This window comes from Streptomyces sp. NPDC058864, from assembly GCF_042742985.1.
GTDB lineage: Bacteria > Actinomycetota > Actinomycetes > Streptomycetales > Streptomycetaceae > Actinacidiphila.
Map to the genome: position 1 here is coordinate 110,688 of NZ_JBHYMQ010000012.1, position 55,492 is coordinate 166,179.

Sequence of the window (55,492 nt, forward strand, 5' to 3'; positions counted from 1 at the left end):
GCTGTGGCCGGCGCGCTCCGCTACCAGCTGCGGCTCCACGCCCGAACTGAGCCAGGTGGAAACGGCGGCGTGGCGGAGGTCGTAGGGGCGTTTGGCCAGCTTCGTCTCCTGCTCGGCAGGGGAGAGGGCTTCCGTACGGGCGCGTGCCCATACCTCGCCGTAGCCGCTCTCCTGCACCATGCCGCCGCGCGCAGTACGGAAGAGCCGGCCGTCCGGCGCTGTGCCGTGGACCGTCACGTGCCACCGCAGCAGCGCCACCAACTCCGGGGGGATCGGCACGTAGCGCACGGCTTTCCGGGATCGGTGCTTGAGCCCCTGCCGGTCGTGGGCCTCCCCGGAATCCGTCCAGGCCGTGCCGGAGCGAGCGCGGCTTTCCCGAAGGCGGAGCATGCCCCAGCCCCGGCGAGGCAGATCGCAGTCGCTGTGCCGCAGTCCGACTGTCTCCCCGGGCCGCGAAGCGGCGTAGTAGATGCACCCAAAGAACGCCTCCAGGTGGCGACCACGGGCGCCCTGAGCCCTCGCCGAGTCCAGGAGTTCGGCAGCCTGCCGGGGGTCGGGAACACACTCGGGATCGATCTCTTCTTCCACCCGCTCCGGGGCCTTCCAACGGACCGCATGAAGGGGGTTCTCCGCGAGCAACTCCGCGTCGACAGCCAGGCCGAGAGCTTGATGGAAAATGGCTCGCTTTCGCGCGATCACCGAACCGGAGGCGGGCTTGCCGTCCAACCGCCGCGCGCAGGCATCCAGGGCTTGGCGTACGAGCATCCGGTCCGACAGGGCGGACGTCGGGACGGACTTGCGCTCCACCCATGCCAGCGATGCCTTCACATCGGCTGGTGGCTCTTCCTGCCAGCGCTTCACGTTGAAAGCCCAGGTGTAGAGCACGCGCCGGACGGTCCTGTGGTCCGGCATGCCCTTCGTGTCCCTCACGAGAGTGAGGGTGAGAGTCGCCATTGCTTCGGCGAGGTTCCGGCGCGTGCTCGCGGGGGAGTGGTCCCACTTCATCGCGACGTAGTTCCTGGCGTGCTGATACCAGGAGACGTCCCGCTCCTTTTGGACCATCGACTTGGGCAGGCCACTGTCCACGTCGAACGGCTCGCCCGCACGGCTTGCGGTGATGAGCTGCGCCCGCCGGCTCTCCGCCAGCCCGGCGGTCAAGAAGGATTCCGAGTGCGGACGTGTCCCCACCTGCCAGCGGAGTTGGAACGGCTTGCGGTACGGACGCTTGCGGATGCTCCAGATTCGTACGGTGTAGCTCCACTCGGTCACGCGACCTCCAGCTCTTCCAGGAAGGCGTCCAGAGCGCTGCGGCGCACGCGCAGGTGCCCGTTCGGTAGGCGCCGTACCTCAGGGCCGTAGCCGCGGTTGCGCCAGCGGTACCAAGTGGCTCGGGTGATGCCGATCTCCTCCAGCACCGCGGTGAGGGGCAGCAGTTCGTCAGCCGGGCGGCGGCGACGGGTCGGCGCGGTCATCGGACTCCCTCCTGGTTGTGCGTGAAGTGGGACGGTCGGGACAGGGCGGCCCACGCCCCGTCCCGGCGGTTTCCGCTGGTGGGACTGATGGCCGGGACAGAAGGACAGGCGGGACGCTTCATGCCTGGCCCTCCCGTGTCCCTGCGGCACCGGGAGCGAAATAGGCGCCGCTGGCGTCGCGAGTCAGCTGGGAGTTGTCCACCATGCGAGCGCACGTCTTCCGGGCCAGGCCGATGTCGATACCGGTGGCCTCGGACAGTTCCTTGGGCCGTGCACCGGGGTGGGCCCGCACGTAGCGGAGCACCGTGGCGCGGGTATCGCCCATTAGGTGGTCGGTCGCCGGGCCGTCGAGCAGGTGCCAGGCGCCGGATCCCTGGTGGAAGGCGAGGGCGTATTCGGCTTCCTCCACGTCGCGACCGGTGACGTGCAGGATCCCGTCGGCCTGGCCACGGGCCCGCTTCAGTACCAGTGTGGCGTCGGCGGCGCCGGCTAGGCCGTTGGTGCCGGATACCTCGGTGAGGAAGTCGTCCGAGCTGGCTTTTCGGACGTGGTGGACTAGGACGACGGCGACCCCGTAGTGGTCCGCGAGGCGTTTCGCGTGGCCGACGGCGGCGTAATCGGCGTCGTACGCGGAGGCTCCGATCGGAGAGGCGCCGCGCATCTTGGCGAACACGTCGATGACGACCATCCGCGCGTGCGGGTTCCTGTCCAGCCATGCGGCGATTGCGGCGGCGCCGCCCTGCGGCAGCGGCGGGCATTCGGTCACCAGGGTCAGCGCGGCCGATGCGGGCTGCCCACCGAGCAGCTTGCCCATGCGGGTCTGGAGGCGGCGCGGGGTGTCCTCCAGGGCGAGGTAGAGCACCGGCCCGCCGTCCACCGGCACGCTGTCGAACGCCTTGCCGCCGGCGGCCACGGAGAGGGCCAGTCCGAGGGAGAGCCAGGACTTGCCGACCTTGGGCGGTCCGGCGAGCAGGTTCACGCCCTCGGAGAGGATCCCGGGCACGGCCCATTTGGGCTCGGGAAACTCGGCAGCCATGAGCTGATCGGCTGTCCACGCGGTGCGCGGTTTGGCGGGCGGCGGCGGCAGCTCGGGGGCGGGGGCGCGCCGGACCGAGTACAGGTGCGGCGGGGTGATCGGGATCGGTTCGGTGCTCATGCCGCCACCGTCCGGGGGCGGTTGGCACCGGCCCGCAGGCCGGACGCGATGGTGTTCCGTGCCTCGTGCTCGGTCTGGCCCGCTCGCGCGGCGGCCTCGGAGAGCCACGCGGCCACCTGCTCCGCGTTCAGCTCTCCCCCGGCCACCAACTGTCCGAGGGCGACAGCGGCCCGGTAGAGGGCAGTGTTACGAGTGCCAGGTACCGCGCCGGTCACCTTGTCCACTTCGGCGGTCACGGCGGACCGCAGGTACGCCCCGCGCCGGTCGGTAGCGAGCGGGACCGTGACCGGAGTCTGCGACGGCAGCGGGGCGGGCGCGAGCAGGTCGGCGAGCCAGCCAGGCAGCGGGGCTGCGGGAGCCTCGTGGACCACGGCGTAGTCCTGGCCGCTGACGACACTGCCGGGGCCGACGACGTACCCGCCGGCCGCGCGGGTGTCCACCTTCCAGCCCAGCTTCCCGGCGCTGTTGCGCAGTTCCGGCGCCTCGGGGGCGGCGAAGTACAGGTGGGTCCCGCCGCTTGCGGTCCGAACCGTGCGGGTGTCGAACGGGAACGGCTTGCGGTGTCGCTCGCAGAGGTCGGCGAGCACGTCCGCACCGTCGTGGACGCCCGGCAGGTTCCATGACGGGGGCGGGGTGTCGCCGTCGCCCTTGGGGATGTCGAGGTCCACGACGAGCAGGCGGGCCGGTCCCGCGGCGATCCCGACGTTGTAGGGGCCAGCGGCCCAGCAGCGGGCGATGCGCTCGGGGTCGGTGGTCGCGCGTTCCTCCCACGCGCGGATGGCCGGCTGCTTGGCGCCGGGCGCGAGCGGGAAGACGGGCCACCCGCGTTCCGCTGCCGCCAGGGCGGCGGTCAGCAGCGCGGCAGGGGTCTGATACGTCATGCTTGTGGTCTCCTGTTCTGTCTTGAACGGGCTGGAGACCCGGGGTGGGCGGCATTCCTTGGCCGGGAGACGCCCACCCCGGGGCGAAGCTACGCGGCGTGGGCCGCGGTGCGGTCCATGGCGGCGGCGAGACGTTCGCCGATCCACTGGGCGACGTTGCAGGAGACGGCGTTGCCCGCCTGCATGGTCTGCTCGCCCTTCGTGCCGTGGACGATGTAGTCAGCGGGGAAGCGCTGCGCGAGCAGCTGCTCCCGGGGCTGGAGCATCCGGAACCAGCAGTCCTCAACCGCGGGCGCGGGTCCGACCAGGGCGGCCGAGTCGTGCGTGCTCACGGTGTGCAGCGGCTCGGCGGTCGGCTTGGGGAGGTTCCCGTTGCGATACGGGATCACCAGGGCGTGGTGGTTGCCCTGCGCGGTAACGGTCGCCAGGGGCCGGGTGACCGGCTCCATCGTGGAGTGGTTGCGGTACTCGTAGATCAGCGGCGTGGTCACCAGGGCCTCGTAGCCCTTGGGGTTCGCCATACGGGTCCGCATCGGCTCCGTGGTCGCCGTCGCGTCCTGGTTCCACGTCCCGCCGGCCGGGACCAGGAGCCCGTCCCCGATCTTGATGGTGCGGGTGGGAAGCGGTGCGCCGTCGGCGGGGAACGCCCGTCCGTCGTGGCCGCTGTGGTTGACGGTCAGGATGGTGCGGTGTGCGGGGTAGGCGGCGAGCCCGGCGCGGATGCGGGCCATCGTTGACGCGGCCAGTGGACGGCGCCGGTCCCCGATGCGCGTGCCCGGGTCGCTCCAGTCGATCGCCTCGGCGGCCGGGCGGACGTAGGGCTCCACCAGGGCGTGACGGCACCGGCTGTTGGGGCACCGGTAGTCGTACTGCTGCTTGTACTTGCCGATGCGGCGGCCGTTGCGCCAGGACTGCACCGCGACGACCTGCTCACCGCACTCGCGGCACCAGGCGGACGGGCGCGGGGTGAGGTCCGGGGCCGGGATACCGATGCGGGTGAAGACGATGTAGATCCGGTCCCGCCACTGGGGCGCGTGCGCGTTGTCCGGCCCACCGATGTGGGCGGAGGACACCGAGACCACCTGGGAGCGGTAGCCGAGGTGGTGCATGCCGGTGCGCCACCAGTCGAACAGCTCCCAGTCCACGGCGAACTCCACGACGTTCTCGCACAGGACGGCCGCGTAGCGGTGGATCTCGGTGGCACGGATGACGTCGTAGGCGGTCGCCCGGGTGCGTTCCCACGTTCCGCTCTCGACCGGCCCGAACTCCTCCAGCTCCAGGGCCATCTGTCCTTTGGCGCCGCGCTTGCGCCCGCCGGCGGGGCTGGACTCCTGGCAGATCGGCGAGGCCCACAGCACGTCGCAGCCGCGTGGCAGGCGCCGCATGTCGTAGTGGTTGATGTCCACGCACAGGTGCTCGGCGTCCGGGTGGTTGGCGGCGTGGCTCTCCACGGCCACCCGCGAGTGGTTCGCGGCTAGGCGCAGGGTGTATCCGGCGGCCACCAGACCCGTGGACGAACCCCCGGCGCCGCAGAAGAGATCGGTGAACGTAAGGCCCATCGGTCAGTCCTTCCTCGGCTGCGCGGCTGCCGGGAGCTGCGGCATGTGGGCCAGGGCGGAGGGGTCGAAGCCGGGCAGTGCCGCGCGGGCGGTGACGGCCTCGGCCAGGGCGGCGGCGTACGTGGTGGCCTCGCGCGCGACCTCGATCTGCACGCGCGCCGTTTCCACCTGCGCCCGGGCGCGGATGACCTCCACGGCCTCGGTGTGCCGGTGGTCCTCGCGGCGTGCGGTCATGTCCCGCTCGTGGGCCACCTGCTCGCGTCGGTCGGTGCGCCAGTGGCGGGCGGCCAGGACGTACGCCAGAACGGTGGCGACGGCCCACAGCAGCAGCGGCAGCGCGAGGCCGTCCGCGTAGGCGGCGACTCCAGCGAAGCCGAGGGCGCCGGCCGCGGTGAACGCCATTGCCGTGGCGGTGGGATCGCCGTTGCATCCGGCGGCGGTGAAGCATCCGGCAGCGGCGGCGCCGACGGCCAGGACGACCATGAGGGCGGCGTCGCCGGTGCTGTGCTCGGCTCCGTTGGCGTTCCAGATCCGGGCCAGGATGAGCACGGTGGAGGTGGCGACGGCGGGAGCCGCCTTACGCGCGGTCTCGGCGAGCGCGGCGCGCGGCGGCGGTTCGGTGGTCAGGTACGCGGTCATGGTGGCGTGCTCCGTTCCAGCCTCAGAAGAGGCCGTTGAGGGCGTGGACGGCGGCGGCGGACAGCTCGTTGACGGGCCCGGACGCGCCGGTGGATGCGAGGTAGAAGCCGAACATCACGGCGACGAAGCCGGATCCGGCCTTGATGACTCCCGTGCGCAGCAGGACGGCGAGCAGGGTCCCGAAGAGCAGGGCGAGGGAGATCGTCACGGCCATGGCGGCACTCCTTCCTGAGATCGGGCGAGGGTCAGCGCTGGCCCTCGCGGTAGAGGCGGGCGGCGCGGTTGTAGAGCCAGCGGCCGGTGCGGATGCGGTGGCCGGTGCCCTTGCAGCGGCGGCAGTTCTTGCCGCGCTTGAGCCGTCCCTTGCGGTCGTGGCTCATCTCGAAGCCGAACCCTTGGCACTTCCGGCAGCGGCCGAACGGCGACGCGGCACACGTGGCGCCGTAACCAAGAGTGACGAGCAGTAGGCAGGTGATAGCAGCGGGTATGAGGGTCATCGGGGCCTCTCGGAGCCGGTTTCCGGTGTTTGTGCAGGTGATTTGCTACGCGCTAGATCGCTGGTGAGGGTGCATACGGGTCACTAGCGAGGGTGCTACCGGTAGCAGGTGACCCCGCTACCGGTAGCGGGCGGCGACGGTCAGGCGGCACCCGTGTTCTCGTTACGTTCCGTGAGTGCCGTGTGGACGTGGTCGCGGACGATGCCGCGCCGGGTGGTGCGTGTTCCGTCGTCCGTCGTCCCGGCCACGTCGCGTGCGGCGACACCGTGCGGCTTGAGCGCGGTGGTGACGTTCTCGCCCTTCCAGCCGCTGTAGACCTCGGGGCGCAGTTCGGCGAGGCGGGCGGCGACGCGCTCGTTCCACACGCGCTCTTCGCTCTCGGGGACGACGGCGAGGATGTCGGCGAGCAGGTCGTAGGACGGGCCCTTGGCCGCTTCGGCTTCCTCCCCGAGGGCGTGCCCGGACAGGGTGCCCAGGGCCTCACGGAGTTTGCGGGCGCGCTCGCCGATGCGGGTGGCCGCGGGATCGTCCAGGTAGGCCACGCGGACGACGGTTGGCGTGGGTCCGGCGCCGGCGAGGTAGCCGTTACCGGCGTCGATCTCAGGGCGGAAGATGGTGGCCCGGATGCCGTTCTTGTAGGCAGAGGTGCCGAGGATCATGTCGTTCTCGACCTGACCGGCGACCTTGAGACAGAACCGGATGGAGACGTTTCCGCTGATCCCGGTAGGGAGCGAGTCCTTGTCCGGCCGCTGTGTGGCCAGGATGAGGATCACGCCCAGGGCGCGGCCGAGCTTGATGATGAACTCGGCGTCCTCGCCAGCCTGCTTGCCGTACTTGGGGTGGGCGAACAGGTTCTGGCACTCATCGAAGATCCCGAGGAGCGGCCACAGCTTGAGCGAGCGCTTGTCGGCGATCTGCCGGGTGACGCGCTTGTCCGGGCACAGGTCGCGGGGGAGCTTCTTGATGGCGGCGGCACGCCGCATGACCTCGGCACGGAGCAGCTTCAGCGAGTCGGCGGCGTAGCGGATCGACTCGTCATCGATGCCGGAGACGAACCGGTGCGAGACGCATTCGAGGGAGTCCAGGTCACCGGTGCCCTTATTCTCGTGGATCCACAGCTCCACCGTCGGGTCCAGGGCGGCGCCGCAGGCCAGCACGCGAACAGCGCTTGTCTTGCCCTGGCCGGGCAGGGAGCCGACCAGGACGTTGTGCTGGATCATCGGAACGGCCTTGCTCCGGCCGCGCGGGTCCTGGCCGAAGGGGATGGCGCGGAAGATGTCGTGCTGCCCGCCCTTGGTTAGCGGCCACGGCACGCTGCCCGTCTTCGACAGGTCGCGGTCGCCGACCCACAGGACAAGGCGTCCCTCGTGCTCGTTGGGGTCGGCGTCGGGCCAGACGCACCCGAGCGGTCGCCGCAGGCCGGACGCGAGGCGCGAGCGGCGGTCCACCACGTCGGCGACGGTCACGCCCAGCGGCAGGTCGATGTCCGCGCGCCAGCCAGGCCCTTCCCGGGTGATCGGGGCGACGAACTTGATGCCGTCCAGCCCCTTGGCCACGGCGGTGGCGATCTGGCCGATGCCGATGGACGCCATCGCCTTGACCACGATGTCCCCGGTGAGCTTCTGGACCTCGGTCTTGATGACGGCCCGGGAGGACAGCGGCTTGTCGGCCGGAGCTCCGAGGATGCCGAAGCCCCAGACGGCCAGCACGGCGGCGGCCAACTGCACACTCTGGGAGGCCCCGAGAGCCAGGTAGAGGGCGAGGATGAGGCATCCCAGGGCGCCGAGCAGAGTGAGGACGGCGCGCAGCCGCACCCGGCGGTCCCGCTGCCGGGACAGCTTCAGGTACTCCTCGGCGTTCTCACGGCGGGCAGCCGCCTGTCGCAGCGGCTCGCCTTCGAGATCCGCCGCCCAGCGTCCAGTAGCGGCCAGCGCGTTGACGACCCCACGCGGCGCCCGGAGGGCGAGGCGGGCGCCGTAGAGCGGCGCTCGGACAGTGTGGAAGGCGACGGTGTGGAAGACGTGCCCGATGACCCACCGCGCCGCTTCCGCGAACGCCGGGGCCGACCGGAGCCACGACGGCAGCACCGGAATGCGCTTCGCACCCTGCATGCGCTCCAGCAGTCCGGGTCCGGAGGGGTCGGGGCGGTCCACTAACGCGCGTCGCCAGTCGCCCGATTCGTCGGCGTCGGAGTCGGCCGACTGCGGCGGGGCGGAGTCGCCCGACTGGTCGGCCGACGGAATCGGCCCGGAGTCGCCCGACTCACCGCGCGCGGCGCGCGCCTTGTCCAACTCGACTACCTCGCCACCGGCGTCGGGTACAGGGCCGGACGGGTTCGGAGTCACCCCCGTACGGCGGATCGGTTCACGGGTCTTTTCGTGCTTCACTGATCTTCCTTCCATCGGGAGGGTCTACGGCGGGGTTCGGCCGCTGCTTTGGTCGGTGGGACCGGGCCCCGCCAGGCATGTTCAGAAGAGCGAGTCCTGAGCCTCAGCCGCCGCGTGCGCCCGGGTCCGGGCGGCGGCCGTGGTGAGGTTGCGCCAGCAGCCCTGGCACCACGCGCGCAGCTGCTCCGCGGTCACGGCGACCGCCTCGCGGTCGGGCATGGGGTGTTCGGGGGCGGCGAGCAGCCGGCCGCGGGCCTTGTCCGGCATCCGGCACTCGCCTCCGGTCCGCTTGTGCTCGTTCCCGCACTCGCCGGCGCACTGGCACATCCACCCGGCGGAGTCCATCACCGTGACGAACAGCTCGGCCCCGACGATCGGCGCCCGCATCAGGCTCGACCTCCCGAGCTCGCACCGCTGTTCACCAGGTGCAGAGGTGCGGCCGTTCCGGCGGCGCGCTCGTCCAGCAGGGAGTCCCGCAGGATCCGGGAGTTGGCTGCCGAGCAGCGGAGCGCCGTACGGATGGCCTCGGCGTTGATGGCGTCGTCCGCCCAGTCGGCAGTGAGCTGCCGCGCCTCGGAGAGCAGGTCGGTCGCCGTACGGACCGGCCTCCGCACCTTGCCCGGCTTCCCCGTCGTCCGCTTGCGCGTTTTCGGCGCGGGTGCGTCCTTGGGCGTAGCGGGCGGCACCGGCGGCACGTTCTCGCCGGCGGGGGCGAGCTCCCCGAGCTTGAGCAGGACGCGCTCGCGACGCAGGGTCTTGCTCCGCCACCGGCGGCCGTGCCGCTGACGCAGGTCCGCGCGGGCCAGCTGCCGGTCGCGCTCGCGGGCCAGGGCGTCCCCGTAGGAGGTGACCTCCCACAGCGTCATCCGGCGCCACAGGGCGAAAGTGGACAGCGGGGCGAGCAGCCAGCGGGAGCGGCGGATCTTCTCCATGCGGCGGCCGGTCACCGCGCCGATGCGCGAGGCGTAGACGTGCGCGGCCACCTCGGACAGGACGACCCACAGGAGCGGCATCGTGCCGTGGGCGACCTTGGCCGACAGGGAGTGCCCGGCCGCGACGTTGAGCCAGCAGGTCACGGCGGTGAGGCCCCAAGGCACGAAGCGGACCCAGCCCAGCGGCATGTCCACCCGGATGAGCAGCAGGTTCACGGCAGTGAAGACCGGGATCGCGATGTCGATGCCGATGGGGAGGATCTGCGGGGTGGCGAAGCCCCAGCGCGCGCCGGCCGCCGACACCGTGTCGAACGACGACGCCAGTCCCAGCCCGCCGACGCCCACGCCCAGCAGGGCGACAGCGGCGAGCAGGGCCCTCTCGGGGCGGCTCAGGGGCGGGACGGCCGGGCGTACAGCCTCCGTGGTGGTGGTCATGCCGCGTCTCCCTTCCGGAAGGCGCGGTGAACGCGGTCCGCGGTCCGGAGGAGGGGCAACGTGCTCATGAGCGCTTCGGCGTACAGGGCATCCCACGCGGCCACCTCGTCGTGCTCGCCGCGCTCGCGCATCTCGCTGAGCGCTTCGTGGGCCACCGCCTCGCGGGCCACGCGCTCTTCCGGGGTCTCACCCGGGACGCCGACGAACAGCTCCCGGTCGAATCCGAGGGCCAGTTCCGTGAACTCGATCGCCGTTAAGGCTTCCTGATCTGCGATGAAGGTTCGCATCGCCACTCCTGGTCGGTAGAAGGGCATGGAGCGATGAGCAGCGGTCGGCATTCCTTGGCCGGGAGACGACCGTGCAGACTCAGCGTGCACTAGCGCGCACTAGTGCGCAAGGTCCATGACGACTTCCGTGGACGGAGGTTGGGTCCCGCTACCCTCGGGAGCATGACCCTTCCCGCGAACGACCCCAGGTCCAAGCCCGTGCGGGTCGCCAACGCGCTCCGCGAGCAGATCGGGCCGGAAGGCAAGTACAAGCCGGGCGACCAACTGCCCGGGACCAGGGAGTTGGCGGCCGAGTTTGGCGTGGCCGGCCAGACACTCCGCAACGGGCTCGGCATCCTCGCCGCCGAGGGACTGATCTTCTCGGCGGGCAACATCGGGTACTTCGTGGCCACCGAGGAAGAACGGTCGGCTAAGAACGACCTTCGGGAAGAGATCAAGGGAATCCACTCCGAGATTCGGGCGTTGGCCGCACGGGTGGCGGCGCTGGAGAAGCGGGCGGGATCGGCTGGCGACTGATCTGGCCCACACCATGCCCGCGGCAGAGTGGTTCGTAAGAGTGACAAGGGGGAGGTCACCAGGGGGACAGAGAGGCCGTCCGGTTGTCACCCCGGTGTCCTCTTGCCTGTCCCTGGGCGGATCCCGACAGACTCTCCGTAGGTACCCGAGGGAGGGCGAATGACCGACGAGAAGCCTTCGTGGGCTCGGCGCATCGCTGCCGAGCGGGCGGCGCGTGACTGGTCACAGCGGGACGTCGTGCGGGCGATGCGGGCCCACGCGCCGTCGGAGCTACCGAGCGACGACAGCATGGTGCGCCAGTGGAAGCGCTGGGAGTCCGGTCAGGGCATGCCGGACGACTTCTACCAGCCGATCATCGCGGCCACCTTCGGCACGGTGACCCACGCCATCTTTCCCGCGCCGACGCGGCGTGACGGGAACGCGGAGATCGCGGCGGCGAGCGGCATGGAGACGCTGGAGATCGTCGGCAGGCTGGCCAAGTCCGACGTGGACAACGCCACGCTTGACGCCCTGCGGATCACGGCTGACCGCCTGTGCTCGGAGTACCCGTTCATGCCGAGCGAGCAACTGCTCATCGAGGGCCGGCAGTGGCTCCGCCGCGTGGTGGATCTGACCCGGCAAAACCTCACCCTGGCCCAGCACCGCGAGGTGTTGGCTCTGTCCGGTTGGCTCGCCCTGCTCGTGGGCTGCGTCGAGTACGACAGCGGCAACCGGCACGGCGCTGAGGCCACTCGGCGGGCCGCGCTCCAGATCGCCCAGGAGGCCGACCATGCCGAGATCGGCGGGTGGGCCCACGAGATGAAGGCGTGGTTCGCGCTGACGACCGGCGACTACCACGGGGTCATCGCAGCTGCACGGGCTGGAACAGAGGCGGCGGGGAGCCACGGAGTCGCGGTGCAGCTCGCCGCCCAGGAGGCCAAGGCGTGGGCCCGGCTCGGAGACCGTCGGCAGACCGAAGTCGCCCTTGACCGCGGGCGCCGCCTACTCGAAGGGCTCCCGCACCCGGACAACCTGGACCACCACTTCGTCGTGGACCCGTACAAGTTCGACTTCTACGCCATGGATTGCTACCGCCTCGTGGGCGAGGACAAGTTGGCCGGCACCCTGGCCACCGAGGTGATCCGCACCGGCACGGACTTCGACGGCACCGAGCGCTCGCCGATGCGCAACGCCGAGGCCAAGGTCACTCTCGGAGTCGCCGCCGCGCGAGAGGGCGACCTTGAGCAGGCGGTCACCTACGGCGAGGCAGCCCTGAAGGGTGAGCGTCAGTCCGTCCCGTCCCTCATCATGGTCAGCCGCGAACTCGCGGCCGTGGTCCGCAACCGCTACAGCACCGAGCCGGCCGCCCAGGAGTACCTGACGCTCCTACAAGACCTGAGCCGCGCGAAGCCCGGCTTCCTCCCTTCCTAAGAACTCCTAACGGAATGCGTCAAAAGTCGAAGTCTGGCGAGGAAGCAACACGGCTGGCCCTGAGCACCTGGGCAAGGGTCGAAAGCGCTTCGAATACCCCAAGGACCTCGCTGAGGAACTCGAGATACGTCATCCCGGAGGCGCTCTCATCGCTGACGATGCGGCCTGTCTGGAGGTCGTGATGTGCTGTCGCGTGGCCAATCGTGTTTCGGCGGCGATTATTGAGCAAGCTCTCGAATGACTCCCATCCCGGCACTTGTGCCACATATGCGATCTTGTAGGCATTGGGTAGTTTGTCGAACTTATCGAGGTTCCTGGGGCGCTGCTTCTCGGGTATGCGGTCAGGGTGGGCGTTGCCGAATTCGTCAGGGTTGCCGCGCTTCACCGAGTTCTGGGCTGCGACGAGCGGCCACAGACACTTGCAGGCCAGCTCGAATCCGTGCTGGTAGAGGTCCCTCACCAGTGAGAACTCGTCGCGGTACAGCACTAGTTCGTCGAAGCAACCCTTGTCGTCTGGCCCGAAGAACCTCCCGAGGAGCCCCATCTCCCAGGACTCGTGATGCTCTACGAAACGGTTCAGCTCGGTGAAGACATCTCGCTCCAGACTCGCCGAGGAGTGTCCTCGACGCCGAAAGGTCAGGAGGTGATCCCTGTGTCGTTCGATCGCTGCCGAGTGCTTTCGCGAGAATCGGCCGATCACGTTCGCGCTGGTGGTCCCCGTGGTCCCCGTCATCACCGTCGTCGCTGTTCCCATGGCCTGGTAGGCGATAGTCGTTCGCTCGTGGCTCGTGCTCGGTTGCCGTTTGAGCCCAAGCTGCTGCTGTGCGATGCGAGCGAACATGTCGGTGTTGCCCTGTAGGTAGTACTGAAAAAGCATGCGGACCTTGGGCCACATGACTTGGCCCGCCGCGAGTGCCGCACGCCGTTCGGACTCGAACTCCATAAAGGCGTCGTCGCCGAGGGCCTGGACGAGCGTCATCGTTGGGAAGGCCCCGTTCGGGGTGAACGAGTCGGCGTCGTAGCGCGACGGCACAAACGGATTGATAGTCACGACGCGTGTATCAGGAGATTCTGACGCGGAGCCGCTCAGCACCTCGCACTCGATGTCGACACGGTGGTTCTGGAACTCAGTGCCCGACATCGAGCCTCGGATCGACAGTCCGCAATGCGGGCACGGCAGATAGAAGCGCGTTCTGCGGGTCGGTTCCACGCCTAGCCGGGTGACGAATGCCTCGCCACATCCGTGGCATTTGAGGTGGTAGCGGGAGATCACGGGACCAAGCTACTCCGTCTCGATGTGCCCCCGCTCTCTATTAGAGGAGCTAGCACAAAACTCGGACTCGTCGGAAGACAATGATGCAGCAGGCGAGCTTGGGGAACGCTTCGTGGATGTCGTCGCGGATGCGCCGGCGGCGGAAGCCATGGATCCAGGCTTTCGTTCGCTCCGCCACCCAAGCGGTAGACCCGAGGCCGGATCCGTGGGCCACTCCGCGGCGGGCGACGACCGGCTTCATGCCGCGCTCCCACAGCAGACGCCGGTACTTAGTCATAGCCGCGGTCGGCATACAGCCGCCGGGGCCAGCGCCGAGGCCGACCTCGCTTGCCGTGGACGGGTGGAATCGCATCCAGCAGCAGAAGGAGCGCTGGGTCACGTCGTGGCGGTTCCCACCGGTGAGGGTGATGGCCAGCGGGCGCAACTGTCCTGCGTTGCGCGGGCGCCGCTGCGGCACCGGCAGCAACGGCTCAACCCGCGCCAACAACACCTCCGAAACCGCCCACGGCGGCAATTTCCCCACACCAACCGCAACGATCAGCCGAGCCCAGCGACACGCCCCTTCCTTCCTGTCTCGGTGTCTCGAAAGCTGTCTGACCTGGCCGAATAGGTCAAGCCAACCGCAAGGCATCAGTCCCGGCTGTCCCGCTCCAAGCTGTTTCAGCACAACGTGACTGACCTGGGTACCCTTCTGCCCCACACGTAACGCACCACCGCACGAGACCTTCGGCAGTACAAGGCGCTGGTAGCCCGCACCCAGTCGTCTATCGATAGGGCCCATCCGTCGCTCGTCGACGGACAAGAAAGAACCCTTCCCACGGGGTCGACCTTCGCTCCGCCCGTGATTCGAAGAGCGCAAGGGCACAATAGATCGATTCGAAATCCCACGCCATCTGAAGCAACACCTCTTTGGTGGAATCGCCCCTAGTGTCATATCCCGAGTCTTCATTCGGAGAATGCCGAAAAGAGAACAGGGATCGAAGGGACCTGCGTGCCGGCTGCCGACTTGGAAGTTCGCCAGGTTCCTTGCTGGCAAGCGTCCGACATATATCTGCGGCCGCGAGACTCGCCAGTCGACAGAAGAACCTCTCTCGACGATGTGCAAGTATCCTCACCTGAGGATTCAGCGATCTCGCACAGCTAATGGCCATACCGTAACCGAGTGCCTGCGCTGTACCTGCCAGATCTGATCGCAGCTTTGCCACTTCCTCCAGGGCTGTCCGATACGCGAACGAAAGAACCCCCTGTACCAACCTCTCCGTCTGAGCTTGTGCCCACTGCAGATCCCACATCTGCATTTTCTGCCAGTTGGCCATAAGATTCCGCCTCTGGCCAGACTCATTGTCCCAGAGGGCGCGCACCCTCTCTCGTGTGAGTAGCCTCCCTAGGTCAAGGCCCGCCGTATCGTCAACATATTGAAGACCCGAATCGTCTGCTTCAAATTGCAGACTCCTCTTGTCGATTTCAAGCTCGCTTTCCAGTATTTGAGAATCTGGCGAGAATCCCGGGAGTCGAGAGATCTCAACTTCTGGCCGGGTGGGCCGCAATTGCGGTTTTTCTACGAAGGCAGCGCCTAGTTTCTGGTGCTTGAGTTTCTGGAGGAGTGTCCTATCGCTCAATTGCTCTCCGCGCAAAAGTCCGTAGTTCCACTGGTCCCCGTAAAGCCGTTGGGCCCATTCGCAGAACCTCTGAACGTCCTCAGAACGCACGCCAAGTATCGGGTCGTTGTCAGCCCCTGCTTCGAATACTCCTTCACGCCAGTGATCGGGTATCGCCGACTCCACCGATCCGACCTCGTCGATGAAGAGTTGGTATTCAAGGCAGGTGATTGGCCAGGGGCTGACATATTCATCTTCGGCAACCCGGGAGAACGTCCTGGCTCGCCTGAAAAGCTTTACGCCGCCAGCGGCCCTCCGCCTCCCGGGGCTGGTTCGAACGTCACCTGAAATGAAATCGCCAAGCGCACGGCGGGCACTGAGACTAATCTCACGACCTTCTTCGCTGCACTGTACGGCCAAACTAAGGAGTGGCAGCTTATCAATATCCTGAAGGCAGGTGGTGACGATAGCCGTCGCATCCGCTTGGGCAGCGTAGAGGAGTATGGTTTCTCGCCACCAAGGATCCTGAATGTTGGCGATCAGGTCACCTTCCCTCCTCTCTTCACGGATATAGGTAGAGGCGAAGTATTCCTGAAAAGTCAGATGGGCAAATGCGAACTCCCCGGCTTCTCTCTCGATCAGGAGTCCACTGGACTGCTCGATGTGCTCCAGAAATTCTGCCGGTGCTACGTGGGGAGCAACTCGTGTCAGCGTATCCGCGATGCACGCTGCCGCTGAATCAAGTGACACGTCCCGCATCCGCGATTGCATCATATGATGGGCAAGGACCTGCAATACACTTTGCTTCTGGGGGGCGGACATATCGACGTCTAGCACCACGCCACGTGCTTGATGTCGCTTCCCCAGAAGAACGTCACATATTTCCTTGTAGAGTTCGATTCGCGTGCCTGGTAGTGCACCTCGATAGTGATGAACTGTAGCAATCATGGTAAGCAGAAGTGGATTTACGGTAAGGCTCAGAAGTGCGGTAGAGTCGTACAGTCTATCAAGCAATTCGGTGGCTGAATTATTCGCGTACATGCGTGCCGCGTCTGTATCCCCGCCGTAACTGCGGATGGATGTTGCGATGTACCACCTGCGAGTAAAACTTTGAACCTGCACTTCCGTGAATGGTTGGACCTGGACTACTGTAGCCGAATTGAGCGGGGCGTTCTGGTAGCCAAACGGCCTGCTTGTTACTATTAGCGGAACCTCTGGGTAAGCCTGTCGCTGCTTCTCTATCCAGTCAGATATGCTTTTCCTTACATCGCCGATTGCCACCTCGTCCAATCCGTCGAACATGACGAGCATTCGACCATTTTCCAATTGGGCTTCGACCCAATTTGGTGGCTCGGTGCGTTGCATATCCCTGAGGCTGCTGCGAATTACATCAGCAAGCAGTGGGTGATCCAGCCCGGAGGCGCTAAATTTATCCTTGTGATCCCTGAGTGCGACTATGACTGGGATCTTTTGAGAACCGATCAACGCTCTCGATCGACGACGCCACTCGGCCATGCTAATTGCGACATGCTTAAGAAGTGTGGTTTTTCCGCTGCCCGGGGGTCCCACAATAACAAGTACGGTCCTGGAGTCAGCGGCAATTCTCAACCAGTCCCAGATGTCCTGCGGTGTTGGAGTTCCAACTTCGCCCTCTCTTGCGACGAATGCCCTAGCCGCCTCGTCGATCGATTCCAGCAGTCTGGATGGCTTCCACTTTCGAGGTTCACTAATTACTCGTTTTGCGATGTGTGTAGCCAACCGGACGCCGTAGCCGAGTCCGCGCAGCGGAGTGAGGCTAGACGCGCGACTAATCGCGGCATTCCAGTACGGGCTATCGCTGTCCGATGCGTACTCGATCAGACTAGCATCCAAATTGTGGAGCGAATTGGGATCCAGGGAAAGTTGGATAAATATGTCGTCAACGGCCAGCGCGTATTCGCCGCGAGTTGTAAGTCCTTTCATGTCCATATGTGCGTGCGCACTGCGGACGTACCGAAGATAGTTTCGCCTGTAACCCGAGAGTGCCTGCTGGAACTTCACGTCGGCGGATTCCGCAATCCGAGTGACCCATATTTCGATGAGCTTGTTCCAGATCTTCGCAGTTAGCCCAATCAGTGCAACAATTCCGTAGTAGGCAAGCATCAGGATAATTGCCGCAATTGGATGAGCCGTCAAGAAGCCGGTCAGTACGCCTATGATGGGCGCAAGGGCGACCAGTATGACACCCACTGCTGTCTTTTTTGCAGTCGCAAAACCAGTAGCTTCGCCGGCCATAGCCGCTCCCCACCCCTAAGTAGCCGCATCTGCTTCTGCCAGCTTATGAAGTTTCCCTGTCCGTCGCCTTGGCTATGGCTCATTCAACCCACCCCAATCGACTGGCCCCCCAGCTTCCGCCGGTCGACATCGACCGCTGGCTTCGGGTACGGCAGAGCCACGGGTGATCACGCGCGGCCACAAGTCCCGAACCTGTGATGGCATCGCCTGCTAGTTGGCCGGGGGGGGTACGGGTGACAGGGACCATCTCTCCGTGAGGTACCGCCTGGGGACGCGATCCTTCTGCGGACTCCTGCGGTTCTCGGTCCCGCGTCCCGCATCGACTGTGGGTCCATCTGTAATGGCGTGGCCTGGATGCGCACAGCTACGGATCCCCGCGGACGGCCCTCGCATCTCATGGGCGGTTTAGCCGCAGGCCGCGCGGTTTCCTGCATTGTCTCGGGGCGAACCGGTCACCGGGCAAGGTCGGCAGCCGCCCACTGGTATCCATCGCCAAGATCTGGACGACGCGTGGACGGTGGCCATGATGCGCGGCGGTTCGGCACACTAAACCGCAGGTAGGAGGCCATCCGGTTACGTGATCACCGGGAGTCTGTAAATCCGTCGGCTTAGCCTACCCAGGTTCGAATCCTGGCGCCGCCACAGTGGAAACACAGCCCCTGAGCTGCGGAAACGCAGCGCGGGGGCTGTTCTGTTTGCCCCGGTGGACGCGGGCTGCCGTCGGTCCTTCCGCCCTCGCACGCCCGCTCCCGCGCGGCCCGGGACGGGGCCTGGACGGGATCGTGAGTCCGATGTCGATCGTCGCCCGCATGAAGAGGACCACACCGCCGCGCCCGCTCGATATCGAGGCGCTCTTCCCGGAACTTGCCGCGCACCGGGGCACGATCACCCGGCTCCATCCGCGGCCGGGCAAGCCAGAGGTGTCGGCGAGTTCCGTGGGCGGTCCGATGTTGTGGCCGGCGGACGAGCCGTGGCCGGTGTGCACCGAGGCCCACGGCCGTGGGCGCGGCCGGCGCCCCGCGGACATCCACGGGGAACGACGGATCCTGACCACCGCGTGGACCCGCCGGACGGCCCCGGGGCCGACGGACGAGGAACGCGACCTCCTGCAGGAGTTGCGCCGACCGCAGCGGATCGCGGAAGCCTCCGAGACCGACCCGCTACCGCTGATCGGTGTCGCGCAGCTGTTCCGGCGAGACGTACCCGACCTCACGGGCGGGCCGGACGACTGCGACCTGCTCCAGGTGTTCTGGTGCCCTTTCGACGCGCACGGTCCGGGACGGTACGGCATGCTGCTCGACCTGCGCTGGCGCAGGTCCGCGGAGGTCGGGGAGGTGCTCGCCCGGCCACCACAGCCGCAGGTCGTCGGCTTTGAGGGATACGTGCCGGAGCCGTGTGTCCTGCACCCGGAACAGGTGGTCACCTACCCCTTCGCCGGTCTTCTCCCAGAAGAGCTGTGCGCCCGGATCGACGCCTGGGAAGAGGCTTTGGAAGAAGAGGCCGAGCAGTCTGCCACCGACGAAGGCACCGACCCGGTCGGCTATCAGTACGACGTGTCCATCCCACCCGGCTGGCGCGTCGGTGGGTTCGCGTCCTGGCACGTCACAGACCCCTCCCCGATGGTGTGCCTCACCTGTGCGACACCGATGGAACTCCTGCTGACCATCGACAGCTCCGAGTGGGACGGCGGCAGCGCCAGCTGGAAACCGCTCGAAGAGCGAGACCTCTCCCCGTACCCGTTCGCCACACCCACCAAGGTCCGCGTGGGCCGCGACGGTGAACTCAACATCTTCGAGTGCCCCGCCGACCCCGGACATCCGCACCGCTGGAACCTGCAGTAGGACGCCGGATGCCTGCGAGCGGACCGAAGCGTCGCTGATCGACGACAGACGCGACGGCGGCGAGGGGAAGGGCATGAACTCGTCAGATAGGCTGCCGCCTCTTTGTAACGGCCGTCTCCTGAAGAGGTGTGAATGAGAACTGGCAGACGAATCGCCGCGGTGGCCACGCTCGTGGGGGCGCTGGGGCTCTCGGCGCTGAGCGCGCCGACGGCTCACGCGGCGGACACCGGCATCACCGTGTCGAACATCGTCGTCAACAACGGCAAGCCGATCGTCGTCGGCACGTCGAAGGTGGTGGAGCCGCCCATGCGGTTCAACATCGCGCTGCCTTCCGGGTACAGCACCGCCGACCCCTTCCGTTACGACGCCTTCCCCTTTCTCTACCGCGGGAGCATCAACACGGCGGCGGACAGCGGGGAGAACTTCATCGGGCCCGGCGGCTACACCTGTTACGAGATCGACTCCAAGCACGCTCGCTGCGAGGGCAACCTCTACATCGACCCGGACCCGAGCCAGGAGCACGTCGACTCCAACAGCGACGCCACGACCTGGAAGGTCGGCGTGTCGCTGCGCCTGTGGAAGGCCGGCGGCGGCCTGAAGACCGCGGAGCGGGAGACGCGGTCCACGACCGTCCAGCTCAAGCGCGCGGCCAAGGCCACCACCAACGCCTCGCCGGAGCCGGTCACCAAGGGCAAGCCGATCACCGTCACGGGCAAGCTGACCCGGGCGAACTGGAGCACGAAGAAGTACGGCGCCTACAGCGGCCGTTCTGTCAGCCTCCAGTTCCGCGCCAAGGGCAGCGACACCTTCAAGACGGTCAAGAAGGCCACCACCAGCAGCACCGGAGGCCTGAAGACCACGGTCACCGCCTCGGTCGACGGTTACTACCGCTGGGTGTACTACGGCAACTCCACGACCGGCGTGGCCACCAGCGTGTCCGACTACGTCGACGTGCGCTAGGACCAGGCCGGGCGGTTCACCTCACGCGGTTGTGAGCCCACCTGTGTGAATCGGGCCCGGCGCCGAGGCGCCGGGCCCGTCGGCGGGACGGCTAGTGGAGAGCCGACGATCTCGACGTGATTCGAGCGGGCGGCCGTTCCTGCGACCGGCCGTGACGTGCGCCGGCGGTAGCGGCTACCGCGGATCAGTGGTGCTGGCGGGCCTTGCCACGGCGAACGGCGCGACGCCGGAGCAGGTGGACGGCCTTGGCCAGGACGACGGCCAGGAGCGCGCCGAGGGCCCAGTGCTTCCAGGGGCCGGACGTCAGCAGGAGCCCGCCAAGGCCCAGATGGGCGACGACGACCAGGACGACCACGGCGGCGGTGCCGAGCTTCGCGCCGAGCCGCGGGCGGCGCGTGGCCGCCGGGGCCACGGACGGGGACGGGGCCGGTTGCCAGGTGACCGAAGGCGCGCCGGGCCCGTCGATCTCCCGCAGGCGCTCGCTGACCAACTGCTGGATGCGCCGGAGGCCGTCCTGGTCGGCGGCTTCGACGTGGAGCGTCAGCGTGCCGGGCCCTGCCTGCAGGGTGCACCGGCCGCCCTCGGCCTCGATGGTTCCGCGTGTCTCGGACCACCCGACGTGCCGCTCACGCCGCGGACGGCTGTCCGCCGCGCCCGTCCACGTGCGCAGTTGCGCCAGGTACCGGGCCGGCTCGTCGCTACGGACGTGGCCTTCGGCCCGCTGGGACTGCTCGACGCCCATGATGAGGAACCCCGCCTTCCGTGCCCGGTGCGTTTCCTCCATGAGGACAGGGCGGAGGCGCGGAATGTGACAACGGCCACGGTCGTCCTGCGGTCAGCGCCATTGGGTGTCGTGGGTGAGGCGGTGGTGGCGGCTGTCGTACTGGTCGACGGCGGCGATGGTCCTGCCGTCGGGTATGGCGACGGCCCAGGCGCGGTAGCCGGTGCCGGGGACGGTGACGGTGGATGCTTTGAGGCGGGTGCCGTCGGTGAGGGAGACGATGCCGTAGGCAACGTCCGCCTCGGGGTTGGAGACGATCAGGCGGGAGCCGGTGGTGCCCTTGTCCTGGAGGCCCCACAGGCCCATGCTGCCGGAGCCGGCGGGGTCGTGGGGGCCGGTGACGGGCTGGCAGTCGGACCAGCGGCCGCCCTGGTGGTCGATGCGGATCCCGCCGATGTACATGCGCTGGCACAGCAGCGCCGTGCCGGAGGCGGGGGTGCCGTCGGGCGCCGTGGGAAGGTCGTAGCCCTCCGGCAGTGTCCGGTGGAACTCCAGCGCCACCGACCAGGGGACGCCGCCTGTGGTGCCCCCGCCCACGGGGACGGTGACGGGCCCCGCCGTAGCGGTGGCGGTCGGGGCCGAGGCGGGCGAGGAGTGCTGCGCGGGGCCCACGGGGGGACGGGGCCCGTGGAGCGGGACGGCCAGGGCGACGGCGAGGACGCAGGCGGCACCCGCCATGGCACCGACGGCGGCAGCGGCACGCCGGCGCTTCCTGCCGGCCCGCGCGGTGGCGAGGATCCGCTCCACGGGGGCCTGGGAGGTGGGGTAGGCGTCGCGCGACCGGACGAAGGCTTCGCGCAGCCAGTCCTCTTGGGCGGGGCGTCGGTCGTGGTCGGGAGTCATCGTGCCTCTGCGGGGCGGCTGGACGGGTGAAGACGGGCGACGGTCGTCCGGTTGCGGAGTTTGTCCAGGGCCCGGGAGGCCTGGCTCTTCACGGTGCCGACCGAGCAGCCGAGGACGTCCGCCACTTCCTCCGCGGACAGGTCCTCGCAGTAGCGCAGCACGACGACCGCCCGCTGTCGCTCGGGCAGTTCGGCGAGCAGACGGGCCAGGGCGTCGTACCCGTCCACGCCCCCGACGCCCGCCCCGTCATCGGGGACGGGGCGGGTGTCGGGCAGCGAGGGGAGGAGAAGGTGGGCGATCCTGCGGCGGCGGTGCCGGCTGCGATTGGTGTTGACCAGCGCCCGCCGCACGTAGTGCTCGGCGTGCTCGGGCCGTAGCCGTTCCCAGTGCGGGTACACCTTGGCCAGCGTCGACTGCACCAGGTCCTCCGCTTCGTGGAAGTCCCCGGTGAGCAGGTACGCGGTGTGGGTCAGGGCGCGCCAGCGGGCGGCGACGAACCGGGTGAACTCAGTGTCCGGTCCGTCGTCCTCGGCTCGGTCGTCACGTGGCTGCACGGCAGGAGGTGCCCGTCCTTCTTCCCGGGGTCAGCGCCAGTAGGTGTCGTGGGTGAGGCGGTGGTGGCGGCTGTCGTACTGGTCGACGGCGGCGATGGTCCTGCCGTCGGGTATGGCGACGGCCCAGGCGCGGTAGCCGGTGCCGGGGACGGTGACCGTGGCAGCCTTCAGACGGGTGCCGTCGGTGAGGACGACGACACCGTAGGCGACGTCCGCGTCCGGGTTGGAGACCATCAGGCGGGAGCCGGTGGTGCCCTTGTCCTGGAAGCCCCACAGGCCCATGCTGCCGGAGCCCGCCAGGTCGTGGGCGCCGGTGACGGGCTGGCAGTCGGACCAGGGGCCGCCTTGGTGGTCGATGCGCACGCCGTCGATGTACATGCGCTGGCACAGCAGCGCCGTGCCGGGTGCGGGGGTGCCGTCGGGCGCCGTGGGAAGGTCGTAGCCCTCCGGCAGCGTCCGGTGGAACTCCAGCGCCACCGACCAGCGCTTGCCGTCCACCCGGCCCTTGCCGATCAGCTGCGTGACGACCTGGGGCGCCTGCTTCCGGGGTGCGGCGACCGCCTTGGCGGCCACGGCCGCGGGTGCGCCGGCCCGGTGCGCGGCCGGGGCCGCCGGGCCCGCCGGCGCCGCCACCGCGGAGGCGCCGAGCGACACCGCGCCGATCGCGATCGCCGCGGCGGTCGCCATGCCCGCCTTCCTGGCAAAACTGAGAGCCACGGAGCATTTCTCCTTCGAAGCTGCCGCCCGGCACCGCGCCGGGCGGTCCTTGACGGCCGGCGCGGTGGGCCCGCGCGCCGGCCTGGGGTGGCCACCGGATGCGGTGGCCGTCAATGGACGTCCGTTCTTAGGTACTCCCGAATGCGCGCGGGGGGTTGCACGGCCGCACAACTTCGTCCGCGATCCGGTCGGTTGCGGCCGCACCGCACGGTCGGGCCCGGGAGATCCCGTCGCCCGGGCCGCCGGGAGGGGTGCCGGGAACGGCGGGCGCGACCGCGTCCGAGCGATGGTGGGCGATGCTGCCGGCGGGGATCCGCGAAGAGGCGACGGCTACGACCTGCCGGACGACCCGTTCCGTGTCGTCTGCGTCGTCCGCGTCGTCCGTGTCGCCCTCGGGGCCGGCCGGGCCCGTGGCCTCGGGCTCCTCGACGCCCAGCTCGTGAGGGGCGAACGCCGTGACCACCGGGGCGACCGGATCGCCCACGTACCCGACAGCCCCCTCGGCGCGTCACCACCTGGCCACGATCCACCCGGGCACGGCCACCCGTGCCAATCGGCACTTCCGTCATTTCTGGATGAGAGGTACGAAATAGGGGAAAGTGGTTGAACGTGGCACGCAGCTGTCGCGTACCTCCTGGAGAGGGAGGAGGGATGCCTGTGTGATCCGCGGTGACTGCATCAACACGCTCCGCTGGTCCCCAGAGGTCGGCCGGCGCCGCCCGTCGGGGACTCGGGGGCAGAAGAGGGTTCCTCATGCACTACATAGCTGAGCGATTGCGCGTTCCGCCGCAGACCGAGGAGGCCCCGCCGCCGCGGCCGCGGGTGACCGCCGGGGACTGCGGCCTGCTGCTGATCAGGCTCACCTTCGGCGTCCTGATGGCGGGGCACGGGCTCCAGAAGACCCTCGGATGGTTCGGCGGCCAGGGGCTCACCAGCACCGGCAAGGGCTTCGAGATGCTGGGCTACTCGCCGGGCAAGGTCTACGCCGCCATCTGCGGGGCCTCGGAGTTCCTGGGCGGCGTGGGCCTGGCCCTGGGGCTGCTCACCCCGCTCGCCTCGGCTGCGCTGATCGGCGTGATGATCAATGCCATGGCCACCGTGACCGGCGCCCGCGGACTGTGGGACGAGCAGGGCGGCATCGAGTACAACCTGGCCATCACCGTCGTCGCCCTCGGTGTCGCCGCCATCGGTCCCGGGCGGCTCGCGCTGGACCGCTACTTCCGCTGGGGGAGGGGCGGCTGGGCTGATGCCGCCGTCGCGCTGGGCCTGGGCGGCTTGGGGGCGCTCGTCGTCCTGAACCTCTAGGGCCCGCTCCTGCCGGCCCGGCACGCACTCCTACGGCCCCGGGCGCGGGGGAGCCCCGGGGCCTTGGGGCGTCCGGCGCCGGGCGCTGCCGCAAGCTCACTCCTACGAGTGACGCGTGGGGCGTGCCAAGAAAATCGAACACGTGATTGAATTACGCGCATGGCCAACACCGTGTTCCCGCCCGATCTGGTGCAGGCGCAGCGCGAGTGGCACCTCACCTACGCGCAACTCGCCGAGGAGCCGGCCCACGCGGCGCTCCTGCGGCAACGTCTGCTGTGGCTCTCCTGCCGGCTGTTCTGGCACCCGTACTGGCGCACCGGCCCGGGCCGCTCGCCCGCGGCCCGGGTGGAGTTGCGACAGCAGGCCCGGGCCGCTCAGAACCCGAGGTCGGACAGACCCGGGTGATCGTCGGGCCGCCGCCCCAGGGGCCAGTGGTACTTGCGCTCCGACTCGGCGATGGGGGTGTCGTTGATGCTGGCCAGCCGTACGCGCATCAGGCCCTCGTCGTCGAACTCCCAGTTCTCGTTGCCGTAGGAGCGGTACCAGTTGCCGGAGTCGTCGTGGCACTCGTAGGCGAAGCGGACCGCGATGCGGTTGCCGTCGAAGGCCCAGAGCTCCTTGATGAGCCGGTACTCCTGCTCCCTCGTCCACTTGCGGGTGAGGAACGCGACGATCTCCTCCCGCCCGTTGACGAACTCACCGCGGTTCCGCCACCGGCTGTCCGGCGTGTAGGCGAGGGACACCTTCTCGGGGTCGCGGCTGTTCCAGGCATCCTCCGCGATGCGGACCTTCTCGATGGCGGTCTCGCGGGTGAACGGGGGTGCCGGGGGCTTCATCGGCATGCTCTCTCCGTGACGTCAGGGGGATGGCGCTGGCCCGTCCCGATACGATCAAGTGCAGCCCAGAGCCGGACTGATCGCATCTCGGCCGTTCCCCCTCTACCCGTCCACCCGCGCCCGCATCCCGTGCCTCGCGGAATTCGGGGACCGGTGTCCCGCGGTGAGACCGAAAACGGTGATGCCGGTGTGCCCGGGGAGTCCCGTTGTCCATGGGCGCGGGGAGTTCCCGGAAGGAACCGTCGCGACCGGCCGGCCAATCCGTGGGAAGAGACCGGGGCGGCCCTTTCGGGGCGACCGCACCTCCCGACGACGGCCGCCCCCGGGTGCGCCTCAGTTGCCGGCCACGTCCTTCACCGCGACCGACACCGGGGTGTGACCCTCGATCAGTTCCAGGACGAGGCCCGCCGTCGAGGGCGTGTCGAGCAGCTCGGCCAGGACTGCCGCGACGTCGTCACGCGTCACCGAACCGCGCCCGGTGGAGGCGGCGAGCCGGACCCGGCCCGTGCCCGGGTCGTCGGTCAGCCGACCGGGGCGCACGATCGTCCACTCCAGGCCGGAGCGACGGCGTACCTCGGAGTCGGCGGCGCCCTTGGCGCGCAGATAGGCGGCGAAGACCTCGTCCGTGCCGGGGCGGGGTTCGGCGTCGGCCCCCATCGCGGAGACCATCAGATAACGGCGTACGCCCGCGCGCTCGGCTGCGTCGGCCAGCAGCACGGCGGCGTCCCGGTCCACGGTCTCCTTGCGGGCGACGCCGCTGCCCGGCCCCGCGCCCGCCGCGAAGACGACCGCGCCCGCGCCGGTCAGCGCCCGGGCCACCTCGTCCACCGAGGCCGACTCCAGGTCGAGCACGATCGGTTCGGCGCCGGCCTCACGCAGGTCATCGGCCTGTTCGGGCCTGCGGATGATGCCTGCCACCTCGTCCTCGCGCGCGGCGAGCAGCCGCTCCAGCCGCAGCGCGATCTGTCCATGTCCACCAGCGATCACAGTGCGCATGCCACCGACGCTACGCCCGGCGTGCCGTTCATGCCGGGTCACGGCGGCTCCTCGATTGGCGCGGCAGGTCGAGTGCCAGGGTGTCGGTGTACTCGCGCACCGCGCTGGTCCGCGAGACGACCCGTCCCCGGTGGATGACGATCCGGCTGTACGCGAGCGACAGCGCGCTCTCCAGCCGCTCGGCCCGCACGGCGAGCAGTTCGGCGGGGAAGCCCGCCTCCACCCGCACCTCGGGCAGCCCCATGACGGCGCGGGCCTCCCGGCTCACCGCGTCGTAGGCCTCCCCGGGGGCGCACTCGCCGTGGGAGGCGAGCAGGAAGGCGGCCTCCAGGGGGTCGCCGCGGCCGACGGGGTTGGTCAGGTCGCGCAGCGCGCCGCTGCCCGCGGCGATCCGGACGCCGGCCGCCCGCAGGGTCCGCACCGGCGCGGTGCCGCCCCGGCGCAACGGCTCCAGTGCGCCGCAGCCGCCCTGCGGGAGGGCGGTCAAGGAGACCCCGGCGGCCGCGAGCTGCCCGGCGAGGCGGACGGTGGTGTCGTACGGGAGCCGGGTCAGGCCGCCGCAGGGGCCGAGGGCGACACCGGGGCGCAACCCCCCTGCCATCGCGGCGAGCCGGGAGAGCCGGGCCGGGTCGGCGGCGTCGGTGTGCAGGTCGACGGGGAGACCGAACTCGGCGGCGATGGCGAGCACGGCCTCCGCGTAGCCGGCCGGGTCGGGGTCGAGGTCGGGGCAGCCGCCCACCACGCCGGCGCCCATCTTGAGGGCGTCGCGGAGCACGGCGAGGCCGTCCGCGCCGGCGGGCCCGGTGAGCACCCGGGGCACGGCCACGGTCTGCACGTCGACCAGGCCGCGCAGCGCACGCCGGGCCTGCAGCGCCGCCTCCAGGGAGCGCAGCCCCTGTACGTCGCCGATGCGGATGTGGGTGCGGACCGCGGTCGCGCCGTGGCCGAGCTGGTGGAGGGCGCCCTCGGTGACCCTGCGCTGCACGTCCTCGGTGTCGTAGGAGGGCGGGCCGGCGGAACCGGCGGTGAGGGCGGTGTCGAGGTGGGCGTGGGGTTCGGCGGGGGCGGGCAGCAGGAGGTAGCCGCCGAGGTCGACCCGGGTGCCCTCGTGGAGGCTGCCGGCGGTGCCGACGGCCTCGATGCGGGCTCCGGCCAGGCGTACGTCGACGGTGCGGCCGTCGGCGAGACGGGCACCGCAGAGCAGGAGGGCGGGGGCAGGGGCGGCTTCGCCGAGCGGCGGGTCGGTGGGCTGCTGCGGCTGGCTGTCGGTCATCGCGCTCCTCGGGGCCGGAGGCAAGATCACGCGGTTCCGAGCCTAGGGCCCGTCGCCCGGTACGTCCGGGAAGAGCGAATAGTCGTACTGGTGACGTCAAGTGACGTATGGGGCCGAGCGGCTGGGGCGGCGGAGGCGGGAGGTGGTCCGGCGGCTGCCCGCAAGATACGGATTTCACCTTCGGCGGCGGACCGTGTAATGTCTTCCTCGCTCGCCCCAATAGCTCAGTCGGCAGAGCGTCTCCATGGTAAGGAGAAGGTCTACGGTTCGATTCCGTATTGGGGCTCTGATGATCGGATGACCCGCCACCCGGCGGGTGATCTCTTCATCGAAGCGGCGTAGCTCAGTCGGTAGAGCAAGCGGCTCATAATCGCTGTGTCACCGGTTCAAGTCCGGTCGCCGCTACTCGCGTAGCCGATTGTGGGATCGGTCCCTCAATCGGCTACTCTTTCCGTGTTCAAACCTTATTGCCGTTCGTCAAGGAGCACTCACGTGGCCGCCACCGACGTCCGCCCGAAGATCACGCTGGCCTGCGTGGAGTGCAAGGAGCGGAACTACATCACCAAGAAGAACCGGCGCAACGACCCGGACCGTCTTGAGATGAAGAAGCACTGCCCGCGCTGCAACGCGCACACCGCGCACCGCGAGACGCGCTGACCCAGGCCGTAAGACCAACGAGGCCGTCCCTTCACGGGGGCGGCCTCTTGGCGTTGGCGGACCCGCCGACGCGCAGACCAAGCTCCAGGAGGTGCCGATGGCGCTGGACCAGTCCTTCGTGGGGCGGACGTATCCGCCCACCGCTCCGTACGAGGTGGGCCGGGAGAAGATCCGCGAGTTCGCCGAGGCCGTCGGTGACCCGAACCCGGTCTACACGGACCCCGACGCGGCCAAGGCCCTCGGCCACCCGGACGTGATCGCGCCGCCGACCTTCCCGTTCGTGATCACGTTCAAGGCCTCGGGGCAGGTCGTCCTCGACCCGGAGCTGGGACTGGACTACGGCCGTGTGGTGCACGGCGACCAGAAGTTCAGCTACACCCGGCCCGTGCGGGCAGGTGACCGCCTGTCGGTGACGGTCACCATCGATGCCATCAAGTCGCTCGCGGGCAACGACGTCGTCGACGTCCGCGGCGAGGTCCACGACGAGAGCGGCGAGCACGTGGTGACGGCGCTGATGAAACTGGTGGCGCGCGCGCCGGAGGGTGAGTGATCCGATGACGGCGAAGATCTCCTACGACGAGGTCGAGGTCGGCACCGAACTGCCGGGGCGGTCCTTCCCCGTGGACCGCGCCGCGCTCGTGCGGTACGCCGGCGCCTCCGGTGACTTCAACCCGATCCACTGGAACGAGAAGTTCGCCAAGGAGGTGGGCCTGCCGGACGTCATCGCGCACGGCATGTTCACCATGGCCTCGGCGGCCCGCGTGGTGACGGACTGGGCGGGCGACCCGGGCGCGGTCGTGGAGTACGGCGTCCGCTTCACCAAGCCGGTCGTGGTGCCGAACGACGGCACGGGCGCGCTGATCGAGGTCAGCGCCAAGGTCGCGGCCAAGCTGGACGACGACGAGCGCACGGTCCGGGTGGACGTCACGGCGGTCAGCGCCGGGCAGAAGGTGCTGGGCATGTCCCGCGCGGTGGTCCGGCTCGCGTAGCCGTGAGGAGAAGGCGGCGGGTGCTCCCGCCGCCTTCCTCTTGCCAGGGTTTGTTATTGACTGATAACTTACTTGGCATGGCAGGCGACGGGATGCGGATGAGCGCGGACGAGCGCCGCGAGGCGGCGGTCCGCGCGGCGATGACGGAGTTCGGCACGGGTGGCTACAACGGCACCTCCACCGGGGTCATCGCCAAGCGCATGGGAGTGTCGCAGCCGTACCTCTTCCGGCTCTTCCCGAACAAGAAGGCGCTGTTCCTGGCCGCCGCGGCGCGGTGCGTCGAGACGATAGAGGCGCACTTCGAGAAGGCGGCCGATGGGCTGGAGGGGGAGGAGGCGTTCCAGGCGATGTGCGGCTCGTACCAGGAGCTCGTCGGGGGCGGCGACGTCCTGCGGATGCAGTTGCAGATGTACGTGGCCGCCGTCGACGACGAGGAGATCCGCGAGGCCTGTCGGCGCGGCTGGCTGGGTCTGTGGGAGTACGTCAGGACGCGTACCGGGGTGGGTGACGGCGACGCGGCGGAGTTCTTCGGCACGGGGATGCTCGTGAACGTGCTGGTGGCGCTCGGTGTTCCGCAGCACGAGCGCAGCTGGGCGGGGATCGAGGACCTCTACGCCGACCGCTTCCCGGGGAAGGGCTGAGGGGTCGCGCCGGCCTGATTCCCGGGCCGGCTCATGTCCATGAAAGTTATTGATCAATTACTAATCAGCTGGGGGAGTTCATGGCACAGCAACCGACGGAGGGAAGGCGCGGCAGCGTCGTCTGGGCCCTCGTCATCACCAGCGTCGCCGGTTTCATGGCGGCCCTCGACAACCTGGTCGTCACCACGGCGCTGCCCCCCATCCGCGCGGACCTCGGCGGGGCCCTGGAGGACCTGGAGTGGACGGTGAGCGCCTACACGCTCACCTTCGCCGTCCTCCTGATGTTCGGCGCCGCCCTGGGCGACCGCTTCGGCCGCCGCCGCATGTTCCTCGTGGGCCTCGGCGTCTTCTCCGCGGCCTCCGCCGCCGCCGCGCTCGCCCCCGGCATGGGCGAACTCATCGCCGCCCGCGCCGTCCAGGGCGTCGGCGCCGCGATCCTGATGCCGCTCACCCTCACCTTGCTCTCGGCCACCGTCCCGCCCGAGCGGCGGGGCATGGTGTTCGGCATCTGGGGCGCCGTCAACGGCCTCGCGGTTGCCGCCGGACCGCTCATCGGCGGCTCGCTCACCGAGCACATCTCCTGGCAGTGGATCTTCTGGCTGAACGTCCCGATCGGCCTGCTCCTGCTGCCCCTCGCCCGGCTGCGGCTCGCCGAGAGCCGCGGCCCCGACCCCCGGCTCGACGTGACCGGCACGGTGCTGGCCAGCGCGGGTCTGTTCGGCATCGTCTTCGCCCTCGTCCGGGGCAACGCCGACGGCTGGACCAGCGGCCCCGTCCTCGGCGGCCTCATAGGCGGCGGTGTGCTGCTGGCCGCCTTCGTCCGGCACGGCATCCGCGCCCGGAACCCGATCCTGCCGATGCGGCTCTTCCGCAGCCGCGCCTTCGCCGCCGTCAACGCGGCCAGCCTGCTGATGTTCCTCGGCATGTTCGGCTCGATCTTCCTGCTCAGCCAGTTCCTCCAGGGCGTCGCGGGCTACTCCCCGACCGAGGCGGGGCTGCGCATGCTGCCCTGGACCGGCATGCCGATGCTCGTCGCGCCCATCGCCGGCTTCCTCTCCGACCGCATCGGCGGCCGGCCGGTCGTCGCCGCCGGACTCGCGCTGCAGGCGCTGGGCCTCGGCTGGTTCGCCCTGATCGTGGAGCCGGGCATGTCGTACGCCGCGCAGGTTCCGGCGCTGATCGTGAGCGGCATCGGGATGGCGATGTACTTCGCCCCGAGCGCCAACATCGTCATGGGCAGCGTCCGGCCGGAGGAGCAGGGCATCGCCTCGGGCGCCAACAACGCCCTCCGCGAGGTCGGCGGGGCCCTCGGCGTCGCGACGCTCGCGGCGGTCTTCTCCGCCCAGGGCGGCTACGAGTCCGCGACGCGGTTCGTCGACGGCCTCGCCCCGGCCCTCTGGGTGGGCGCGGCAGCCGTCGCGGCCGGCGCGCTCGCGGCCCTCCTCATCCCGGCCCGCCGCGCCGCGAAGGCCCCCGAGGCGACCCCGGCCCCGGCCAAGTCCCTGGTCGACGCGGCATCCTGACGCCCAGTCGAGCGCGCGTCACCACCGGCCGGACCGGTGGTGACGCGCGCTTTCGTCTATCCGGACCCCGTCCGCCCGGCCGGCGTCCATCCCTCGCTCCGGATGTCGAGCGCGAGGTCGCTGTCGTGGACCTCGTCCCCGCAGGTGCGGCAGTGCTCGACGGCGTCCACCGGATGATCCCCCCGGTGCCGGAGCACGACCGGCGGTTCGTCCACCGCCCACTTGTCGCCCCAGGCCACCAGCGCCCGGATGACCGGTGCGAGATCACGCCCCGCCTCCGTCAGGTGGTACTCGTACCGCGGCGGCCGCTCGCTGTAGGCGCGCCGTTCGACGATGCCCGCGTCCTCCAGGGCGCGCAGCCGCGCGGTGAGGCGGTCGCGGGGAGCGCCCGTGTTGCGGGCGAGGGCGTCGAAGCGCCGGTTGCCGTAGAGGATCTCGCGGACCGCGAGCAGCGCCCACTTCTCGCCGACGACGTGCAGGGCGGCGGCGGCGGAGCAGGGGCGCCCCGGCAGCGGGGGCACAGATGTGGTCGGGCTCACCGGCCCAGTCTCACACGGCAGGTTGTGATTCCAAACCCACTCGCCCTACGCTCGGTGTCAAGAGAGGGTTGGAAAATCAAACCAACCCCGTCGCACCGCACCGCAGGAGGCGAGAACGTCATGCGCGACGCCGTCGTCGTCGAAGCCGTCCGCACCCCCATCGGCAAGGGCAAGCCGGGCGGGGCGCTCGCCGGGACGCACCCGGTGGAGCTGCTCGCCCACACCCTGAAGGAGCTCGTCGGCCGCAGCGGGATCGACCCCGCGCTCGTCGACGACGTCATCGGCGGGACCGTCGACCAGGTCGGCGAGCAGGCCATGAACACCACCCGCTGGGCCTGGCTGTCGGCGGGCTTCCCGGACTCCGTCCCGGCCACCACGGTCGACCGGCAGTGCGGCTCCTCCCAGCAGGCCGTGCACTTCGCCGCGCAGGGTGTCATCGCTGGCGCGTACGACGTCGTCGTGGCCTGCGGGGTCGAGTCGATGAGCCGGGTGCCCATGTGGTCCAACGTGCCGCCCGGCGCGGACCCGTTCGGCCCGGGCGTCGCCGCGCGCTTCCCGGGCGGACTCGTGCCGCAGGGCATCAGCGCGGAGCTGATCGCCGCGAAGTGGTCGCTGAGCCGCGAGGCGATGGACGCCTTCGCCACCGATTCGCACCGCAAGGCCGCCGCGGCGTGGTCGGCCGGTGCCTTCGACGCCGAGGTCGCGCCGCTCGCCGGGCTCACCACGGACGAGTCCGTCCGTCCCACGACCACCCCGGAGATCCTCGCCGGGCTGCGCCCCGCCTTCGCCGACCCCGGCTACGCCGAGCGCTTCCCGCAGATCGACTGGTCGGTCACGGCCGGCAACAGCAGCCCGGTCAACGACGGCGCCTCCGCCGTGCTGATCACCAGCAGCGAGACCGCCGAACGGCTGGGCCTGCGGCCGCTCGCCCGGCTGCACAGCTTCGCGGTCACCGGTTCCGACCCGCTGCTGATGCTGACCGGTGTCATCCCGGCCACCGAGCGCGTGCTGCGTCGCGCCGGGCTCGACCTGGCGGACGTCGACCTGTTCGAGGTCAACGAGGCCTTCGCGAGCGTCGTCCTCGCCTGGCTCCAGGAGACCGGCGCCGACCCCGCCAAGGTCAATGTCAACGGCGGGGCCATCGCGCTGGGCCACCCGCTCGGCGCCAGCGGCACCCGGCTGATGACCACCCTCGTCCACGCCATGCGGGCCCGGGGCGCGCGCTACGCGCTGCAGACCATGTGCGAGGCGGGCGGACTGGCCAACGCGACGGTCCTCGAGGCGCTCTGATCCGTACGGGACGGGCGGCGTCCCTGGCGGCGGCCGCCCGCCCCGTACCCTGAATGCCGTGCACGTACTCAACGACGCCCCGCTCGCGCCCCTGACCACCTTCCGCCTCGGCGGTCCCGCCACCCGCCTGGTGACGGCGACCACGGACGCCGAGGTCGTCGAGGCGGTCAGGGAGGCGGACGCGGCCGGGATGCCGCTGCTGGTCATCGGCGGCGGCAGCAACCTGGTGATCGGCGACGAGGGCTTCGCGGGCACCGCGCTGCGCATCGCCACCAGGGGATTCGAGCTGAACGGCACCGAGCTGGAGCTCGCGGCGGGCGAGGTCTGGACGGACGCCGTCGCCCGCACCGTGGAGGCGGGCCTGGCGGGCGTCGAGTGCCTGGCCGGCATCCCGGGTTCCGCCGGGGCCACGCCCATCCAGAACGTGGGCGCGTACGGCCAGGAGGTCGCCAGCACGATCACCGAGGTGATCGCCTACGACCGGACCACCGGCGGGACGGTCGTCCTGGACAACGCCGGGTGCGCCTTCTCCTACCGGCACAGCCGCTTCAAGGCGGACCCCGCCCGCTACGTCGTGCTGCGGGTGCGCTTCGCGCTGGAGGACGCCGACGGCATGTCCGGCCCGCTGAAGTACGCCGAGGTGGCCCGCGCCCTCGGCGTCGGCACGGGCGACCGGGTGCCCCTGGCCACCGCCCGCGAGACGGTGCTGAAGCTGCGCTCGGGCAAGGGCATGGTGCTGGACCCCGAGGACCACGACACCTGGTCGGCCGGCTCCTTCTTCACCAACCCGGTCCTCACCGAGGCCGGTTACGCGGACTTCCTGGCCCGGGTCCACGACCGGCTCGGCCCCGACGCCGCGCCCCCCGCCTACCCCGCGGGCGACGGCCGCACCAAGACCTCCGCCGCCTGGCTGATCGACAAGGCGGGCTTCAGCAAGGGCTACGGCACCGGCCCCGCGCGGATCTCCACCAAGCACACCCTGGCCCTCACCAACCGGGGCGGCGCCACGACGGCCGACCTGCTCGCGCTGGCCCGCGAGGTCGTCGAGGGCGTCCACGCGGCCTTCGGGATCACCCTGGTCAACGAGCCGGTGACGGTCGGCGTGCGCCTCTGAGCCGCCCGGCGTGGCCCGGCACGACCACAGGACCCCTGGCCGGCTAGTACGCCACCCCGACCGCCTGCCTCAGCGTCGCCTCGTCGCCGACCGCCGCCAGCATCGCGTGCGCCACGTCGGCGCGGCCGATGGTGAAGCCGCCGCGCAGGTTGGCGTTGAGCGCGGTCCGGTAGACCCCGGTGAGCGGCTTGTCGCTGAGCTTGGGGGGTCGTACCGCGGTCCAGTCGGTGGCGCTGCGGCGCATCTCGTCCTCCATCGCCCGCAGGTCGTCGTAGACGGGCCGCAGCAGCCCCGAGACGACCGGCGCGGCGATCCGGCCCAGCAGCGTCTCGTCCTGCGGCACCGGCCCCAGCGGGGCCGCGCTGACCGCCACGAGGCGGCGCACGCCCGCTGCCTCCATGGCCCGCAGGACGGTACGGGTGACCTCGGCGGCGATCCCCGCGTCCTTGCGGCGGCGCGGCCCGAGACCGGAGAGCACCGCGTCCCGCCCGGCGACCGCCGCGCGCAGCGGCTCGGGGTCGGTCAGCGGCGCCGTGAACACCTCCAGGCCGCTCCCCGTCACCGGCAGCCGCGCCGGGTCGCGCACCACCGCCGTGACGCCGTGCCCCGCCGCCAGCGCCTGGCGCACGATCTGCTGCCCGATGCCCCCTGTCGCGCCGAACACCGTGATGTCCATCGTTCCCTCCCTCGGTTGGTGAATGCTCACTCACCACTAGGGTGAGTGCATGCCCACCCCCGAGTCAACGCCCACCCGTACGCGGATCCTGGACGCGGCCGAGCGCCTGATGCGCACCATCGGCCTCGCCCGTACGACCACCAAGGAGATCGCGAAGGCGGCCGGCTGCTCGGAGGCCGCGCTCTACAAGCACTTCAGCAGCAAGGAGGAGCTGTTCGTCCAGGTGCTCAAGGAGCGGGCGCCCCGGCTCGGCCCGCTCATGGCCGAGCTCACCGCCGACCCGGGCGGCCGCAGCGTCGAGGGCTGCCTCACCGACATCGCGCGCACCGCGGTCCTCTTCTACGAGTCGAGCGTGCCGATCGCCGCCTCGCTCTTCGCGGAGCCCGCGCTGCTGGCACGGCACCGCGAGGCCCTGCGGCCCATGGGCACCGGGCCGCACCTGCCGCTGCGGGAGCTCGCCCGCTACCTGGGCGCGGAGCGCGACAACGGGCGCATCCGCGCCGACGCCGACCCCGAGGCGGCCGCCGCGCTGCTCCTCGGCGCGTGCTTCCAGCGCGGCTTCCTCAACCGCTACCTGGGCGAACCCGTCGACGACCGGCCGCTGGACGACTTCGCGGCCGCCGTCGCCCGCACCGTCCTGGCCGGGATCAGTCGCTGAGCCAGTCGTCGATCCCCGCCAGGAGCTTGGTCCGCACGCCCTCCGGCGCCGCGGAACCGCGCACCGACTGGCGGGCCAGTTCGGCCAGCTCCTCGTCGGTGAAGCCGTGCGCCTTCCGGGCCAGTTCGTACTGCGCGGCGAGCCGCGAGCCGAACAGCAGCGGGTCGTCGGCGCCCAGCGCCATCGGCACGCCGGCGTCGAAGAGGGTGCGCAGCGGCACCTGCTCGGGCCGGTCGTAGACGCCGAGGGCGACGTTGGACGACGGGCACACCTCGCAGGTGACCCCGCGCTCGGCGAGCCGGGCCATCAGCCGCGGGTCCTCGGCGGCGCGCACGCCGTGCCCGACCCGGCTCGCGTGCAGGTCGTCCAGGCAGTCGCGGACGCTGCCCGCGCCCGCCAGCTCGCCGCCGTGCGGCGCCGCCAGCAGACCGCCCTCCCGGGCGATGGCGAAGGCCCGGTCGAAGTCCCGGGCCAGGCCGCGGCGCTCGTCGTTGGAGAGCCCGAAACCGACCACCCCGCGGTCGGTGTAGCGCACCGCGAGGCGGGCCAGCGTACGGGCGTCCAGGGGGTGCTTGGTGCGGTTGGCGGCGACGAGGACGGCCATGCCCACGCCCGTCTCCCGGGAGGCGGTCTCCACCGCGTCCAGGATGATCTCCAGCGCCGGGATCAGCCCGCCCAGGCGCGGTGCGTACGAGGTGGGGTCGACCTGTATCTCCAGCCACCCCGACCCGTCGCGGGCGTCCTCCTCGGCGGCCTCGCGGACCAGACGACGGATGTCGTCGGGGGAGCGGAGCACGGAACGCGCGATGTCGTACAGGCGCTGGAAGCGGAACCAGCCGCGCTCGTCGGTCGCGCGCAGACTGGGCGGCTCGCCCGAGGTCAGCGCCTCGGGGAGGTGCACCCCGTACTTGTCGGCGAGCTCCAGCAGGGTCGCGGGCCGCATCGAGCCGGTGAAGTGCAGGTGGAGGTGCGCCTTGGGGAGGAGGGATACATCGCGTGCCATCCACAGATCCTGCCGCACCGGTGGGGGGTGCCGGTACCGCTTTCGGTCCCTTTCCCCGAACGAGGGCTTGCCCGCACACACACGCGGGCCCCTGACCGGCAGGTCAGGGGCCCGCGGGGCGCCGGACTCAGGCCTTGGCCTCGCCCAGCAGCTTCTGCATCCGGGAGACGCCCTCGACGAGGTCCTCGTCGCCCAGCGCGTACGACAGGCGCAGGTAGCCGGGGGTGCCGAAGGCCTCGCCCGGGACGACGGCGACCTCGGCCTCCTCCAGGATCAGCTCGGCCAGCTCCACGGAGCTCTGCGGGCGCTTGCCGCGGATCTCCTTGCCGAGCAGCGCCTTGACCGACGGGTACGCGTAGAACGCGCCCTCCGGCTCGGGGCAGACGACACCGGGGATCTCGTTGAGCATCCGCACGACGGTCTGGCGGCGGCGGTCGAAGGCCTTCCGCATCTCGGCCACGGCCACCAGGTCGCCCGAGACGGCGGCCAGGGCGGCGACCTGCGCGACGTTGCTCACGTTCGAGGTGGCGTGCGACTGCAGGTTGGTGGCGGCCTTGACGACGTCCTTGGGGCCGATGATCCACCCCACGCGCCAGCCGGTCATGGCGTAGGTCTTGGCGACGCCGTTGACGACGACGCACTTGTCGCGCAGCTCGGGGAAGAGCGCCGGCAGCGAGACCGCGGCGGCGTCCCCGTAGACCAGGTGCTCGTAGATCTCGTCGGTCAGCACCCACAGGCCGTGCTCGACGGCCCAGCGGCCGATCGCCTCGGTCTCGGCCTCGGTGTAGACGGCGCCTGTCGGGTTGGACGGCGACACGAAGAGCACGACCTTGGTCTTCTCCGTGCGGGCGGCCTCCAGCTGCTCGACGGAGACCCGGTAGCCGGTGGTCTCGTCGGCGACGACCTCCACCGGTACACCGCCGGCCAGCCGGATCGACTCGGGGTAGGTCGTCCAGTACGGCGCCGGGACGATGACCTCGTCACCCGGGTCGAGGATCGCGGCGAAGGCCTCGTAGATGGCCTGCTTGCCGCCGTTGGTCACCAGGATCTGGGAGGCGTCGACCTCGTAGCCGGAGTCGCGCAGCGTCTTGGCGGCGATCGCGGCCTTCAGCTCCGGCAGGCCGCCGGCCGGCGTGTAGCGGTGGAACTTCGGATTGCGGCACGCCTCCACGGCCGCCTCGACGATGTAGTCGGGGGTCGGGAAGTCGGGCTCGCCGGCTCCGAAGCCGATGACCGGTCGCCCGGCTGCCTTGAGGGCCTTGGCCTTCGCGTCCACGGCGAGCGTCGCGGACTCGGAGATCGACCCGATGCGGGCCGACACGCGTCGTTCAGTTGCAGCGGTCATGTCTGCATCGTCGCAGACCCGGCGGTACCGGAGCACACGAGTTCACGTTCCGGGCAGAACCGCGCGCAACCGTTCCGAACCGCGCCCGGACACGCGACGCATTCGACGCCCGGCCCGCGAACACGTACACTCATCCGTCGATGGCCCCCGCGAGCTGATCTTGGCTGCGCACATCGTGCAGCCGCTCGGATGCGGTACGTTGGGGGGCACTCAAAGGGTCGTAGCTCAATTGGTAGAGCACTGGTCTCCAAAACCAGCGGTTGGGGGTTCGAGTCCCTCCGGCCCTGCTACAAGCAGGCAGATGTTTTGAGGATTGTTTCGGCAAACGACCCGGATTCAGGTGAGGACGAGTGACGGAAGCCCTGGGCTCCACCGCGACGCCTGAGAGTGGTCGTCCCGACAGTGAATCCACGGACGCCACCTCCAAGAAGCCCCGCCGCGGCGGCAAGCGCGGCAAGAAGGGGCCCCTCGCGCGCCTCGCGCTCTTCTACCGCCAGATCGTCGCGGAGCTCCGCAAGGTCGTCTGGCCCACGCGCAGCGAGCTCATCACCTACACCAGCGTGGTGATTGTCTTCGTTGTGGTCATCATCGCGCTCGTTACCGTGATTGACTGGGGATTCAACAAGGGCGTCTCGTACGTCTTCGGGTGATTCCTCCCGCGGAGGGCGCCCGTGGCGCCCGACCGCCTGTTCCACATCGTGAAGGAAGAAGCAGCGACCGTGTCTGACCCGAACCTGTACGACGCCGACGAGACCGTCGAGGGCGACGACACCGCGCTCGACATCGTCGAGGCAGCCGACGGCGACATCGACCAGGCGGAGGCTGCAGACGAGGCCGTCGGCGAGCCCGCCGAGCAGGCTGCCGTCCAGGTCGTCGACGAGGACGAGGCGGACGAGGACGAGGCCACGGGTGAGGAAGCGGCGGAGGAGCAGGTCCTGGTGGACCCGGTCGCCGCGTTCCGCGAGGAGCTGCGTGTCCTCCCCGGCGAGTGGTACGTGATCCACACCTACGCCGGCTACGAGAACCGCGTGAAGTCCAACCTGGAGCAGCGCGCCGTCTCGCTGAACGTCGAGGACTACATCTACCAGGCCGAGGTGCCCCAGGAAGAGGTCGTCCAGATCAAGAACGGCGACCGTCGCACCGTCCGCCAGAACAAGCTGCCCGGCTACGTGCTGGTGCGCATGGACCTGACGAACGAGTCCTGGGGCGTCGTCCGCAACACCCCCGGCGTCACCGGCTTCGTCGGCAACGCCTACGACCCGTACCCGCTGACGCTGGACGAGGTCACCAAGATGCTGGCTCCGGAGGTCGAGGAGCAGGCCGCTGCCGCCGCCGAGGGCGGCGAGGGCGGTGCCGTGCCGAAGCGCAAGGTCGAGGTCCAGGTGCTGGACTTCGAGGTCGGCGACTCGGTCACGGTCACCGACGGCCCGTTCGCGACGCTGCAGGCCACGATCAACGAGATCAACCCGGACTCGAAGAAGGTCAAGGGCCTCGTGGAGATCTTCGGCCGCGAGACGCCGGTCGAGCTGAGCTTCGACCAGATCCAGAAGAACTAGTCAAATAGTCCTCCGAAAGAGCCCCTGACCAGCGGTTTCCCGTTGGGCAGGGGCTCTTTCGCGTGCCGAGGGCCGTCACTGGGCCGTCAAGCGTCTCCGGGCCTTGCGGAAGACGGCATCGACCGCCTTGCGGGTACGGGTCTCGCTGGTCGGCATCAGGTGGGTGTACGTCCGCAGAGTGAAGCCCGCATCGGCGTGACCGAGGTAGGCGCTGACCGCCTTGATGCTCTCGCCGGCGTCGAGCAGCACGGAGGCGTAGAAGTGCCGAAGCGCGTGCATGCCGTCTTCGCGAGCCGCCTTGTATCGCTCACCGGGGCCCGGCACCGGGATCACACCGGCCGCCGCGAGCGCGGGTTTCCAAATGTGGGTGTTGAAGTCGTTCCGGCGCAGCGGGCCGCCGTCCAGCGCAGTGAAGTAGAGGAGCCTGGTCACAGGCGGCCCGTCCACACGGAGCCACGGCAACGTGATCTCCACTGGCGGGAAGGCCGTCATGTGAGTGGCGAGCGCGGAGGCGACGGCATCCGGCACCGGCACGTCTCGCAGCTTGCCGTTCTTAGGCGGTGAAAAGAGCAGATGCCCGTTGACCAGCTTCACCTGCTGCGTGACGTGCAGTACCCCAGTCAGCGGATCTACGTCGTCCACCGCCAGGCCGAAGATCTCACCTTGGCGGAGCCCGCAACCCGCCCCGACATCCACCATGGCCCGCAGGCGATCGGGCGTCCCGGCCCGGACAGCGAAGACGCGATCAGGCAGCCACGGCGTGACCCGTCCGGCGGCAGGTCTGGGCGGACGAACCGAGCCAGCCCGGCAAGGGTTGCGTGCGAGATAGCCGTCATCCACCGCCGCCGACAGCACGGCTGAGACATTGCCGAAGATCACGCGCCGGTACGAGCCGCCAGCACCCGTGTCCTCCAGCAGCCGAGCCCACGCGCGGATGTGCGACGGCAGGAATGACGCCAATGGGCGGTTGCCCAGGTGCGGGAATGCGTGCAGCCGGAGACGACTTTCCACCGCGACCTGTGTTGCCGCGTCGGTTGTCTGCGAGGCCAGCCAGTCCAAGGCGTACTTCCTGAACGTGATCTTTCCGGCCATCGGGTCGATGTACTGGCCGCGCGACATGTCGGCCTCGATGTGAGAGAGCCACTGATCGGCGAGCCGCTTCTGCCGGTCGGGGAAGCTCTTCGACTTCTCCGTGCCGTCCGGGGCGACGTACCGAGCGCGGTAGCGCAGGCCGATGCCGTGGCGGTCGGTTTTGACTCGGACGGGCTTGCCCTCCGGGCCGTCGACGGTTTTGTACCAGCGGTCTTGGACGTGTCCGGCCATCAGGCAGCCTCACCTTCCAGCAGGTCAGCCACCCAGCGGCGAACGTCTTCGGGGTCGTAGCGCAGGTGCCGGCCGATGCGGAAGCCGCGGGGACCGGTGCCCTTGCGGCGCCACTGATAGACGGTTTCCAATGGAACGCCCAGGAGGTCGGCCAGGTCGACGGGGGAGAGGTAGCGGGTGGGGAGCGATCGGGCCACGGTCACCACCCCTCTTCCTCGGTGGCGAGGTCGGCGAGTGCCTCGCGGGCGGTGTCTCGGTTGATGCGGATGTCCCGGGCGATCGAGGCGGCGAGCCAGGATTCGCCGGGAGTGTGGCCGTGACCGGCGTAGGTCCAGTGGGCGAGTATCAGCGTGGAGCCCTCCGTTTCGTCGGGGTCGGGGAGTCCGCGTTCGCGGCGTTCCTGCCGGGCGCGGTAGTCGGCGCGGACCTGGCGCCGTTCGGCGAAGGTCGAGGAGTAGCGGCGCGACTTGGTGAGGAAGTGGCCACGGAAGCCGAGCATGTGAGCCCAGGCCCGGAGCTTTCGGTCCGGGTAGGCGTCGTGCAGGTCGAAGCAGACTTCGATCAGCCGCCGCGTGTGGGCGGGGAGGTCGAACAGGTCGAGTGCTTCGCGGTTGCCGATCCGGTGGTTGACGGTGTCGGTTGCTTCGGCTGCCTTGGTGGCGTACTTGGCCACGTACGCAGCAACGACCTGTTCGGTCAGCTCCGCATCCGTATCGCTGTCGCCCTCCTGGTCGTGGGTGCCGATCGGGCGGACGTCGACCTGTTGGCCCCAGCGCAGGACGCGGCCCGGATGGTCGTCGGCAGCGGGCACGGGGACCGAGACCCGAGCCGCGGCGGCTTCGATCGCATCGGTCAGCAGGGGAGTGGTCGCCCATGGGGGCGGTGGGTCGTCCGGTCCGGCTGCTCCGTCCAGGCGCACCACGGCGTGGAAGTGGACTGCCCCGCGCTTTTGGTACTCGGCGACCTTTCCGAAGGAGACCCGGCACAGCTCCCGCATGGAGGTTTGCGTCAGACCGGCGCGGGCGGCGATCTCACGGCGCAGATAGATGGTGAAGCGGCGCCATAGGTCGCCCGCGTGGTTGTTCCACAGCACCGCGGCGGCGTAGTCGTACCGGTCCGGGTCCAGGGGGGTGCCCAGTTCGGGGGCTCCCTCGCTGTGGGCGGTGCCGCAGCGGCAGCATCCGGTCTCGGGGCGGTTGTGGACTGGGCCGAACGAGGGGGCGGTGAGTGTGGCGAACACCTTCGGATGTGCGCGGACCCGGCCCGGGATGCCCATGTGCCGGTCCCCGGTCAGGCCGGCGCGGACGAGACGGTAGGCGTCCCCGGCGTACATCCACGCGCACGAGGGGCAGCGGGAGGCACGGCGATTGCCGCAGGCCACGCGTAACCGGCCGCCGGGCTCATGCTCGGTCGAGTACGAGTAGAGGACCTGGCCGGTAGCCACGTCCCGGGTGACCGTGGCGCCTTGCAAGTGGATCGGGTCGGCGCAGCCGCCGGTGCGTTGGACCTGTTCCCGCCAGCGCTCGAAGCCCGGATCGTTGGCGACCCTCAGGGCGTCGGCCAGGGTCAGGGGTTCAGTGCCGCAGGCGGCCGCAGCATCAGCCACGACCGCCGGGGCAACGGACGTCAAGGTCACGCGGCCACCATCCCCACCGGGGCGGTGAGCAGGGCCGCGCGGACGGCGGTGTTGTGGCGCATGCAGGCCGTGAACAGCGGGCTGTCGTCTTCGATGTAGTTCAGCGGGATCGGCACCCAGCCGGTGTGGCCGCCGTTGTGCTCCCAGGCCGGCACCCAGCAGGGGCAGTGCTCGCCGGGCCGGTCATGCAGGTTGTGAGCGCTGCACTCTCCGCACGGCAGCACCACACCGGGCAGGCCGGTCAGCGAACCGTCCTTGTCGGTCTCTTCGCCGGAGCCCAGGCAGCTGCCGCACACGGCGTCGGCGAGTTTCGCGGGACGGACAGCGAGCGTTGCGGGCATGATGGAACTTCCCTTCGGGGAATCCATGGGCGCGGTGACTTTGCTGGCAGGCGGGCACCGCGCCCTCTGTCTTGTCCGCACCTGTTGGGATAGGCGGGGACGGTTCTATAGTGTTCTAGAGCGCCAACCCCAGTCAAGGGGTGTACTGAAGTGCTTTAGAACAGGAGCGACACGATGACCGGCACCTCGCCCGCACTGCCCCCGTATCGGCGCATCGCCGCCCAGATCAAGGGCAGGATCGAGCGCGGCGAGATCCAGGTCGGAGACCGTATTCCGTCTGTCCGCGACATCATCCGCGACGAAGGCGTTTCGGTCGGGACGGCTACTCGGGTAGCCGCAGTGCTGCGGGCAGAGGGGTACGCCGAGACGATCACTGGGATTGGGACGGTGGCACGCATGCCGAGCAAGGTCACGACAGGACCCGACCGCCTTCAGTTGCAGCGCACGACCGGAAGCGGATTCCGCCCCGGCGAACGAGTGGAGATCGTGAGCGCCGAACTCGTCCCCGCAACCGCCGAGGTCGCCGACGCACTGGAGGTGGACGAGGGCACGCCCGTGGTCCAGCGCCGACGCAAGTACCTGGACGAAGACGGAGTGATCGCGCTCTCCACGTCCTGGCTCCCCGGCGACCTGGCCGACGCGGCCCCCGAGCTGATCTCGACAGGCCCGCTCCCCAAAATGACCTTCGGTCTGATCGAGGACCGAACCGGCCGCAGGGCGATCAAGCGGCGCGACGTGGTGTCGGTCCGGCCCGTGCCCGAGGACATCGCGCAGCTCCTCGAAGTCGAAGCCGGGACGCTGGCGCTGACCATGGCAAACCACTACTGGGACCAGCACGGCCAGGTGACCGAGTACGCCCGCGACTTCATGGGCGCCGACCGAGAGCTGGCAGCCGACTACGACCTGGAGTAGACCGGCACAGCCGGATCAGTTACAGGTTTCTCTACCTCGATCAAGACACCCGGCGTCGCTCACGCTCCGCCGGGCGCGCGGCCCGCGTCCGGCCGCGCCCACGCTCCAGTCTTCGCCCCGCTCGGCGCGCCGTCCGCCACCGCGCGCCAGCAAAGGTAGGCCGGGGCATGAGGTGAGAACCGCGGTGGCTGGGGCGGGCGCCGACACGATCTTTAGCCACCTCCCCGGTCCGGGACCCGACGTCGAACAAGACCAGGGGGCCGATCGGGCTTATTGCGGGCAGGCAGGAGCCAGCCCGATCCGCGGCCAGCGTAAGGCCCCCTGGCCATGCTCGACCCCAGCCCAGGCAGGCCACCGGCCAAAGATCGCGCCAACGCCCGTGTGCGGCTGTTACTCACTCGCCGGGGCCGGGGCACGGGACGGCGCGCAGCCCCCTTCTGTACGTGGGCTGCGTGTAATGGGAAATTGGGGGCCTGCGCTGCGGGGCGGAGGCTGGTCCTCGACAGCAGGCCCTCCACTGGCGTAGGGAGGATGAACCGTGACCTCAGACCACGACCTGCTGTGGCATCGCTGCGTTCACCTGGGCCATGTTCTGCTGCCATTGGTGGACCAGGAGCTATGGCGCCGCGATAGCCGCCACGAGAACCTGCAGGCGCGGGGCATAAGCAAGGTGGAAGGCGAACAGCTAATCGAAATCTTCGCCGCCCTGGCCGCCCATGCTGCCGCAGCCGAAGGTTCCCTGTCAGCCTACGAATTCGACTCCTTGCCCCTCATGGCCGTGGCCGATGCGGCAACCGGCAAGAGCGACATCGAACTGCTTGCCGGGGTCCCAGTCACCTTCGCCGACGGCACCCGTGACGGACAGTTGGTCGGCGTCTTCCGCCTCTACATCTACAGGGGCGGGCCATACAGCCTCCGGATCTTCCAACTAAGCAGGGAACTACGCCACGCGTTGATCACACTCGCCGAACGGTCTCCGACACCCTCCACCACCTGCGGGGACCTCTTCCGCCAGTGGAACGCCGAGGTCGGCCTGCCGCAGACAGACTGAGACCCGCAGCTGGCCGCCTGCCCAGTCGGTGCCATTACGCGACACCCAGCCGGTTCCGGCTTCGCTGCCGGCCTATGCGGGAGCCGACGGACGTCGTGCCCGCTGCGTGCCCGTTCCGAGGGGACGCAGCGGGGACTCGCGGGGAACGGCGGCGCCAACCTCGCTCCGGGCCAAGTCAGGGCGTCGCCAGGTCAGCGGCCACCCGCATACGACGTCTTCCAAACTGATGCTCCGGCCGTAGCTTCACCACCTGTGCCACAGCGCGCGCCGCGAGACGTATGGTTTCGCTCGTGAAGGCTCCCTGGATAAGACGTGGTGGTTCTTGGCTCGCTGCATGGGTCATCGCCACATTGCTGTTTTGGTTGATGGGGAAGGTGACCGGCGAACCGGCAGGTTGGATGACATCTGGAGCCTTTGCCCTGTTCATGCTGGTTGCTGGCGAGTTGTCCCCACGATGGCACCGCTACCGGCGATCAAGAAAGCAGGCCCGTACGCGATCAGCGGCAGCAAGCGAATAACGAATTCGGTCGCCCCGGGCCGTCTCTGGGCCGTCCGAGGGCGCACAACAATGACCAACGCTGACAACCGTTGACGGCACAGCCCCAGGTCACAGCGTTGATCCCTCGCGAAGTCCCAGGTGGGCAGGGACTCACGCCACTTCCAGAAGAACTAGCCGGACCCGAACACCGGAAGAGCCCCTGCCCGCGGTTTCCCGCCGGGCGGGGGCTCTTGCGCGTACGGCGGCGGTTGGCGGGCCGGCGGTCCGGTGGCCGGTGGGAGGTCCGTGACGTGGCTCCGCGGGGCCCTGCGGGGTGCCCGGGAGGCACGGGTCGACGGGGGCGGCAGACGCCGGACGGCACCGGCGGAGGGCTTGTCTGACCTGCCCGGTTTCAGAGCTGGGCACGATACCCGCTATCGTGGTGCGGTATGCCTGCTCGCAGGCAGGAAAACTCTCACTAGGACCCGGAGAGAGCACATGCCTCCCAAGAAGAAGAAGGTCACGGGGCTTATCAAGCTCCAGATCAACGCTGGTGCGGCCAACCCGGCCCCGCCGGTCGGCCCGGCACTGGGTCAGCACGGCGTGAACATCATGGAGTTCTGCAAGGCCTACAACGCGGCCACCGAGTCGCAGCGTGGCTGGGTGATCCCGGTGGAGATCACGGTCTACGAGGACCGTTCCTTCACCTTCATCACCAAGACCCCGCCGGCCTCCCGCATGATCCTCAAGGCCGCGGGTGTGGAGAAGGGCTCCGGCGAGCCGCACAAGACCAAGGTCGCGAAGCTTACGCGTGACCAGGTCCGCGAGATCGCCACGACCAAGCTGCCCGACCTGAACGCGAACGACCTGGACGCCGCCGAGAAGATCATCGCCGGCACCGCGCGTTCCATGGGCATCACGGTCGAGGGCTGACCACTCCACCAGCAGTTCCGTGGCAGGGCCTGCTCGGCCCGCACCACGACTCCTCAAGACACACAGGAGCAGTAGTGAGCAAGCGCAGCAAGTCCCTCCGGGCTGCGGACGCCAAGATCGACCGGGAGCGTCTGTACGCCCCGCTCGAGGCCGTCCGTCTCGCCAAGGACACCTCCACCAGCAAGTTCGACGGCACCGTCGAGGTTGCCTTCCGTCTGGGCGTCGACCCGCGCAAGGCCGACCAGATGGTCCGTGGCACCGTGAACCTTCCGCACGGCACCGGTAAGACCGCCCGGGTCCTGGTCTTCGCGACCGGTGACCGTGCCGAGGCCGCACGTGCCGCGGGCGCCGACATCGTCGGCGCCGACGAGCTGATCGACGAGGTCGCGAAGGGCCGTCTGGACTTCGACGCCGTCGTCGCCACCCCGGACCTCATGGGCAAGGTCGGCCGCCTCGGCCGCGTCCTCGGCCCCCGTGGTCTGATGCCGAACCCGAAGACCGGCACCGTCACCCCCGACGTGGCCAAGGCCGTCACGGAGATCAAGGGCGGCAAGATCGAGTTCCGCGTCGACAAGCACTCGAACCTGCACTTCATCATCGGCAAGACCTCGTTCGGTGAGCAGCAGCTGGTCGAGAACTACGGCGCGGCCCTGGACGAGATCCTGCGTCTGAAGCCGTCCGCCGCCAAGGGCCGTTACATCAAGAAGGCGGCCATCAGCACCACGATCGGCCCCGGCATCCCGATCGACCCGAACCGCACCCGCAACCTCCTCGTCGAGGAGGACCCGGCCGCCGTCTGACCGGGTCGGGCCCCTGCGGCTCGTGTGATGTGAACCGGCCCCGCACCTCCTCCGGGAGGCGCGGGGCCGGTTTTTTCGTACGACTGTGTCGGTGCGGTGCGTTAACGTGACGAGCGGTTCCACGGGGGACCGAGAAATCACGGACCGTATGGGGTGGGGTTTTCATGAGCTTGTCGGCAGCGAAGCGTCTGGGCGTCGGTCTGGCGGCCGTGGTCGTCGTGGTCGGGCTCGCGGGCTGCGACGACGGCGACGGGGGCAGCAAGAAGCGCAAGAAGGCCGACGCGCCCCACGAGGCCGTCCAGGCGCAGGGCGACATCGCCAAGGCCATCCAGGCCGCCTTCAAGAAGACCTCGGAGGCCAAGTCCGCCAAGGTCCGTATGACGATGACCATGCCGGCCGGCGCCCAGGGCGGCGGCACCATGCGGATCACCGGCGTGCAGGGCTGGGACCCGGCGGTCATGGACGTCACCATGGAGGGCGACGCCCTCACCGACGCCGACCCCGACGCCCCCTCCCGGATCCGCATGATCATGCTGGACCAGGCCATGTACATGGACATGGGGGAGAAGCAGGCCGCCCAGATGGACGGCAAGCACTGGATGAAGCTGGACCTGAAGGCCGCGGCCGAGGTGAGCGGCAGCGAGGAGCTGCAGAAGAAGATGACCGGAGGCCTGGGCAACATGAACCAGGACCCGGCCGAGCAGCTCGCCCTGCTGCTCCAGTCGCCCAGCCTGAAGCACGTCGGCGCGGAGAAGGTCGACGGCGTCCAGGCGGACCACTACAAGGGCACGCTGAGCTTCGAGGAGATGGTGGACGCCAACAAGGCGACCGGCGTCCTCTCCGAGAAGGAGCGCAAGGCCCTCATCGACAACGTGCGGAAGGCCGGCATCAAGGGGTACGACACCGAGATCTGGGTCAACCAGGACCACTACCCGGTGAAGATGGTCGTGGGGATGAAGACTCCCCAGGGCACGCTCCGCATGAGCGCCTCCTACTCCGACTACGGCACCGGGGTGAGCGTCGCGGCGCCGCCGGCGAAGGACACGTTGGACCTCTTCGGGATGCTCAAGGACATGAAGGCGTCCGGCCTGGACGGGGGCACCGGCCTGACGGGCTGACCTGCGCCGGGAACGGATTTGCCTGGCGCGGATCCGTTCCCGTACCCTTCTGGGGAAGCCAAAGACCGCTGGTTGCTGGCGCGCCCGCGAGGGTGCGGCAGCCGAAGGATCCGCTGATGCGGACGGCCCGCGCAGGTGACAGTGGATGTACTCCCGGAAGCGCTCCCGCGGTTCCGGTCGAGTCACGCCCCGTGCGCCTGCGCCGGGGCGTTTGTTTTGCCCGGCCCCTTCCCGTGCGGTCCGAATCACCCGGAAGGAGGCCGAGGCTCTATGGCGAGGCCCGACAAGGCCGGTTCGGTTGCCGAGCTGACGGACAAGTTCCGCAGCTCCAACGCCGCCGTGCTGACCGAGTACCGCGGTCTCACCGTGGCGCAGCTCAAGACGCTGCGCCGTTCGCTCGGTGAGAACGCCCAGTACGCCGTGGTGAAGAACACGCTGACCAAGATCGCGGCCAACGAGGCCGGGATCACCGCTCTGGACGACCTGTTCGCGGGTCCGACGGCGGTCGCCTTCGTCACCGGTGACCCGGTGGAGTCGGCGAAGGGTCTCCGTGACTTCGCCAAGGAGAACCCGAACCTCATCATCAAGGGCGGTGTGCTTGACGGCAAGCCGCTGTCCGCCGATGAGATCAAGAAGCTCGCGGACCTCGAGTCCCGCGAGGTGCTGCTCGCCAAGCTGGCGGGTGCCATGAAGGCCAAGCAGGGCCAGGCCGCTGCTGTCTTCCAGGCCCTGCCCTCGAAGCTCGTCCGCACCGTGGAAGCGCTTCGTGCCAAGGCCGAGCAGGGCGGTGCCGGTACGCCGGCTCCCGCCGAGGACGCGGAGTAACCACTCCCGTGCTCTAGCGGGCCCGTACGCCCGCCGACATGTACATCCGGCACCAGCCGAATTAGTGGAAGGACCGCCATCATGGCGAAGCTCAGCCAGGACGACCTGCTCGCCCAGTTCGAGGAGATGACCCTCATCGAGCTCTCCGAGTTCGTGAAGGCCTTCGAGGACAAGTTCGACGTCACCGCCGCCGCCCCGGTCGCCGTCGGCGTTGCGGGCCCGGGTGCCCCGGTCGCCGAGGCCGAGGAGGAGAAGGACGAGTTCGACGTCATCCTCACCGGCGCCGGCGACAAGAAGATCCAGGTCATCAAGGTCGTGCGCGAGCTGACCTCCCTGGGTCTGAAGGAGGCCAAGGACCTCGTCGACGGCACCCCGAAGCCGGTCCTCGAGAAGGTCAACAAGGAGGCCGCAGAGAAGGCCGCCGAGTCCCTCAAGGCCGCGGGCGCGGCTGTCGAGGTCAAGTGATCGCTGCCCCTTCCGAGGGGCTGATCAGCCGCGGGGCGGCCACCCTTTCGGGTGGCCGCCCTCGGTCGTTTGCGTGGTGCGTCACCCGGTCCGGCGACCGACCCGGGTAGGGTGATCATCACCGTTCCGGGGCCGTCGACTTCCTGGAGCTGTGACGATCTCCGCGGGGCGGAGGCCTTGACGAACCGCACGCAGCGCGCGATTCTCAGGACGCGTCGTCACATCGGCCATGTACCGAGGCATGGAACGAGGGCGATGCGGGAATGCCTCACCTGGCAAGCGCGAACGAGGGCATGACGGCTCACAACAAGGGGATCCCAGAGACCCCTCCGGAGGACGAGATTGGTGCAGCACCGGTCTCCGAAACTCTGCACTGGACATCAGTGTGCCAAGTGGCTACACTGACCCTTTGCGCTGCCTGTTAGCTGTCGCCTGGCCCGTCACCAGGGGCAAGCCCAAGCCTGAGCACACATGAGGAACCGTCCTGACCAGGACATCCTTGTCTGCGCCCGGGGGCGGAACCGGTACGCGCGTAGTGAGTCCGAGCCCTCGGAAGGACCCCCTCTTGGCCGCCTCGCGCAACGCCTCGACTGCCAATACGAACAACGGCGCAAGCACCGCCCCGCTGCGCATCTCTTTCGCGAAGATCAAGGAGCCCCTCGAGGTCCCGAACCTCCTCGCGCTGCAGACCGAGAGCTTTGACTGGCTCCTCGGCAACGCCGCCTGGAAGGCTCGCGTCGAGGCGGCCCTGGACAGTGGCCAGGACGTCCCCACCAAGTCCGGTCTGGAGGAGATCTTCGAGGAGATCTCGCCGATCGAGGACTTCTCCGGGTCGATGTCGCTGACCTTCCGCGACCACCGTTTCGAGCCTCCGAAGAACTCGATCGACGAGTGCAAGGAGCGCGACTTCACGTACGCCGCCCCGCTCTTCGTCACCGCCGAGTTCACCAACAACGAGACCGGCGAGATCAAGTCCCAGACGGTCTTCATGGGCGACTTCCCGCTCATGACCAACAAGGGCACCTTCGTCATCAACGGCACCGAGCGTGTCGTGGTGTCCCAGCTGGTGCGCTCGCCGGGTGTCTACTTCGACAGCCAGATCGACAAGACGTCCGACAAGGACATCTACTCCGCCAAGGTCATCCCCTCGCGTGGTGCCTGGCTGGAGATGGAGATCGACAAGCGCGACATGGTCGGCGTCCGCATCGACCGCAAGCGCAAGCAGTCCGTCACCGTCCTCCTGAAGGCGCTCGGCTGGACCACCGAGCAGATCCTCGAGGAGTTCGGCGAGTACGAGTCCATGCGCGCCACCCTGGAGAAGGACCACACCCAGGGCCAGGACGACGCGCTGCTCGACATCTACCGCAAGCTGCGTCCGGGCGAGCCGCCGACCCGTGAGGCCGCGCAGACGCTGCTCGAGAACCTCTACTTCAACCCCAAGCGCTACGACCTGGCCAAGGTCGGCCGCTACAAGATCAACAAGAAGCTGGGTGCCGACGCGCCGCTCGACGCCGGCGTGCTGACCGTCGAGGACGTCATCTCGGCGATCAAGTACCTGGTCAAGCTGCACGCGGGCGAGACCGAGACCACCGGCGACAACGGTTCCTCCGTGGTCGTCGAGGTCGACGACATCGACCACTTCGGCAACCGTCGTCTGCGCAATGTCGGCGAGCTCATCCAGAACCAGGTCCGCACGGGTCTGGCCCGTATGGAGCGCGTCGTCCGCGAGCGGATGACCACCCAGGACGTCGAGGCGATCACGCCGCAGACCCTGATCAACATCCGGCCGGTCGTCGCCTCCATCAAGGAGTTCTTCGGCACCAGCCAGCTGTCCCAGTTCATGGACCAGACGAACCCGCTGTCGGGCCTGACCCACAAGCGCCGTCTGTCCGCGCTGGGCCCCGGTGGTCTGTCCCGTGAGCGGGCCGGCTTCGAGGTCCGTGACGTGCACCCGTCCCACTACGGACGCATGTGCCCGATCGAGACCCCCGAAGGCCCGAACATCGGTCTGATCGGCTCGCTGGCCTCCTACGGCCGGGTCAACGCGTTCGGCTTCGTGGAGACCCCGTACCGCAAGGTCGACGAGAACGGTGTCGTCACCGACGAGGTCAACTTCCTCACGGCTGACGAGGAGGACCGCTACGTCATCGCCCAGGCGAACGCCCCGCTGACCGACGACGACCACTTCGCGGAGTCCCGCGTCCTGGTGCGCCGCCGTGGTGGCGAGATCGACTACGTCCCGGGTGAGGACGTCGACTACATGGACGTCTCGCCGCGCCAGATGGTGTCGGTCGCGACCGCCATGATCCCGTTCCTCGAGCACGACGACGCCAACCGCGCGCTCATGGGATCGAACATGATGCGCCAGGCCGTGCCGCTGCTCAAGGCGCAGGCCCCGCTGGTCGGCACCGGCATGGAGTACCGCTGCGCGGTCGACGCCGGTGACGTCATCAAGGCCGACAAGGACGGTGTGGTCCAGGAGGTCTCCGCGGACTACATCACCGTCGCCAACGACGACGGCACCTACAACACCTACCGGGTGGCCAAGTTCTCCCGCTCGAACCAGGGCACGTCCTTCAACCAGAAGGTCGTCGTGGACGAGGGCGCCCGCGTGATCGCCGGCCAGGTGCTCGCCGACGGCCCGTCCACCGAGCGCGGTGAGATGGCGCTGGGCAAGAACCTCCTGGTGGCGTTCATGCCGTGGGAGGGCCACAACTACGAGGACGCGATCATCCTCAGCCAGCGCCTGGTGCAGGACGACGTCCTCTCCTCGATCCACATCGAGGAGCACGAGGTCGACGCCCGTGACACCAAGCTCGGCCCCGAGGAGATCACCCGGGACATCCCGAACGTCTCCGAGGAGGTCCTGGCCGACCTCGACGAGCGCGGCATCATCCGCATCGGTGCCGAGGTCGTCGCCGGCGACATCCTGGTCGGCAAGGTCACCCCGAAGGGCGAGACCGAGCTGACCCCGGAGGAGCGCCTGCTGCGCGCGATCTTCGGCGAGAAGGCCCGTGAGGTCCGTGACACCTCGCTGAAGGTGCCGCACGGCGAGACCGGCAAGGTCATCGGCGTGCGCGTCTTCGACCGCGAGGAGGGCGACGAGCTGCCGCCGGGCGTGAACCAGCTGGTCCGCGTCTACGTGGCGCAGAAGCGCAAGATCACCGACGGTGACAAGCTCGCCGGCCGCCACGGCAACAAGGGCGTCATCTCCAAGATCCTGCCGATCGAGGACATGCCGTTCCTGGAGGACGGCACCCCGGTCGACATCATCCTCAACCCGCTGGGTGTCCCGTCCCGAATGAACCCGGGACAGGTCCTGGAGATCCACCTCGGCTGGCTCGCCGCCCAGGGCTGGGACGTCTCCGGCCTCGGTGACGAGTGGGCGCGCCGCCTCACGGCGATCGGCGCCGACCGCGTCGAGCCCGGCACCAACGTCGCCACCCCGGTGTTCGACGGTGCCCGCGAGGACGAGATCGCCGGTCTCTTCGAGGCCACGATCCCGAACCGCGACGGCCGGCGCATGGTGCTGCCCTCCGGCAAGGCCCGGCTCTTCGACGGCCGCTCCGGCGAGCCGTTCCCGGACCCGATCTCGGTCGGCTACATGTACATCCTCAAGCTGCACCACCTGGTGGACGACAAGCTGCACGCCCGCTCCACCGGTCCGTACTCGATGATCACCCAGCAGCCGCTGGGTGGTAAGGCGCAGTTCGGTGGTCAGCGCTTCGGTGAGATGGAGGTGTGGGCCCTTGAGGCGTATGGCGCGGCCTACGCGCTGCAGGAACTCCTCACCATCAAGTCCGACGACGTCCTGGGCCGCGTGAAGGTCTACGAGGCCATCGTCAAGGGCGAGAACATCCCCGAGCCGGGCATTCCCGAGTCCTTCAAGGTGCTCATCAAGGAAATGCAGTCGCTCTGCCTCAACGTGGAGGTGCTGTCCTCGGACGGCATGTCCATCGAGATGCGCGACACGGACGAGGACGTCTTCCGCGCGGCGGAGGAGCTCGGAATCGACCTGTCCCGGCGCGAGCCGAGCAGCGTCGAAGAGGTCTGACGGGCCGGCCGGGGAGCCGCCGTGAGCGGCTCCCCGCCTCCCCCGGACCGTTCAGACATGTTTGACTTTCGACCCCGAAAGAGGGATTGACGACAAAGTGCTCGACGTCAACTTCTTCGACGAGCTGCGGATCGGCCTTGCGACCGCGGACGACATCCGGCAGTGGTCCCACGGCGAGGTCAAGAAGCCTGAGACCATCAACTACCGCACCCTGAAGCCCGAGAAGGACGGACTCTTCTGCGAGAAGATCTTCGGCCCCACCCGGGACTGGGAGTGCTACTGCGGCAAGTACAAGCGTGTCCGCTTCAAGGGCATCATCTGCGAGCGCTGCGGCGTCGAGGTCACTCGCGCCAAGGTGCGTCGTGAGCGGATGGGCCACATCGAGCTGGCCGCTCCCGTGACCCACATCTGGTACTTCAAGGGCGTTCCGTCGCGGCTGGGCTACCTGCTCGACCTCGCCCCGAAGGACCTCGAGAAGGTCATCTACTTCGCCGCCTACATGATCACGTGGGTGGACGACGAGCGTCGCACGCGCGACCTGTCCTCGCTGGAGGCCCAGGTCTCCGTCGAGCGTCAGCAGATCGAGCAGCGCCGCGACTCGGACATCGAGTCCCGGCAGAAGAAGCTCGAGGCCGACCTCGGCGAGCTGGAGGCCGAGGGCGCCAAGTCCGACGTGCGCCGCAAGGTGCGCGAGGGCGCGGAGCGCGAGATGAAGCAGCTGCGCGACCGTGCCCAGCGCGAGCTCGACCGGCTCGACGAGGTGTGGTCCCGCTTCAAGAACCTCAAGGTCCAGGACCTGGAGGGTGACGAGCTGCTCTACCGCGAGCTGCGGGAGCGCTTCGGCACCTACTTCCAGGGTTCGATGGGTGCCGCGGCGCTGCAGAAGCGCCTGGAGTCCTTCGACCTGGACGAGGAGGCCGCCAAGCTCCGCGAGATCATCCGTACCGGCAAGGGCCAGAAGAAGACCCGTGCGCTCAAGCGCCTCAAGGTCGTCTCCGCCTTCCTGCAGACCACCAACAAGCCGCAGGGCATGGTGCTGGACTGCGTCCCGGTGATCCCGCCGGACCTGCGTCCGATGGTGCAGCTGGACGGTGGCCGCTTCGCGACCTCCGACCTGAACGACCTGTACCGCCGCGTCATCAACCGCAACAACCGCCTCAAGCGCCTCCTCGACCTCGGTGCCCCCGAGATCATCGTGAACAACGAGAAGCGCATGCTTCAGGAGGCCGTCGACGCGCTCTTCGACAACGGCCGCCGCGGCCGCCCGGTCACGGGCCCCGGCAACCGTCCGCTGAAGTCGCTGTCCGACATGCTCAAGGGCAAGCAGGGCCGGTTCCGCCAGAACCTGCTCGGCAAGCGCGTCGACTACTCGGCCCGTTCGGTCATCGTCGTCGGCCCGCAGCTCAAGCTGCACCAGTGCGGTCTCCCCAAGGCCATGGCGCTGGAGCTCTTCAAGCCGTTCGTGATGAAGCGCCTGGTGGACCTGAACCACGCGCAGAACATCAAGTCGGCCAAGCGCATGGTCGAGCGCGGCCGCACGGTCGTGTACGACGTGCTCGAAGAGGTCATCGCCGAGCACCCGGTGCTGCTGAACCGTGCGCCGACCCTGCACCGCCTCGGCATCCAGGCCTTCGAGCCGCAGCTGGTCGAGGGCAAGGCCATCCAGATCCACCCCCTCGTCTGCACCGCGTTCAACGCGGACTTCGACGGCGACCAGATGGCCGTGCACCTGCCGCTGTCCGCGGAGGCGCAGGCCGAGGCCCGCATCCTGATGCTGTCCTCGAACAACATCCTCAAGCCCGCCGACGGCCGTCCGGTGACGATGCCGACGCAGGACATGGTCCTGGGTCTGTTCTTCCTCACCACGGACGCGGAGGAGCGCGAGGTCAAGGGCGAGGGCCGTTCCTTCGGCTCGGTCGCCGAGGCGATCATGGCCTTCGACGCGCGGGAGCTCTCGCTGCAGTCGAGGATCGACATCCGCTTCCCGATCGGCACCGTCCCGCCGCGTGGCTGGACCCCGCCGGCGGACGTGGAGGGCGAGGAGCCGTGGCAGCTCGGTGACACCTTCCGGCTGAACACGACCCTGGGCCGTGCGCTCTTCAACGAGCTGCTGCCCGAGGACTACCCGTTCGTGGACTACCCG

Annotated in this window: 54 protein-coding genes, 3 tRNA genes and 1 pseudogene (2 of these 58 only partly in view); 28 read left to right on the forward strand and 30 right to left on the reverse strand. The window is 69.2% G+C overall.

Annotated elements, in window-relative coordinates; translation table 11 throughout:
* The 12 genes from ACFW3D_RS12395 to ACFW3D_RS12450 form a co-directional block, all read right to left on the reverse strand.
* Nucleotides 1–1,269 carry the 5' portion of a tyrosine-type recombinase/integrase gene (locus tag ACFW3D_RS12395; protein ID WP_500504032.1) on the reverse strand. The gene continues 99 nt to the left of window position 1, outside the view, so only the first 1,269 of its 1,368 coding nucleotides appear in the window; it begins with the start codon at nt 1,267–1,269; its stop codon lies beyond the left edge, outside the window.
* The gene (locus ACFW3D_RS12400; protein ID WP_500504033.1) at nt 1,266–1,472 is read right to left on the reverse strand and encodes a helix-turn-helix transcriptional regulator; all 207 of its coding nucleotides are present in this window, start codon (nt 1,470–1,472) and stop codon (nt 1,266–1,268) included. The genes ACFW3D_RS12395 and ACFW3D_RS12400 overlap by 4 nt, the downstream gene beginning before the upstream one ends.
* Nucleotides 1,473–1,590: 118 nt before the next feature.
* The gene (locus tag ACFW3D_RS12405) at nt 1,591–2,628 is read right to left on the reverse strand and encodes an AAA family ATPase (protein ID WP_500504034.1); all 1,038 of its coding nucleotides are present in this window, start codon (nt 2,626–2,628) and stop codon (nt 1,591–1,593) included.
* Nucleotides 2,625–3,509 carry a bifunctional DNA primase/polymerase gene (locus ACFW3D_RS12410; protein ID WP_500504035.1) on the reverse strand — a complete coding sequence of 295 codons (885 nt, stop codon included), beginning with the start codon at nt 3,507–3,509 and terminating at the stop codon, nt 2,625–2,627. Before ACFW3D_RS12410 ends, ACFW3D_RS12405 begins: the two co-directional genes overlap by 4 nt.
* 89 nt (nt 3,510–3,598) lie before the next feature.
* On the reverse strand, nt 3,599–5,068 hold the full coding sequence (locus ACFW3D_RS12415) for a DNA cytosine methyltransferase (RefSeq protein ID WP_500504036.1): 1,470 nt from the start codon (nt 5,066–5,068) through the stop codon (nt 3,599–3,601).
* Nucleotides 5,069–5,071: 3 nt separating this feature from the next.
* Nucleotides 5,072–5,707, reverse strand: coding sequence for a hypothetical protein (locus ACFW3D_RS12420; RefSeq protein ID WP_500504037.1), 636 nt, complete (start codon nt 5,705–5,707; stop codon nt 5,072–5,074).
* Between the two features lie 22 nt (nt 5,708–5,729).
* Nucleotides 5,730–5,921, reverse strand: coding sequence for a hypothetical protein (locus tag ACFW3D_RS12425; RefSeq protein ID WP_500504038.1), 192 nt, complete (start codon nt 5,919–5,921; stop codon nt 5,730–5,732).
* A gap of 31 nt (nt 5,922–5,952) precedes the next feature.
* Entirely contained in the window at nt 5,953–6,204 is a 252-nt protein-coding gene (locus tag ACFW3D_RS12430; protein ID WP_500504039.1) for a hypothetical protein, read from the reverse strand.
* 140 nt (nt 6,205–6,344) lie between these two features.
* Entirely contained in the window at nt 6,345–8,495 is a 2,151-nt protein-coding gene (locus ACFW3D_RS12435; RefSeq protein WP_500504040.1) for a P-loop NTPase family protein, read from the reverse strand.
* A gap of 177 nt (nt 8,496–8,672) precedes the next feature.
* The gene (locus ACFW3D_RS12440; protein ID WP_500504041.1) at nt 8,673–8,978 is read right to left on the reverse strand and encodes a hypothetical protein; all 306 of its coding nucleotides are present in this window, start codon (nt 8,976–8,978) and stop codon (nt 8,673–8,675) included.
* Nucleotides 8,978–9,958, reverse strand: coding sequence for a DUF2637 domain-containing protein (locus tag ACFW3D_RS12445; protein WP_500504042.1), 981 nt, complete (start codon nt 9,956–9,958; stop codon nt 8,978–8,980). The genes ACFW3D_RS12440 and ACFW3D_RS12445 overlap by 1 nt, the downstream gene beginning before the upstream one ends.
* A complete protein-coding gene (locus ACFW3D_RS12450) occupies nt 9,955–10,245 on the reverse strand; it encodes a hypothetical protein (protein WP_500504043.1) in 291 nt (96 codons plus the stop codon). The genes ACFW3D_RS12445 and ACFW3D_RS12450 overlap by 4 nt, the downstream gene beginning before the upstream one ends.
* A 162-nt stretch (nt 10,246–10,407) precedes the next feature.
* Here ACFW3D_RS12450 and ACFW3D_RS12455 point away from each other — a divergent pair, with 162 nt between their 5' ends.
* The gene (locus tag ACFW3D_RS12455) at nt 10,408–10,761 is read left to right on the forward strand and encodes a winged helix-turn-helix domain-containing protein (protein WP_500504044.1); all 354 of its coding nucleotides are present in this window, start codon (nt 10,408–10,410) and stop codon (nt 10,759–10,761) included.
* A 159-nt stretch (nt 10,762–10,920) separates the two neighbouring features.
* Complete coding sequence (locus ACFW3D_RS12460) at nt 10,921–12,171, forward strand: NsdA family TPR-like regulatory protein (protein ID WP_500504045.1); 1,251 nt, start codon at nt 10,921–10,923, stop codon at nt 12,169–12,171.
* A gap of 19 nt (nt 12,172–12,190) precedes the next feature.
* Here the strand turns inward: ACFW3D_RS12460 and ACFW3D_RS12465 are convergent, their stop codons facing one another.
* The 3 genes and pseudogenes from ACFW3D_RS12465 to ACFW3D_RS12475 all read right to left on the reverse strand — a co-directional run bounded on the left by ACFW3D_RS12465 (nt 12,191) and on the right by ACFW3D_RS12475 (nt 17,316).
* On the reverse strand, nt 12,191–13,444 hold the full coding sequence (locus ACFW3D_RS12465; protein ID WP_500504046.1) for a hypothetical protein: 1,254 nt from the start codon (nt 13,442–13,444) through the stop codon (nt 12,191–12,193).
* A 49-nt stretch (nt 13,445–13,493) separates the two neighbouring features.
* Nucleotides 13,494–13,904 (reverse strand): annotated as a pseudogene (locus tag ACFW3D_RS12470) (transposase); the annotation flags it as partial.
* Between the two features lie 304 nt (nt 13,905–14,208).
* Complete coding sequence (locus tag ACFW3D_RS12475; protein ID WP_500504048.1) at nt 14,209–17,316, reverse strand: NACHT domain-containing protein; 3,108 nt, start codon at nt 17,314–17,316, stop codon at nt 14,209–14,211.
* A gap of 809 nt (nt 17,317–18,125) precedes the next feature.
* Between ACFW3D_RS12475 and ACFW3D_RS12480 the strand changes: the two genes are divergently transcribed.
* A complete protein-coding gene (locus tag ACFW3D_RS12480) occupies nt 18,126–19,157 on the forward strand; it encodes a hypothetical protein (protein ID WP_500504049.1) in 1,032 nt (343 codons plus the stop codon).
* A gap of 132 nt (nt 19,158–19,289) precedes the next feature.
* Nucleotides 19,290–20,117 (forward strand): hypothetical protein, encoded by an 828-nt coding sequence (locus ACFW3D_RS12485; RefSeq protein ID WP_500504050.1) that lies wholly within the window; start codon nt 19,290–19,292, stop codon nt 20,115–20,117.
* 184 nt (nt 20,118–20,301) lie between these two features.
* Here the strand turns inward: ACFW3D_RS12485 and ACFW3D_RS12490 are convergent, their stop codons facing one another.
* Genes ACFW3D_RS12490 through ACFW3D_RS12505 form a run of 4 tightly spaced genes read right to left on the reverse strand, consistent with a single transcriptional unit; the run spans nt 20,302 to nt 23,012 of the window.
* On the reverse strand, nt 20,302–20,901 hold the full coding sequence (locus ACFW3D_RS12490) for a DUF2218 domain-containing protein (protein WP_500504052.1): 600 nt from the start codon (nt 20,899–20,901) through the stop codon (nt 20,302–20,304).
* A gap of 51 nt (nt 20,902–20,952) precedes the next feature.
* Entirely contained in the window at nt 20,953–21,741 is a 789-nt protein-coding gene (locus tag ACFW3D_RS12495; protein ID WP_500504053.1) for a hypothetical protein, read from the reverse strand.
* A complete protein-coding gene (locus tag ACFW3D_RS12500; protein ID WP_500504054.1) occupies nt 21,738–22,295 on the reverse strand; it encodes a SigE family RNA polymerase sigma factor in 558 nt (185 codons plus the stop codon). Before ACFW3D_RS12500 ends, ACFW3D_RS12495 begins: the two co-directional genes overlap by 4 nt.
* Before the next feature lie 30 nt (nt 22,296–22,325).
* Nucleotides 22,326–23,012 carry a hypothetical protein gene (locus ACFW3D_RS12505; RefSeq protein ID WP_500504055.1) on the reverse strand — a complete coding sequence of 229 codons (687 nt, stop codon included), beginning with the start codon at nt 23,010–23,012 and terminating at the stop codon, nt 22,326–22,328.
* 753 nt (nt 23,013–23,765) lie between these two features.
* On the opposite strand from ACFW3D_RS12505, the gene ACFW3D_RS12510 reads away from it, so the two are divergent.
* Together ACFW3D_RS12510 and ACFW3D_RS12515 are read left to right on the forward strand one after the other, a co-directional pair.
* On the forward strand, nt 23,766–24,317 hold the full coding sequence (locus ACFW3D_RS12510) for a DoxX family protein (RefSeq protein ID WP_500504056.1): 552 nt from the start codon (nt 23,766–23,768) through the stop codon (nt 24,315–24,317).
* 159 nt (nt 24,318–24,476) lie between these two features.
* Nucleotides 24,477–24,722 carry a DUF8825 domain-containing protein gene (locus ACFW3D_RS12515; protein ID WP_500504057.1) on the forward strand — a complete coding sequence of 82 codons (246 nt, stop codon included), beginning with the start codon at nt 24,477–24,479 and terminating at the stop codon, nt 24,720–24,722.
* Here ACFW3D_RS12515 and ACFW3D_RS12520 read toward each other — a convergent pair.
* The 3 genes from ACFW3D_RS12520 to ACFW3D_RS12530 form a co-directional block, all read right to left on the reverse strand.
* A complete protein-coding gene (locus ACFW3D_RS12520; RefSeq protein WP_500504058.1) occupies nt 24,692–25,159 on the reverse strand; it encodes a nuclear transport factor 2 family protein in 468 nt (155 codons plus the stop codon). The genes ACFW3D_RS12515 and ACFW3D_RS12520 overlap by 31 nt on opposite strands.
* Nucleotides 25,160–25,486: 327 nt before the next feature.
* Nucleotides 25,487–26,149 (reverse strand): NAD(P)H-binding protein, encoded by a 663-nt coding sequence (locus tag ACFW3D_RS12525; protein ID WP_500504059.1) that lies wholly within the window; start codon nt 26,147–26,149, stop codon nt 25,487–25,489.
* 28 nt (nt 26,150–26,177) lie between these two features.
* Nucleotides 26,178–27,422: an amidohydrolase family protein gene (locus ACFW3D_RS12530; RefSeq protein WP_500504060.1), complete on the reverse strand. Its 1,245-nt coding sequence runs from the start codon at nt 27,420–27,422 to the stop codon at nt 26,178–26,180.
* 213 nt (nt 27,423–27,635) lie between these two features.
* On the opposite strand from ACFW3D_RS12530, the gene ACFW3D_RS12535 reads away from it, so the two are divergent.
* The 7 genes from ACFW3D_RS12535 to ACFW3D_RS12565 all read left to right on the forward strand — a co-directional run bounded on the left by ACFW3D_RS12535 (nt 27,636) and on the right by ACFW3D_RS12565 (nt 31,232).
* A tRNA-Thr gene (locus ACFW3D_RS12535) sits at nt 27,636–27,708 on the forward strand.
* A 46-nt stretch (nt 27,709–27,754) separates the two neighbouring features.
* Nucleotides 27,755–27,827, forward strand: a tRNA-Met gene (locus ACFW3D_RS12540).
* Nucleotides 27,828–27,914: 87 nt separating this feature from the next.
* A complete protein-coding gene (gene rpmG / locus ACFW3D_RS12545; protein ID WP_004571794.1) occupies nt 27,915–28,079 on the forward strand; it encodes a 50S ribosomal protein L33 in 165 nt (54 codons plus the stop codon).
* Nucleotides 28,080–28,176: 97 nt separating this feature from the next.
* Nucleotides 28,177–28,629 carry an FAS1-like dehydratase domain-containing protein gene (locus ACFW3D_RS12550; RefSeq protein ID WP_500504061.1) on the forward strand — a complete coding sequence of 151 codons (453 nt, stop codon included), beginning with the start codon at nt 28,177–28,179 and terminating at the stop codon, nt 28,627–28,629.
* A gap of 4 nt (nt 28,630–28,633) precedes the next feature.
* Nucleotides 28,634–29,068, forward strand: a complete 435-nt coding sequence (locus ACFW3D_RS12555) for a MaoC family dehydratase (protein WP_500504062.1) — start codon at nt 28,634–28,636, stop codon at nt 29,066–29,068.
* A 77-nt stretch (nt 29,069–29,145) separates the two neighbouring features.
* On the forward strand, nt 29,146–29,709 hold the full coding sequence (locus ACFW3D_RS12560; protein WP_500504063.1) for a TetR/AcrR family transcriptional regulator: 564 nt from the start codon (nt 29,146–29,148) through the stop codon (nt 29,707–29,709).
* Between the two features lie 80 nt (nt 29,710–29,789).
* Nucleotides 29,790–31,232 carry a DHA2 family efflux MFS transporter permease subunit gene (locus ACFW3D_RS12565; RefSeq protein ID WP_500504064.1) on the forward strand — a complete coding sequence of 481 codons (1,443 nt, stop codon included), beginning with the start codon at nt 29,790–29,792 and terminating at the stop codon, nt 31,230–31,232.
* Between the two features lie 56 nt (nt 31,233–31,288).
* Here the strand turns inward: ACFW3D_RS12565 and ACFW3D_RS12570 are convergent, their stop codons facing one another.
* The gene (locus tag ACFW3D_RS12570; RefSeq protein WP_500504065.1) at nt 31,289–31,771 is read right to left on the reverse strand and encodes a winged helix-turn-helix transcriptional regulator; all 483 of its coding nucleotides are present in this window, start codon (nt 31,769–31,771) and stop codon (nt 31,289–31,291) included.
* Between the two features lie 120 nt (nt 31,772–31,891).
* Between ACFW3D_RS12570 and ACFW3D_RS12575 the strand changes: the two genes are divergently transcribed.
* Both ACFW3D_RS12575 and ACFW3D_RS12580 read left to right on the forward strand, forming a co-directional pair.
* Nucleotides 31,892–33,061, forward strand: a complete 1,170-nt coding sequence (locus ACFW3D_RS12575; RefSeq protein ID WP_500504066.1) for a thiolase family protein — start codon at nt 31,892–31,894, stop codon at nt 33,059–33,061.
* Between the two features lie 58 nt (nt 33,062–33,119).
* Nucleotides 33,120–34,175, forward strand: a complete 1,056-nt coding sequence (locus ACFW3D_RS12580; protein WP_500504067.1) for a UDP-N-acetylmuramate dehydrogenase — start codon at nt 33,120–33,122, stop codon at nt 34,173–34,175.
* A 43-nt stretch (nt 34,176–34,218) separates the two neighbouring features.
* Here ACFW3D_RS12580 and ACFW3D_RS12585 read toward each other — a convergent pair whose 3' ends face one another.
* On the reverse strand, nt 34,219–34,851 hold the full coding sequence (locus ACFW3D_RS12585) for an NAD(P)-dependent oxidoreductase (protein ID WP_500504068.1): 633 nt from the start codon (nt 34,849–34,851) through the stop codon (nt 34,219–34,221).
* 49 nt (nt 34,852–34,900) lie between these two features.
* Here ACFW3D_RS12585 and ACFW3D_RS12590 point away from each other — a divergent pair, with 49 nt between their 5' ends.
* The gene (locus tag ACFW3D_RS12590) at nt 34,901–35,509 is read left to right on the forward strand and encodes a TetR/AcrR family transcriptional regulator (protein WP_500504069.1); all 609 of its coding nucleotides are present in this window, start codon (nt 34,901–34,903) and stop codon (nt 35,507–35,509) included.
* On the opposite strand, the gene ACFW3D_RS12595 is transcribed toward ACFW3D_RS12590, so the two are convergent.
* Both ACFW3D_RS12595 and ACFW3D_RS12600 read right to left on the reverse strand, forming a co-directional pair.
* Nucleotides 35,499–36,512 carry an adenosine deaminase gene (locus ACFW3D_RS12595; RefSeq protein ID WP_500504070.1) on the reverse strand — a complete coding sequence of 338 codons (1,014 nt, stop codon included), beginning with the start codon at nt 36,510–36,512 and terminating at the stop codon, nt 35,499–35,501. The genes ACFW3D_RS12590 and ACFW3D_RS12595 overlap by 11 nt on opposite strands.
* A 127-nt stretch (nt 36,513–36,639) precedes the next feature.
* On the reverse strand, nt 36,640–37,857 hold the full coding sequence (locus tag ACFW3D_RS12600) for a pyridoxal phosphate-dependent aminotransferase (RefSeq protein WP_500504071.1): 1,218 nt from the start codon (nt 37,855–37,857) through the stop codon (nt 36,640–36,642).
* Between the two features lie 214 nt (nt 37,858–38,071).
* Between ACFW3D_RS12600 and ACFW3D_RS12605 the strand changes: the two genes are divergently transcribed.
* From ACFW3D_RS12605 to nusG, 3 genes are all read left to right on the forward strand, one after another.
* Nucleotides 38,072–38,144, forward strand: a tRNA-Trp gene (locus ACFW3D_RS12605).
* 63 nt (nt 38,145–38,207) lie between these two features.
* The gene (secE, locus tag ACFW3D_RS12610) at nt 38,208–38,507 is read left to right on the forward strand and encodes a preprotein translocase subunit SecE (protein ID WP_500504072.1); all 300 of its coding nucleotides are present in this window, start codon (nt 38,208–38,210) and stop codon (nt 38,505–38,507) included.
* A gap of 69 nt (nt 38,508–38,576) precedes the next feature.
* Nucleotides 38,577–39,413: a transcription termination/antitermination protein NusG gene (gene nusG, locus ACFW3D_RS12615; protein ID WP_500504073.1), complete on the forward strand. Its 837-nt coding sequence runs from the start codon at nt 38,577–38,579 to the stop codon at nt 39,411–39,413.
* 75 nt (nt 39,414–39,488) lie between these two features.
* Here nusG and ACFW3D_RS12620 read toward each other — a convergent pair whose 3' ends face one another.
* The 4 genes from ACFW3D_RS12620 to ACFW3D_RS12635 are packed head-to-tail and all read right to left on the reverse strand — an operon-like array spanning nt 39,489 to nt 42,713.
* Nucleotides 39,489–40,736, reverse strand: a complete 1,248-nt coding sequence (locus tag ACFW3D_RS12620) for a tyrosine-type recombinase/integrase (protein WP_500504074.1) — start codon at nt 40,734–40,736, stop codon at nt 39,489–39,491.
* The gene (locus ACFW3D_RS12625) at nt 40,736–40,933 is read right to left on the reverse strand and encodes a helix-turn-helix transcriptional regulator (protein ID WP_500504095.1); all 198 of its coding nucleotides are present in this window, start codon (nt 40,931–40,933) and stop codon (nt 40,736–40,738) included. Before ACFW3D_RS12625 ends, ACFW3D_RS12620 begins: the two co-directional genes overlap by 1 nt.
* 2 nt (nt 40,934–40,935) lie before the next feature.
* Nucleotides 40,936–42,342 carry a replication initiator protein RepSA gene (gene repSA, locus ACFW3D_RS12630; protein ID WP_500504096.1) on the reverse strand — a complete coding sequence of 469 codons (1,407 nt, stop codon included), beginning with the start codon at nt 42,340–42,342 and terminating at the stop codon, nt 40,936–40,938.
* 26 nt (nt 42,343–42,368) lie between these two features.
* Nucleotides 42,369–42,713, reverse strand: a complete 345-nt coding sequence (locus ACFW3D_RS12635; protein WP_500504075.1) for a hypothetical protein — start codon at nt 42,711–42,713, stop codon at nt 42,369–42,371.
* Nucleotides 42,714–42,887: 174 nt separating this feature from the next.
* On the opposite strand from ACFW3D_RS12635, the gene ACFW3D_RS12640 reads away from it, so the two are divergent.
* From ACFW3D_RS12640 to ACFW3D_RS12680, 9 genes are all read left to right on the forward strand, one after another.
* Entirely contained in the window at nt 42,888–43,625 is a 738-nt protein-coding gene (locus tag ACFW3D_RS12640) for a GntR family transcriptional regulator (RefSeq protein ID WP_500504076.1), read from the forward strand.
* A 538-nt stretch (nt 43,626–44,163) separates the two neighbouring features.
* A complete protein-coding gene (locus ACFW3D_RS12645) occupies nt 44,164–44,676 on the forward strand; it encodes a hypothetical protein (protein WP_500504077.1) in 513 nt (170 codons plus the stop codon).
* A 976-nt stretch (nt 44,677–45,652) separates the two neighbouring features.
* A complete protein-coding gene (rplK, locus tag ACFW3D_RS12650) occupies nt 45,653–46,087 on the forward strand; it encodes a 50S ribosomal protein L11 (protein WP_319135229.1) in 435 nt (144 codons plus the stop codon).
* 74 nt (nt 46,088–46,161) lie between these two features.
* Nucleotides 46,162–46,887, forward strand: coding sequence for a 50S ribosomal protein L1 (gene rplA / locus ACFW3D_RS12655; protein ID WP_500504078.1), 726 nt, complete (start codon nt 46,162–46,164; stop codon nt 46,885–46,887).
* Nucleotides 46,888–47,051: 164 nt separating this feature from the next.
* Nucleotides 47,052–48,005, forward strand: a complete 954-nt coding sequence (locus tag ACFW3D_RS12660; RefSeq protein WP_500504079.1) for an SCO4651 family lipoprotein — start codon at nt 47,052–47,054, stop codon at nt 48,003–48,005.
* 270 nt (nt 48,006–48,275) lie between these two features.
* A complete protein-coding gene (gene rplJ, locus ACFW3D_RS12665) occupies nt 48,276–48,830 on the forward strand; it encodes a 50S ribosomal protein L10 (protein ID WP_089226434.1) in 555 nt (184 codons plus the stop codon).
* 81 nt (nt 48,831–48,911) lie between these two features.
* On the forward strand, nt 48,912–49,295 hold the full coding sequence (gene rplL, locus ACFW3D_RS12670) for a 50S ribosomal protein L7/L12 (protein ID WP_500504080.1): 384 nt from the start codon (nt 48,912–48,914) through the stop codon (nt 49,293–49,295).
* 565 nt (nt 49,296–49,860) lie between these two features.
* Nucleotides 49,861–53,349: a DNA-directed RNA polymerase subunit beta gene (gene rpoB / locus ACFW3D_RS12675; protein WP_500504081.1), complete on the forward strand. Its 3,489-nt coding sequence runs from the start codon at nt 49,861–49,863 to the stop codon at nt 53,347–53,349.
* A 97-nt stretch (nt 53,350–53,446) separates the two neighbouring features.
* Nucleotides 53,447–55,492, forward strand: the 5' portion of a protein-coding gene (locus ACFW3D_RS12680; protein ID WP_500504082.1) for a DNA-directed RNA polymerase subunit beta'. 1,854 nt of this gene lie beyond the right edge of the window; 2,046 of the gene's 3,900 nt are visible here — the first part of the coding sequence; the start codon lies at nt 53,447–53,449; the stop codon falls past the right edge of the window.

Excerpts from the sequence above, each read along its gene's own strand:
- ACFW3D_RS12400 (WP_500504033.1), bottom strand. The coding sequence starts at position 1,472 with ATGACCGCGCCGACCCGTCGCCGCCGCCCGGCTGACGAACTGCTGCCC.
- ACFW3D_RS12405 (WP_500504034.1), bottom strand. The coding sequence starts at position 2,628 with ATGAGCACCGAACCGATCCCGATCACCCCGCCGCACCTGTACTCGGTC.
- ACFW3D_RS12410 (WP_500504035.1), bottom strand. The coding sequence starts at position 3,509 with ATGACGTATCAGACCCCTGCCGCGCTGCTGACCGCCGCCCTGGCGGCA.
- ACFW3D_RS12415 (WP_500504036.1), bottom strand. The coding sequence starts at position 5,068 with ATGGGCCTTACGTTCACCGATCTCTTCTGCGGCGCCGGGGGTTCGTCC.
- ACFW3D_RS12420 (WP_500504037.1), bottom strand. The coding sequence starts at position 5,707 with ATGACCGCGTACCTGACCACCGAACCGCCGCCGCGCGCCGCGCTCGCC.
- ACFW3D_RS12425 (WP_500504038.1), bottom strand. The coding sequence starts at position 5,921 with ATGGCCGTGACGATCTCCCTCGCCCTGCTCTTCGGGACCCTGCTCGCC.
- ACFW3D_RS12430 (WP_500504039.1), bottom strand. The coding sequence starts at position 6,204 with ATGACCCTCATACCCGCTGCTATCACCTGCCTACTGCTCGTCACTCTT.
- ACFW3D_RS12440 (WP_500504041.1), bottom strand. The coding sequence starts at position 8,978 with ATGCGGGCGCCGATCGTCGGGGCCGAGCTGTTCGTCACGGTGATGGAC.
- ACFW3D_RS12445 (WP_500504042.1), bottom strand. The coding sequence starts at position 9,958 with ATGACCACCACCACGGAGGCTGTACGCCCGGCCGTCCCGCCCCTGAGC.
- ACFW3D_RS12450 (WP_500504043.1), bottom strand. The coding sequence starts at position 10,245 with ATGCGAACCTTCATCGCAGATCAGGAAGCCTTAACGGCGATCGAGTTC.
- ACFW3D_RS12455 (WP_500504044.1), top strand. The coding sequence starts at position 10,408 with ATGACCCTTCCCGCGAACGACCCCAGGTCCAAGCCCGTGCGGGTCGCC.
- ACFW3D_RS12460 (WP_500504045.1), top strand. The coding sequence starts at position 10,921 with ATGACCGACGAGAAGCCTTCGTGGGCTCGGCGCATCGCTGCCGAGCGG.
- ACFW3D_RS12475 (WP_500504048.1), bottom strand. The coding sequence starts at position 17,316 with ATGGCCGGCGAAGCTACTGGTTTTGCGACTGCAAAAAAGACAGCAGTG.
- ACFW3D_RS12480 (WP_500504049.1), top strand. The coding sequence starts at position 18,126 with ATGAAGAGGACCACACCGCCGCGCCCGCTCGATATCGAGGCGCTCTTC.
- ACFW3D_RS12485 (WP_500504050.1), top strand. The coding sequence starts at position 19,290 with ATGAGAACTGGCAGACGAATCGCCGCGGTGGCCACGCTCGTGGGGGCG.
- ACFW3D_RS12490 (WP_500504052.1), bottom strand. The coding sequence starts at position 20,901 with ATGGAGGAAACGCACCGGGCACGGAAGGCGGGGTTCCTCATCATGGGC.
- ACFW3D_RS12495 (WP_500504053.1), bottom strand. The coding sequence starts at position 21,741 with ATGACTCCCGACCACGACCGACGCCCCGCCCAAGAGGACTGGCTGCGC.
- ACFW3D_RS12510 (WP_500504056.1), top strand. The coding sequence starts at position 23,766 with ATGCACTACATAGCTGAGCGATTGCGCGTTCCGCCGCAGACCGAGGAG.
- ACFW3D_RS12515 (WP_500504057.1), top strand. The coding sequence starts at position 24,477 with ATGGCCAACACCGTGTTCCCGCCCGATCTGGTGCAGGCGCAGCGCGAG.
- ACFW3D_RS12520 (WP_500504058.1), bottom strand. The coding sequence starts at position 25,159 with ATGCCGATGAAGCCCCCGGCACCCCCGTTCACCCGCGAGACCGCCATC.
- ACFW3D_RS12525 (WP_500504059.1), bottom strand. The coding sequence starts at position 26,149 with ATGCGCACTGTGATCGCTGGTGGACATGGACAGATCGCGCTGCGGCTG.
- ACFW3D_RS12530 (WP_500504060.1), bottom strand. The coding sequence starts at position 27,422 with ATGACCGACAGCCAGCCGCAGCAGCCCACCGACCCGCCGCTCGGCGAA.
- ACFW3D_RS12550 (WP_500504061.1), top strand. The coding sequence starts at position 28,177 with ATGGCGCTGGACCAGTCCTTCGTGGGGCGGACGTATCCGCCCACCGCT.
- ACFW3D_RS12555 (WP_500504062.1), top strand. The coding sequence starts at position 28,634 with ATGACGGCGAAGATCTCCTACGACGAGGTCGAGGTCGGCACCGAACTG.
- ACFW3D_RS12560 (WP_500504063.1), top strand. The coding sequence starts at position 29,146 with ATGGCAGGCGACGGGATGCGGATGAGCGCGGACGAGCGCCGCGAGGCG.
- ACFW3D_RS12565 (WP_500504064.1), top strand. The coding sequence starts at position 29,790 with ATGGCACAGCAACCGACGGAGGGAAGGCGCGGCAGCGTCGTCTGGGCC.
- ACFW3D_RS12575 (WP_500504066.1), top strand. The coding sequence starts at position 31,892 with ATGCGCGACGCCGTCGTCGTCGAAGCCGTCCGCACCCCCATCGGCAAG.
- ACFW3D_RS12585 (WP_500504068.1), bottom strand. The coding sequence starts at position 34,851 with ATGGACATCACGGTGTTCGGCGCGACAGGGGGCATCGGGCAGCAGATC.
- ACFW3D_RS12590 (WP_500504069.1), top strand. The coding sequence starts at position 34,901 with ATGCCCACCCCCGAGTCAACGCCCACCCGTACGCGGATCCTGGACGCG.
- ACFW3D_RS12595 (WP_500504070.1), bottom strand. The coding sequence starts at position 36,512 with ATGGCACGCGATGTATCCCTCCTCCCCAAGGCGCACCTCCACCTGCAC.
- ACFW3D_RS12600 (WP_500504071.1), bottom strand. The coding sequence starts at position 37,857 with ATGACCGCTGCAACTGAACGACGCGTGTCGGCCCGCATCGGGTCGATC.
- ACFW3D_RS12620 (WP_500504074.1), bottom strand. The coding sequence starts at position 40,736 with ATGGCCGGACACGTCCAAGACCGCTGGTACAAAACCGTCGACGGCCCG.
- ACFW3D_RS12635 (WP_500504075.1), bottom strand. The coding sequence starts at position 42,713 with ATGCCCGCAACGCTCGCTGTCCGTCCCGCGAAACTCGCCGACGCCGTG.
- ACFW3D_RS12640 (WP_500504076.1), top strand. The coding sequence starts at position 42,888 with ATGACCGGCACCTCGCCCGCACTGCCCCCGTATCGGCGCATCGCCGCC.
- rplK (WP_319135229.1), top strand. The coding sequence starts at position 45,653 with ATGCCTCCCAAGAAGAAGAAGGTCACGGGGCTTATCAAGCTCCAGATC.
- ACFW3D_RS12660 (WP_500504079.1), top strand. The coding sequence starts at position 47,052 with ATGAGCTTGTCGGCAGCGAAGCGTCTGGGCGTCGGTCTGGCGGCCGTG.
- rplJ (WP_089226434.1), top strand. The coding sequence starts at position 48,276 with ATGGCGAGGCCCGACAAGGCCGGTTCGGTTGCCGAGCTGACGGACAAG.
- rplL (WP_500504080.1), top strand. The coding sequence starts at position 48,912 with ATGGCGAAGCTCAGCCAGGACGACCTGCTCGCCCAGTTCGAGGAGATG.